The sequence below is a fragment of the Streptomyces sp. NPDC004752 genome, from assembly GCF_053601275.1.
This window is the reverse complement of record NZ_JBSGBN010000024.1, coordinates 6,670-64,340: the sequence shown is the minus strand read 5'-3', so window position 1 is coordinate 64,340 and position 57,671 is coordinate 6,670. Positions and strand designations below refer to the sequence as shown.

Below are 57,671 nucleotides of genomic sequence, written 5' to 3'. Positions count from 1 at the left end.
GCGCCTGGAAGCGATCGCGGCCGACATCGCGGGTGACGGCGACACCGCGCTGGAGCTGCTGAGCGTCAACGCCTACGACATCGCCGTCCTCGACCGCGACATTCCCGGGCCTTCCGGTGACGAGATCGCCAGACGCATCGTCGCCTCCGGCAGCGGTATGCCGATCCTCATGCTCACCGCAGCCGACCGGCTCGACGACAAGGCCACCGGGTTCGAACTCGGCGCCGACGACTACCTCACGAAACCGTTCGAACTCCAGGAACTCGCGCTCAGGCTCAGGGCACTCGACCGCAGGCGCGCGCACCACAGGCCGCCCGTACGAGAGATCGCGGGCCTGCGGCTGGACCCGTTCCGCCGGGAGGTCTACCGGGACGGCCGCTATGTCGCACTGACCAGGAAGCAGTTCGCCGTGCTCGAAGTCCTCGTCGCGGCCGAAGGCGGTGTCGTCAGCGCCGAAGAGCTGCTGGAGCGGGCGTGGGACGAGAACGCCGACCCGTTCACCAACGCCGTGCGCATCACCGTCTCGGCGCTGCGCAAGCGGCTCGGCGAACCCTGGATCATCGTCACCGTGCCAGGCGTCGGCTACCGCATCGACACAGCACCCGGCACCGGACGTGAGGGAGCGGACCGTGGATAGGCAGCCCGGGTTGAGCGTTCGTCTCAAGCTCACGCTCAGCTACACCGGATTCCTCATGCTGGCCGGCGCCCTGATGCTCATCACCGGGTGGTTCTTCCTGACTCGTGTGAAGCACATCGGGCTCATCTTCCTGCCCGACTACCGCCTCGCTGTCGTACGCGCTTTCGCTCCGACCGCGGCCCTCGTGCTGGCGTTCCTGCTCGTGTTCGGTCTCGTGGGGGGTTGGATCCTCGCCGGCCGGATGCTCGCCCCGCTGACGCGCATCACGGACCATACCCGCCTGGCCACGAACGGATCACTCTCCCACCGCATCCGGCTACCGGGCCGCAAGGACGAGTTCCGCGAACTCGCCGACGCCTTCGACACGATGTTCGCAAAGCTCGAAGCACACGTCGCCGAACAGCAGAGATTCACGGCCAACGCCTCTCACGAGTTGCGCACCCCGCTGGCGATCTCGAAGGCACTTCTCGACCTGGCCCGCACCGACCCGCACCACGACACCGGCGAGATCATCGAACGCCTCCACACCGTCAACACCCGAGCGATCGACCTCACCGAGGCACTGCTCCTGCTCAGCCGAGCCGACCAGCGATCCTTCACCCGACAACCCCTCGACCTGTCCCTCGTGGCGGAAGAAGCCACCGAAACACTCCTTCCCCTCGCGGAAAAGCACCACGTCACCATCGAGACCAGCGGCGACATCACCCCCACGATCGGATCGCAAGCGCTCCTGCTGCAGCTGACCACGAACCTCGTGCACAACGCGATCGTCCACAACCTGCCCGAACAGGGCACCGTGTGGGTCAGTACCAGCGTCCGCCCCAGGACGGTGGTACTCACTGTCGGGAACACCGGCGAGAGCATCTCCCCACAGCTCGCCTCGACACTCACCGAACCGTTCCAGCGCGGCACCGAACGCATACACACCGACCACGCAGGCGTCGGCCTCGGCCTGGCCATCGTCAAGACCATCACCCAGGCACACGACGGCACCCTCACCCTCACCCCGCGCCCCGCCGGCGGGCTCCGCATCACGGTGGAACTCCCCGCGACATCCCCGCACACCGACAGGTGAAGCATCCGGGAACCGATGCGCTCGCGTTGCCCATGGTCGTCGAGTGGTGGGGCGGTGCGGGACCGGAGTAGGTGCGGGCTCGCAGTAGGTACGGGCCCGGAGTAAAGGCCGGTGTGCGAAGGTGTCGTTCGGTGTCGTTCGCTGAGCCGGAGGAGCGGCTGGAGCGCATGGCGTTCCAGCAAGCCGGGCGATCTGGGTGACGGGGGCTGGGAATGCCGATGGCGGCGGAGGCGGGCGTCACGGGAAGCGGTGGCTCGGGAAGCTGGCGGGTCGGGGATGTCGTAGACGGCCGGTACGAGGTGCTGAGGGTCCACGACCAGGGGGCGATGGGCCTGGTGTACCGGGTGCGGCACCTGCGCTGGGGCACTGACCTCGCGATGAAGTGCCCACGGCCGGGGTTGCTGGCGTCTGTCGCCGATCGTGAGCGGTTCGTCGTGGAGGCCGAGACCTGGGTGTCCCTGGTCCGTCATCCGAACGTGTGCGGCTGTCACCATGTGCGCGTCCTCGGCGGCATTCCCTACGTCTTCGCGGAGTATGTGCCAGGTGGCAGCCTCCGGGAGTGGATCGACGACGGGCGGCTCTACGAGGGGGACGAACCCACCGTCCTCGCGCGGATCCTGGACTTCGCGATCCAGACGGCCCGGGGCCTGGAGCACGCCCACCGCGAGGGCATCGTGCACCGTGACATCAAGCCGGCCAACGTCCTGCTCGGCCCTGACGGCATCGCGAAGGTCACCGACTTCGGTCTCGCCGCGGCCAGCACCACCACCCCCAGTGCGGGCGGCATGACCCCGGCGTATGCCTCCCCGGAGCAGGCCGGCGGCTCGCCGGTGGGGTGGGCGGTCGGCCGTCGTGGGGATGTGTACAGCCTGGCCGTATCGGTGCTGGAGATGTTCACCGGCGGAGTGACCTGGATGGCCGGGCCGGTCGCGGGCGCGGCGTTGGACGCCTACCTGGAGGAGGCCGGATCCGGCGGCGACGGGCTGCCGCGGATGCCCCGTGCGCTGGCCGCGCTGCTGGCCCGGTGTCTGGACCGCAACGCCCTGCGCAGGCCGGGCTCGATGACGGAGCTGGCCGCCGAACTCACCGGCATTCACCGGAAGCTGACCGGCGCGGACTATCAGCGCCCGGTGCCCGACAGCGCCGAGCTCCGCGCCGACGACCTCAACAACCGCGGTGTGTCGTTCCTCGAACTCGACCGTGAGAAGGAGGCGGAACGCGCATTCGCGGCGGCCCTGACGGCCGACCCGCAGCATCAGCAGGCCGTCTACAACGCCGGTCTGTTGGCGTGGCGCAGAGGCGCCCCTGACAAAGGCGTGTACGTGTACGACGCACCGCGCCCCGTCACGGACGTGGAACTCCTCACCCGCCTCGACGCTGCCCGCGAGCGCTCCGGGGACGACTGGCCGATCCGGCTGATGCTCGCCGAGGTGCACTTGGAGCGCGGCGACACAGAGGCAGCCGGTTCCTTGTCGGACGCCCTCGTCCGTGAACATTCCGACGAGCCCGAGGTGCGTGCCCTAGCCGAGACGCTGCGCTCGGGCCGGGTGCCGACCGGGCGCTGCGCCGGAACCCGCGAGGTGTCCTGGCACACGGGTCGATGGGATCCGCTCGATCCCCCGACGCGGCTGACCATCGACGGCAGATGGGCGCTGACGGGCGACAGCGCGGGCACCACGCACCTGTGGGACCTGCGTCACGGCCGCCATCGGCTCACTCTCACCGACACGACACCCGAGGCCGTCGCGATCACGAGCGACGGCCGGGCCGTGGTGTCGGCGCACGGGGACGGCCGGCTGCGGTGCCACGAAACGGCGGCCGGCGACTGCTTGTACGAGCATGCCCTGCCGGGTTGGCGGGCGGGTGGAGAGGTGGGGTTCGTCCGGCTGGACGCGCACGACCAGGAGTTCGTCGTGGCAGTCGCGGGTGAGGTGCAACGGTGGCGCACGGGCGAGCCGGAGCCACGGGACCGGCTGAAACTCGGTTTCCGCAAGACCCGTTGGCCGGAGGCCGACAGACGGTGGATCACGGCGAGCGACGACGGCCGCTGGGCGCTCGCCCTGCCGAGGGTCAGGGAGCGCCGTGCGGCGCATTCCTGGTGGGACGTCACCCCCTATGTCGACTCCGAGTATGTGGAACTGTGGAACCTGGACTCCGGCCGCCGCCGTCTCGTTCTGCAAGGCGGAGGCGACGGCGTCGTCGCTGTGTCGCTGAGCGCCGACGGCGGTTATGCGCTCGTCGCCGGCCACAGGCTGCTGCACCTGTGGGACCTGGGCAGCGGCCGCTGCCTCAGTCGTTTCGTCACCGGCTCCGGTGAACCGACCGCGCTGTCGCTGAGCGCCGACGCCCGTCTGGCCCTGTCTGCCGGTGCGGACGGCGCCGTGCGGCTCTGGGATGTCCATCAGGGCCGTTGCCTGCGCACGTTCACCGGGCACCGGCAGCGAGTGGCCGCCGTGCTCATCGGGCCCTCGGGCGACACCGGGCTGTCCCTCGCCCATGACAACACCGCCCGGTGGTGGCTGTGCGGCAGCCCGGGGTCGTACACCGCGCCGCCCCAGCCGAGCCGGCCGTGGCACCGCGAGCCGGACGCCAGGGCGCAGGCGCCGGTGACCGCGGCGGGGCAGGCGCCGGCGGACGGCCGCCGGCACCGTGACGGTCCGCCGGTGCAGGACCGGCATCCGCCCGGCGACGAACGGGGCCGATGGGTTCCGCCCGCGGTGCAGCCGCCGGTAACGCGCGAGGTGTTCGCCGGTCTGCGGACGGCACGACCAGTGCGGACGTTTCGGATCGGGTACGCCGGCGCCGTCGACACGGTGGCGATCGACTCGGGCGGTCGCAAGGTGTTCTGCCTCGGTGACGGTGGGCTGACGAAGACGATCGTGCGGACCTGGGACGTGGCCACGGGGCAGTGCCGGTTGACCAGACACCGCGACTCGTTCTCCGCGCTCGCGATCAGCGACACCGGCACCCGCGTCATGGCGTACGGCAGCGACGGTCTGGTGGTCTGGTCGGCGGACTTCGTCGAGCTGACCCGGGTGCGGAACGTCCGCACCGGTCCTTCCGCCGAGCCGGCCGCCTTCAGCCCTGACGGCCGCCGCGCGGTCCTGGTGAACGCCGACCACATGCTGCAGCTGTACAACCTGGGGACCGGGCGGTGTCTGCGGCACCTCGCCCGCAACGAGACGCGGCTGACCGCGGTCGCGCTCAGCCGGGACGGGCGGCGGGCGGTGTCCGCCGACAGCGGCGGTCAGGTGCGGTTGTGGGATGTGGACGGGGGCAGGTGTCTGCGCCTGCTCGACGAACATCCCGGTGTGCCCGCGTCACTGTCGCTGAGCGCCGACGGCGGCCGGGTGCTGTCCTGCGGGCGGCACAACGCCGGCATGGTCCTGTGGGACGCAACCACCGGTGCCCGCCTGCGCGTCTTCGGTGATCGGTCGGAGCGGTCGGAGCGGTCGGATGCATCGGAGCGGTCGGATGGGTCGAGGGTGGGCCGGCTGACCGGGGACGGCCGGTTCGCCGTCTCCGGTGGCGTGGACGGTTCGGTGCGGGTCTGGGACGCGGACAGTGGCGCATGCGTGCACGTGTTCAACGGCCACGAGGGGGAAGTGCGCGCCCTGGCACTCACGCCCGACGGCCGGTACGTGCTCTCCGGAGGTGCCGACGGAACCTTGCGGTTGTGGGAGCTGGACTGGGAACTTGCGGTAGCGGACGGGGGTTTGCGGTGAGCGGGACGGAGGCGGCGGTGAGCGGGACGGCGTACACCCGGCCGGACATTCCCGTTGCCCCGACCGCGGCACCGGCCGGGTCCGAGACCTGGACCGCCGGCGCGGTCATCGACGGCCGCTACGAGGTCCTCGGTGTGCTCGGCCGGGGCGGCATGGGCGTGGTCCACCGGGTACGGCACCTCGCCTGGGGTACGGACCTCGCCGTGAAGAGCCCGCTCCCGGCCGTCCTGGGCAACCGCCCGGCCTGGCGGGAACGCCTCACCGCGGAAGCCCAGACCTGGGTGTCGCTCGGCCTCCACCCGCACGTGTGCGGCTGCCACTACGTCCGCACCCTCGGCGGCATCCCCCGGATCTTCACCGAGTACGTGCCCGGCAACAACCTCGCCCAGCGGATCACCGACCGGACACTGTACGCGGGCGGCGCCGAGGCCGTTCTCGCCCGCGTCCTCGATCTGGCCGTGCAGGTCGCGTGGGGTCTTGAGCACGCGCACGCGCGCGGCGTGGTGCACCAGGACGTCAAACCGGCGAACGTGCTGCTGGACGACGACGGCACGGCGAAGATCACCGACTTCGGGCTGGCCGTGGCCCGGACCCGGACCTTGCCCACCGCCCCGGCAACGGCGGCCCGTGACGGCGGCGCAGGCGGCATGACCCTGCCGTACGCCTCCCCCGAGCAGGCGGCGGGCGGGCGCGTCGGCCGGCGCAGCGATCTGTACAGCTTCGCGGTCTCGGTGCTGGAGATGTTCACGGGCGGGGTGCGGTGGATGACCGGCCCCGCCGCGGGCGCGGCGCTCGACGCGTACCTGGCCGAGGGACCGGACGAGGAGGGGCTGCCTGCCCTGCCCCCGACCCTGGCCCGCGTGCTCACGCGCTGTCTGCGGCACGACCCCGCCGACCGTCCGTCCTCCATGACCGCGGTCGCCGCCGAACTCACCGCCCTGCACGGCCGGTTGCTCGGCCGCCCCTACCCGCGCCCCGAGCCCCGCCCCGCCGATCTGAAGGCAGCGGAGCACAACAACCACGCGCTCTCCCTGCTCGACCTCGGCGACCCGGACGGCGCCGCCGAGTCCTTCCGGGCCGCCCTGGCCGCCGACCCTCAGCATCTGGCGGCCACCTACAACGCCGGCCTGCTGCGCTGGCGCCGCGGCGAGGTCACCGATGTCGCCCTGGTCACCGAGCTGGAGTCGGCCCGGGTTGCCGACGGGGACACCTGGCAGGCCCGGCTCCTGCTCGCCCAGGTCCACCTGGAGCGTGGCGACCTCACCGCCGCGGCGCGGCTGTTGGAGCGGGTGCGGCGTGAGGCCCCGCGCGAGCCGGAGGTGCTGGCCGCCGTGCGCGCCCTCGACTCGGGGGACATCACCGACGCCTGCTACATCGAGAAGGAACCGGTCCTCAAGCCCTCTGCCCTCTGGGGTGGCGAGAAGCCGTGCGCCCGGCTCGCCACCGCGGCGCCGGTGGCGCTCACCGGCGACCGCGCCCTCGGGGCCGTGCTGTTCGACCTGCACAGCGAGGAGTACCAGCGCCTGTCTCCCGAGCGCCGCGGGCGGGTACGTGCCGTGGACATCACACCGGACGGACGCCTTGGCGCCTCCGCGGCCGAAGACGCCGCGATACGGGTGTGGGACCTGGCGTCCGGCCGCTGCACGCATGTCTTCGACGCACCGTACGGGACCGGCACCGGATGGGACTTCTGGTCCCGCTGCGCGGTGCGGCTCGGCCCGGACGGCCGACAACTGCTGTGGGCCCGGGACGGGATCGTGGTGCTCTGGGACCTGGTTGAGGGCACCCGCAGGGTTCTCACCGACAAGGCCGACGGCGCCGCGATCGCCTTCAGCCCCGACGGCAGCCGGGCCGTGCTCGCCCGCCCCGGGGGCGTCGCCGACCATGACCTGGCCCGCAGGCAGATGCACCTCATCGGGATGCCCGAGAAGGACTACTCGACGGTGCTGGGCCTGAGCCGCGACGGCACTCTGGCCGCGATCGGTACCACGCGGGGCCCGATCCGTCTCGTAGACCTGACCTCCGGTGTCGTCCGCACACTCGCCGGACACAAGTACGGCGTGTCCGCGGTGTCGTTCGACGCGGATGCCCGGTATCTGATGTCCGGCGCGACCGACCGGACGGTGCGCCTGTGGGACCTGGCAACCGGCCGCTGCCTACGTACCTTCACGGATCCCGACGAGCCGCAACGGATGGGCTGGGGGTGGGCGCCGCTACCGCAGGTGACCGACGTCCTGATCGCCGGGGACGCCCGGACCGGGATCTCCATGGGCGAGGACGGCCGTGCCTACCACTGGCGCATGCCCGCCGGTCACACCGCCCCGCCCAGCTTCAGCCGCCCCCGCCCGCAGACGGAAATCGCCCGGCTGGCTACCGAGGTGGACGCTCTGGTGGACTCGGCCGAACACGCTCTCCGCGCAGGCCGTCACCTGGCCGCGCTGGTCCTGCTCGCCGCGGTACGCGCGACCCCCGGCCACGAGCGGGAGCCGCGGGTGCTGGCGGCCTGGCGGCGGCTGGCCGACGCCGTACCCCGTACCGGGCTGCGCGCGGCGTGGCCGGCGAAGCCGCTCGACTGCGGACCTGTGTTCTCCGGTGACATCTCCTATGACGGCCGGATCGCCGTCACAGGCGGCTATTACGGGGAACTCAAGGTGTGGGATGCCGGAACGGGCGACCTGCTGCGCGAGCTGCGACTTCCCGAGCGTCACCGCCCGGCCCCCGAGAAGAAGACCCACCCCGTGCTGGGGGTGTGCCTGAGCCGTGACGGCCGGCGGCTGCTGTCCGCGTCGGACGGCGCGATCCGGCTCTGGTCCACCGAGACGGGCGCCTGCCTGCGCGCGATCCTCGGCGACGACACCATGGCACGGACCGTCCGCTTCACGGGCGATGACTCACTCGCGCTGGTCGGCAGAGGCGACAACAGCGTGCAGTTGTGGGACCTGGAGACGGCTGCGCTGCGCTGGTCGGTCGCGGAAGAACGAGAAGAAGAACCAGAGAAGGTCCGGGGCAGCGGTGCCTTCGCCACCAGGGTATGGGCCGCCCCTGGCGGCCGTCTGGCCGCCACCTCCGCGGGCGGGGACGGCTATGTGCGCCTGACGGAACTGGCGACCGGCCACTGCCTGCGGCGCTTCAAGGCGCATCTCTTTCGTGTGCAGTCGCTCTGCCTGAGCCCCGACGAGCGCTGGCTGCTGACGGCCGGCGGGGTCGGCGAAGCGGTGATCCGGCTGTGGAACGTCGCCACGGGCGAGCGGGTCCGGCAGTTCACCTACGACAGCGGGAAGCACATGCACAGGCCGACGCTGATCCGCTTCACAGCGGACGGCCGCTTCGCGGTCACCAGCGGAGAGGACGAGACGCTGGTGGTGTGGGACGTGGGCACCGGCTGGACGGTACGCGTCCTGGAGGCGCACGCCGGCGGGGTCGGCGGACTGGCACCCACCGGGAACGCACACCGGCTCCTGTCCTGGGGCTGGGACGCGACGACGCGGCTGTGGGAGCTGGACTGGGAACTGGAAAACCGCGAACGATCATCCGACAGAAACCACTTGCCCGGCGATCCACATGGCTCGGCTCCCTGATTCCCGTCCCAGAACGTGCGGGCCCGGGACCCTGACGTGCGACGGCACCGAGACACCGCCACCGCCTCCATGGCGTGAGCCGTGGCGAAGGGAACGCCCTCGGCGTACCGCAGGCCGACTGGGTACGCACCACAACCGGGCTTGAGCCGGTCGGGACCGAGTTCCTCGGCGCCACCCCGAAGCCCTGCGCGCACGGGCCTCCGCAAGCGTTTGTCAGCACCGCCGTACTGACACGTCAGCACGGAAACCGGAACAAAAAAGACCCCCCAACCACGTTTCCACAGGTCAGAGGGGTCATTCAGCGTGGAGCCTAGGGGAGTCGAACCCCTGACATCTGCCATGCAAAGACAGCGCTCTACCAACTGAGCTAAGGCCCCTTGCGGGTGGCGACCGCCCTGAGTATCGCACTTGGGTGGGCGCCGCAGACCAGAGTACCGGGTCCCCCCGGGGATCTCGCAAAAAAGCTGGGGGTCCCTCGAAACGACCACGCTCCGTAAGATGCTCGGCGTGGTTCGCGACAGCGAACCACGTTCTTGGGGAAGCGATGGGGAGACGCGCAATGGACGCCGCACAGCAGGAAGCCACCGCAAGAGCGCGGGAGCTGCAGCGGAACTGGTACGGGGAGCCGTTGGGGGCGCTCTTCCGTAAACTCATAGAAGATCTCGGACTCAATCAGGCCCGTCTCGCCGCGGTACTGGGCCTGTCCGCGCCCATGCTGTCGCAGTTGATGAGCGGCCAGCGGGCGAAGATCGGCAATCCCGCGGTGGTCCAGCGGGTGCAGCTGCTGCAGAACCTGGCGGCGCAGGTCGCGGACGGCAGTGTCAGCGCGGCCGAGGCGACCGAGCGCATGGACGAGATCAAGAAGTCGCAGGGGGGCTCCGTGCTCAGCAACACCACGCAGACGACGAGCAGTTCGGGCGCGCCGACGGTGAAGCGGGTGGTCCGCGAGATCCAGTCGCTGCTGCGCTCGGTGGCCGCCGCGGGGGACATCATCGAGGCTGCCGACACCCTCGCCCCGACCCATCCGGAACTGGCAGAGTTCCTCCGGGTGTACGGCGCGGGCCGCACCTCCGACGCCGTCGCGCACTACCAGTCCCACCAGAGCTGACTCCCCGGCCCGTCCAACGGAGGGGGTCCGCCGGACGGGCCGACGCCGAGGGGGAGCGCCTGGGGGCACGACAAGGGGTCGTATCACTCATCTCGGGGGAAGCAAGGGGGAGGGCGATAGCCGTAGGGGGAGGAGCGACGGACAGCCATGGGTGAGGTCTTCGCCGGTCGGTACGAACTGGCCGACCCGATCGGACGCGGAGGCGTCGGCGCCGTCTGGCGCGCCTGGGACCACCGTCGCCGCCGTTATGTCGCCGCCAAGGTGCTTCAACAGCGCGACGCCCACTCGCTCCTGCGGTTCGTACGAGAACAGGCCCTGCGGATCGATCACCCCCATGTGCTCGCACCGGCCAGTTGGGCCGCCGACGACGACAAGGTCCTGTTCACCATGGACCTCGTCGCCGGCGGTTCGCTGGTCCATCTGGTCGGCGACTACGGCCCCTTGCCGCCCTCGTTCGTCTGCACGCTGCTCGATCAACTCCTGTCCGGGCTCGCCGCGGTGCACGAGGAAGGAGTCGTGCACCGTGACATCAAGCCCGCCAACATCCTGCTGGAGGCCACCGGCATCGGCCGCCCACGGCTGCGTCTGTCCGACTTCGGCATCGCGATGCGGCTGGGCGAACCGCGCCTGACCGAGACCAACCTCGTGGTGGGAACGCCGGGCTATCTCGCGCCCGAGCAGATGCTGGGCGCGGAACCCGGCTTTCCCGCCGACCTGTTCGCCGTGGGGCTGGTCGCCCTGTATCTGCTGGAGGGCGCCAAACCCGACACGAAGGCCCTCGTCCAGTACTTCGCCGAGCACGGGACTCCGGGCGCGCCCAAGTGCGTCCCCCAGCCGCTCTGGCAGGTCGTGTCCACGCTGCTGCAACCGGATCCGGAGGCCCGTTTCCGCACGGTCACGGGGGCCCGCAAGGCGCTCGCCTCGGCCACGGAACTCCTGCCGGAACCCGGCCCGGACGACGAGTTGATCGAGATCTTCGACCAACTCGGCCCTCTCCCACCGGGATTCGGCCCCGATGGCCCCTTCAAACCGGCCTCGGGCGTGGACACCCGGGCGGATGCGGATACAGGGGCGCGACCCGGTCCAACGGGGCCCGCCGGGACGGGCGGCGTGTACGGGATGGGCGCTGCGGCCGGGGCGGACGGCGTGTCCGGGACGGGCGGCGTCTCCGGGGCGTGGGTGACCGGGGTTGCGGCGGCCGGGTCGGTCGCGCCGCCGGGCGTTGCCGGGCTCGATGGCGCGTCCGGCGCACAGGACGTCTCTTCGCCTGCGAACGGGTTCCCCGCGCAGCTTCCGGCCCATGCCTCCGCTCATCCCGGACCGGGCGACGTCTCCGCTCGCCCCGGACCGGGCGACATGGGTTCCGTCCCCGACACTCCGGCCCCCACCGCCGACCCCTTCTCCCTCCCCTCCAACTCCGCTCCTGGAGAGCCCAGTTCTGGCGATTCCGGTCCTGCCGCCTCTACTTCCGCTGCCGCTCGCGCTTCGGAAGGCGCCGTGCCCGTAGATCCACATCAGGACACCGGTTCGCAGCCGTCCACCATGTCGGACACCGGGAGCTTCCATCTGCCGCCTCCGCAGCAGGCACAGCCGCAGCCGCAGGCGCACGGCACGGAAACGTCCAGGACACCGACCTCCCAGAGCCCCATCCCGCGCCCACACCAGGCCGAGCAGACCGAGCACACGCAGACTGAGCACAGGCAGACCGAGCGGACCGAGCAGCCTCAGCACAACCCGCACCGGCGACAGCACACCCGCCAGCCCCACCACCACCCCGCACCACACCCCCCCACCGCGACCCCGCGCACCCCCGGACACCCTTCCCCCTACGACCCCGCCCATGCCCTGTCCTCCCCCCACCCGCAGGCCCCCTGGAACCCTGCTCAGGCGCTGCCTCCGATGCGGCCGCAGCGCGTTGATGCCTCTACTGCTTCGTACACCGCCCAGAACCCGCAGGTTCCCTATCCCGCGCAGGAAACTTCGCCGTCGGCCCCGTCTTCACCCCGCCGTGCCGCACGTCGCGCCCACCGCGGCCGCCGCCCGGGCCCCCCGGCGAGGGCCGCGATACCGATCCTGCTCCTCGCGCTGGCCTGCTACGCCGTGGGTTTCTGGGCGCTGACCCGCAGCTGAGCACCGGCCCGCCGCCGGGCGGCCACCGTCCACACCCCGAGCACCAGCAGCAGCGCGCTCCCCGCACCGATGCCGCCCACCGCCAGCACCCGCATCGCGGTATCCCCGCCGCCGCTCCGCCCGGTCACGGCCGCCTCCCGGTCCTGGGCCGTGACCTCGAACACGTTCCGCGGCTCGGACTGCCCGGCGTATCCGGGGGCGGCGTGCGGGGTCCCGGTGACACGCACCCGCAGCGTCACCCCGAAGGGCCCCCGACCGAACGTGTCGGCCATCCCCTCGCTGAGGTGCACGACGAGGTAGTACGAGCCGGCGAAGCGCATGGTGCGTACCCCCTCGCGCACGGAGTACCGATTGCGGTACTCGACGGGCGGCAGGGGGTCCAGGGCGGCCGCCTTCTGGCTGCCGTTGTAGCTGAGGGCCGCGTCGTCGACGTAACCGCGGACGGGGTTGTGCAGCGCCAGGTCGAGGGCGCCGCCGACATAGCCGCCGACCCCGCTCGAACTGCCCAGTTCGGCGGTGGCGTGGACCTGCTGGCCCCAGTCGACCGGCACCTTGTAGAAGAAGGTCTGCCCGGGATTCATGTCCGTCTGCCAGACCCCTTGTCCCAGCGCACGTGCCGTGGCGAAGCCCGCTCCGCCGGTGCGGCGCCGGGGCTCGTCGGTGACGGCCTCGGGCGAGGCGGAGTCCCAGACCTCGGGCGCGTTCGTGGCCCCGGCCCGCTCCAGGTGCGGCTCGGTGACCGGTGCCAGCTCCAGGTCCCAGGCACCCGCCGCATCCGCCGCGGACCCGCCACCCGGCCCAGACCCGCCACCCGAAGCGGACGCACCACCCGAACCGGACACTCCACCCGAGCCGGACGCTTCGAGGCGCTCGACCAGCACGTAGTACGTGCCCGCTCCCTGGCACAGCGCATTGCCCACCTCGCGCATCCCCAGTGCCGTGACCGGCCGCGGGCTCAGTCCGGTCCCGAACCGCGCGGATGCGAAGGAGCAGGAGCCACCGTTGGCGTCCTGCACCGACACCCTGATGCCGTCGCTGGCGGAGACGGTGGCACCGGCGGGGGGTACCGCGGTCACGGGAACGTAGGCGGTCGTCGACGCCTGGAGTTCCAGGCGGTAGTAGAACGTGCCGCTCCGCGGGAGGGAACTCCGGTACGTCTCGCCCGGCCTCAGCCTCGCCGCGTCCGCGGTGCCCGCCGCTCCGGCGACGCTCCGGGCCCCTTCCGCGAACGCGTACCCGTCAAAGACCCCGGCCGCCGAGCCCACGGCTCCAGCTGCCGACCCCACGGCTCCGGCCTCCGAGCCCACGGCCACCGCCGACGGGCCCGGCAGCACCACCACGGCGCACAGCACCACCACCGTCCCCGCGACCACGACCGCGACCGCGACGGGCAGCCGACGGCACCGCCGACTCGCCCCGGGCCACCACCACGCCGTACGCCACTCGATACGCCACCCCGCACACCACGCCATACGCCACCCCGTGTGCCGCCCCATCCCGTGCCACCCCTCGTCGTCCCACGGCGGTGCGTCGGCGGACGACCCACGGTGAAGACCGTCCAACCGCCCCTATACAGCCTGCAGCCGCGTTCCGCTCGTCCAGACCCAGTTGCGTCTGGACCCAACCGGCTGCGGCCCTGCGTCAAAGATGGCCGTAACCACCCGCGGCCGTACACCGCCTGTCGTCACGCCGTACCGGACCGTGGCCCATCCTGCCCCGCGCGCGCCCGGGTCATCCCGGCAATCCCCGCGGCCGTCCGAAACGCCCCGCTCGCGACGCCCCCGCTCGCGCGCGGCCCTACCCCCTCATCGGCGCCCTGGCAACACAAAACCCCGACCGCTGCAGCGGTCGGGGCCTGATCGGTTTCCGTTGTCTGTACTCACGAACCCGTGGGCACGGAGTCAGTCGCCTCCGTCCACAGATCCTGCTCGGCGCGATCCGCCTGGATCTGGCGGTACACGAGGAGCCCGCCGATGGCGGCCAGTGCGACCAGGAGCAGCTTCTTCACCGCGCGACCTCGTCTTTCCTTGACGTAGGGGACCTCTGGCGCCCGACTATACACACCGACCGATACCGTTCGGTGACCTGCGCCGGGCCCCAACTCCCGCCCTCAAGAGCGCATTAGACGCGGTCTGCGGCGCCTCGACCGGAGGGTGATCGCACCTCCACACACGGTGACTTTGCTCCCCCTTCACCACTTGAGGTCCGCCTTTGGGGGATTTCCCTCCCTTTTGCACCATTCGAGTGGTGTTCATCTGAACATCGACGCGCCACGTACGGAAGTCCACCACTTCGCGACGCTCCTACACATCATGAGGAAAGTACGCAAATCGCCCAACCCGAAAGTGAGGGGTCATGGCCCGGAGCAACAAGGTCATGAATCTGTGGACCGTCATCGTCACCGCCTTCCTCGCGCTGTTCGCGGCGCTCGGACTCGCCTCCGCGACCACCGCCGCGGCCGCCCCGCGAACCGAGATCCCGCAGAAGAGCAGCGCACCCGCTCCGATGCCGGCGACACACCACTGGTCCTGGTCCTGGTCCTGGTCCGAAGCCAGGGCCCTGCCCCCCACGATGAAGCAACGGATCCGGGCCGAGGCCCACGGCAAGTCTCCGAGTTGCCGCCACCACCCCCTCGAAGACACCGCAGCGACCGCCCCGATGGACCTGACGACCCCGGCACCGCTCACCTGCTGACCCGACGCCCCTCCACCGCTGACGACGGACCTGACCAGACTCGATCCGACCCGGATCAGACTCGGCCAGACTCGGCCGAACCCAACCGGAACCCGCCGGAACCAGCCGGAACCCGCCGGAACCCGACCGGACCCGACACCCAGCGGTACAGCGGCAGCACACATGGCGTGCGGCGCCAAGGACGCGCACACCAACGCACACCAGACGTGCAGCACCGAGACACAGTGATGCAGCAGCACCTGATGGCGAACTTGCGTACAGCTCCACATCAGCCGAATCCCCCGGCCTCCCCCCGGCCGGGGGCCTTCGTGTGCCCGCTGTCGCCGACCGAACCCGACCGACCCCGACCGACCCCGCCTGGCCCCGCCCGGCCCCAGGTCATAAGGACCTCTTCAGGAGTCGTAGCCTGGTGGTGAGGTGACTCCTGTGCCCAAGGCGTACGAAGTGATCGCGGACGACATCCGCCGGTCCATCCGCGAGGGCGGGCGCCGGCCGGGCGAACGCCTGCCGTCGGAGACGGATCTGGCGCGGCGCTACAGGCGCAGCCTGCCGACGATCCAGAACGCCCTCCGGGTTCTGAACGAGGAAGGTCTGATCGACAAGCGGCACGGCAGCGGCACCTTCGTCCGGCGCCCGCGCACGCGGGCGGTCCGCGACAACTCCCGGCACCAGTGGGAGAAGCGCCGGGCCCGCGAGCCAAAGGCCGAACGGGCACAGACCGGAGCGACCGAGCACGACACCGGTCTTGAGCTGCGGGATCTCGTGTTCCACGCGAAATACCGGGAGGTCAAGGCGCCCCAGGACCTCGCGGACGCGTTCGGCGTCCCCGAGGGGACCGTTCTTCTCGAACGCACCTACCGGACGCGCTGCGCCGCCGAGTCCGCCCCGTTCAGCCTGGTCACCTCCTTGCTCGTCCGCGACATGATCGCCGCGAACCCCGATCTCCTGGACGACGGCAACGAGCCGTGGCCGGGCGGCACACAGAACCAGCTGTACACCGTGGGCATCGAGGTGGACCGGGTCGAGGAGCGCTTCACCGCCCGCCCGCCGACGCCGGAGGAGGCCGAGGAACTGGAGCTGCCGCCGGGTACGTCGGTGATCCTCCTGCGGAAGACCTCGTACGACATCGAGGGCCGCGTCGTGGACATCACCCAAGTCACACTCCCCGGCGACCGCACGGAACTGTCCTTCACCACGTCACTGGAAAGGTGGTGAGGCCGCCGTGCGCCGGCGCGTCATCATCGTCACCGCGGTTCACGCGCCTTCGGCCCCGTTCCTGGGGGAGGCGTACAAGTCGCTGTGCGCGCAGGAACTGCCCGACGGCTGGGCCTGGCACTGGGTGATCCAGGAGGACGGGGAGACGGACGACGTCCGTCCGTACGTCCCCGACGACGAGCGGGTGACCTTTCGGCAGGGGCGCCCGGGCGGCCCCGGCGTGGCCCGCACGATGGCGCTCGCGCACGCCCACGGCGAGTACGTCAAGGTCCTGGACGCCGACGACCAGCTCGCCCCGGGGGCCCTCGCCCGCGACCTGGCCGTCCTCGAAGGGAACCCCGGTATCGGCTGGGCGACCTCACGGGTGCTGGACCTCATGCCGGACGGCTCCACGGTCGGCTTCCCCGCAGACCCCGACGCCGGGCCGATCGAACGCGGCGTCGTGACAGAGTACTGGGCACGCAACGGCTTCCGCGCCCAGGTCCACCCGGCGACGCTCTGCGTACGGCATGACCTCCTGGTCGCGCTCGGCGGCTGGATGGCGCTGCCCGCTTCCGAGGACACCGGGCTGCTCCTGGCCCTGAACTCCGTGAGCCGCGGCTGGTTCTCCCAGGAGGTGGGGCTCCTCTACCGCAAGTGGGAGGGCCAGGTCACGGGCCAGGCCCCGCACATCGACCCGACCGAGCGGGACGCGCGGATGGCCGTCGTCGCGGCCCGGGCGCGGGCGCTGGCACGGTTCGAATGGCGCGCTCCGCTGACAGACTGACCGACCGCCCGCCTCCGGAGACCGACCGGCCGGTCAGAGTCAGGGCAAGGTCTCCGCGTCCACCCGGGAGAAGATCAGATCGCTTTCGGCCTCGACGGGCCCGCGCCAGCGAACGGGCACGCCCGACGGACCGCTCAGTGCCGACGGGTAACTCCCGGGCGCGTAGTCGTTGGCCAGCCGATAGACGTGAAAGCCCGCGTCGGCCATCGTCCTGAGCAGTTCGTCGGCCGAGTCCCCGAGCCGGGCCATGCGCTCGGGGGTCACCTCGACGCTGATCTCCGCGTCGGGCCGCAGCCTGTCCAGCAGGGGCGCGAGACCCCGGACCACGCCCCCTTCCGCGCCCTCGACATCGATCTTGATCACCCGGGCGGTCGCGATCTCCGCCGGTTCGAGCAGGTCCGGCAGCGGGCGGGCCTCGATCTCGAAGGTGGACTCCGCGGGGCCGTCGTACGGAACGATGCTGTTCGCCCCCATGTTGCGGGAGCTGGCGAGTACGAAGGTCAGGGTCTTGTGGGCGTCGGAGACCGCGGCGTTGACGGCCCGGATGTTGCGGCAGTCGTTGAGCGCGCGCTGTTGCAGCAGGCGACGGTGGAACACGGGCGATGCCTCGATCGCCACGACCCTCCCCCGGTCACCGACCAGCCGTGACGCCAGGACGCTGAAGACCCCCACGTTCGCCCCGACGTCGACGAAGCCGTCCCCCGGCTTCAACCGGCGCCGGAGCCAGCTCGTCAGGTGCGGTTCCCACACCCCGAACAGGTACAGGTACCGCTGGATGAGGTCCTGGGTGTCCACCGCGAACCGCGCGCCGCAACGAGTCACGACAACACGTCGGCGGGGATGGTCCCGCAGATACGGGTTCAGCCAGCGGGTGACAAGGGACGCCTTGCCCAACGAGCCCGGGGCATCGCGCACATACCGGCGGCCGAGCGTGACCAGAACCTCTGACATGGCACTGCACAACGGAGCGGCGACGGTCCTACACCGCTGATCGCCCGTACCCGTACCGGCGCCCACACCCCCCGTACCGCCGCCCGCACCGCTCATTCGGTGACGGTTATCGCCTGGGAAGGGCACCGCTCGGCCGCCTCCTGGACGAGCGCCTCGTCCCCGCTGCGCTCACGGCCGGGCCGCACCATGCCGTATCCGTCCTCGAAAGCGAAGACGGACGGGACCCGGTGGGCGCATTCGCCGGAGCCGTAACAGAGGTTGGGGTCGATGGAGACCGTCATGCGCACTCCAGTCGCAGGTGGGCCCCGTCCCGAGCGGGTTCGCCGGGCCGGTGCGAAGCTGACTCACACGACGTCACTGCCCCGCGAACGGCCCGGCGAACCGCCCGGAACGGACGGCCTGCGAGGGTCCGTACTGCATGGGGGATCGGGGGGGCTGACGGCGACCACAACTGACGTACCGTCAGACCGACAGGGTCGTAGCGCGGTCACAGAGAGGCGGTCCCACCGCCAGGCACCGGACCCGTCGTCCGGCACGGCACCCGTCGTCCGGCGCTGGTCCCTCCCCACGTGGGGACCAGTGCCGGACGCCGCGGGCGGTATCGATCCGCACCACATCGACGTGATCGGTGCGCACCGAAGGAAAAAGCGGCCTGGAGTTCACCGCGACGGCTGCCGGAACCGGTAGGGGCTCGCGACGCACGTCCGCCGGGCTTTCGAGTCCGGGCCTCGGGCCTACACGTCCGGGCCTTCGCCGCCGTTGCCTGAATCCGACGGAAGCTGACCGAGAACATGCGGCGCCATGAGCCGACTCTCCGAAGCTCTGGGATGCTGACCTGTCCGGACGACGAGCGGACGGCGGGTAACCGAACCGCCACTGCGTCGCGATCCTGCCATCTGTGGCGCACGACCACGAGGTTCCGGTGCCCGGCCGAAGGTATCGCCGCAGGTCAGTTATATAGGGTGAGTTTTCCGGTCCGGACGTCCAGAGGCGGGGAGTTAGGGGTGGAGACCTTGAGTTCCGACTCAGGGGCGCGCACAGCCTTCGCGGAACGTCTCGCGCTGCTGTACAAGGAAGCGGGCAACCCTCCCCTCAAACGCGTCGCCGAGGCGGTCGTCCGGTTGCAGCGGATCGACGAGCGCGGACGGCCCGTCCGGGTGTCCGCCCAGCGCATCAGTGACTGGCGACGGGCCAAGAACGTACCCGCCCAATTCGGCGCCCTCGCCGCGGTACTGCATGTGCTGGTCCCCGAAGCCCGGCGCGCACGACCGGCTCCGGTCTACCCGGGCCTGTACGACCTGACCGAATGGCAGCGGCTGTGGGAGCGCGCGGTGGCCGACCCGGTCGGCGACCGCCCGGCGGCGTCCCCGGACGAGGAGGAGGGCGCCTCGGGCGGGGCCCCGGCCGTGCCCGGAGTGTGCCCGTACCGCGGGCTCGCCGCCTACCGCCGGGAGGACGCCCGCTGGTTCTTCGGTCGGGAGCGGAGTACGGAGGCCCTCGTCGACCAGCTCCGCGCGGCGGAGCGGACCGGCGGCCTGGTCATGCTCGTGGGCGCCTCGGGGGCGGGGAAGTCGTCCCTCCTGAACGCGGGCCTGGTACCGGCACTGCGCGACGGCACCGCGGACGGAGGCACCGCGCGCCGAGGCACCTCGGCCGGACGCCCCCCGAGCGAACGCACCCCGGCCGGAGGCCCTCCAGACGAACGCGCCGCAGACGAACGCGCCGCAGACGAACGCCCCCCGGCCGGACGCGCCGCAGGCGAACGCACCCCAGAGGAACACACCCCAGGCGACGGAGACTTCCAACCGCCGGGCGAAGACCGACCACGCGCGGACGACCCGCCCCAGCGAGTGGTGCTCCAACTCGTCCCGGGAAACGATCCCCTCGCGGAACTGACCCGCCGAATCCCCGAGCTGGCCCCACTCGTCCCGGCCCCCGCAAAATCGGCCCCCGCAAAATCGGCCGCCGCGGAGCCAACTCCCGCGGAACCGGACCCCACCAAGCCGACCCCCGCCGACCCGGCCCCCACCGAACCAACACCGGCGGACCCCGGAGACCCCCGGTACATCCGGGCGGTCGGCGAGGCCGTCGCCGCCTGGGCGCGGCGCGAGGCGCCCGGCGCCGCCCGCCCGGTGATCGTCGTGGACCAGTTCGAGGAGGCGTTCACCCTCTGCGCCGACGAGGCGGACCGGCGCGCCTTCATCCGGATCCTGCACGCCGCCTGCGCGCCCGCCGGCCCGGCCACCACGGCGGCCACCCCGGCCCCCGTACTGGTCGTCCTCGGCATACGGGCCGACTTCTACGAGCAGTGCCTCGGCTATCCCGAACTGGCCGACGCGCTCCAGCACCGGCACATGGTGCTCGGCCCGCTGACCGCCGCCGAACTGCGCGAGGCCGTGACCGGACCGGCCAAGGCGGTCGGCCTGGAACTCGAACCGGGCCTGGCCGAGCTGATCCTCCGCGAGGTCAGCGCGGACGGCCCGCGCGGCGCGCACGACGCGGGCGTGCTCCCGCTGCTCTCCCACGCGCTGCTCGCCACCTGGCAGCGACGCAAGGGGGGCAGGCTCACGCTGGCCGGCTACCGCGCGGCGGGCGGCATCCAGGGCGCGGTGGCGGCGACCGCCGAGCGCGCCTGGTCCAGCCTCGACCCGGAGGCGCGCACGGCGACACGGCTGCTGCTGCTCAGGCTGGTCCGGCTGGGCGAGGACACCCAGGCCACCCGCAGGCGGGGTACGCGGCGCCAGCTGGCGGAGGAGTCGACGGACCCGGACGGTACGGAGGAGTCACTCGAAGCCCTCGTCCGCGCCCGGCTGGTGACGCTCGACGCGGACACCGTCGAGATCACCCATGAGGCGCTGCTCCACGCCTGGCCCCGGCTGCGCGACTGGATCGACGAGGACCGGCAGGGCAACCTGCTGCGGCAGCGCCTGGAGGAGGACGGCCGGGCCTGGGAGGGCTCGAACCGCGACGCGTCGCTGCTCTACCGGGGGTCCCGACTGGAGCAGGCCCGCGCCTGGGCGGCGTCCGCCGGTGACACCTCCCTGACCCGGAGCGCCGCGGAGTTCCTGGCCGCCTCGGTCAGGCTGCGCAAGCGCACGGTCCGGATCAGCCGGGGCGCGGTGTCGGCCCTGGTGATCCTCGCGATCCTGGCCGTCGGCTCGGCCATGATCGCCTGGCAGCAGCGGAACGACGCGGTGTTCGAGCAGGTGATCGCCGAGGCGGATCGCGTCCAGTACACGGATCCGTCGCTGTCCGCGCAGCTCGATCTCGTGGCGCACCATCTGCGGCCGGACGACGAGGGCGCCGGCAACCGGCTGATCTCGATCGTGAACGCCCCACTGGCCACGCCGCTCCTCGGCCACACCGGCGCCGTCTACCTCACCTCGTTCAGCCCGAACGGCAAGGTTCTGGCGACCGCCAGCTACGACCGGACCGTACGGCTGTGGGACGTGACGGACCCGACGCGCCCCAAGCCGCTCGGCAAACCCCTCACCGGTCACTCCAGCTGGGTGAGCAGCGCCGTCTTCAGCCCCGACGGCCGCACCCTCGCCAGTGCCTCGGACGACGGCACCGTCCGCCTGTGGAACGTCACCTCCCCCCGCCGGCCCCAGTCGCTCGGCACACCGCTGAGCGGCCACGACGGCACCGTCTATCTGCTCGCCTTCAGCCCGGACGGACACACGCTGGCCGCGGCCACCGACCACCACGTCGTACGGCTGTGGGACGTACGCGATCCGGCCCGGCCGAAGCCACTCGGCACCCTGACGGGACACACCGACGCCGTCCGTTCCCTGGCCTTCAGCCCCAGCGGACGGACGCTGGCGGCGGGCGCGGACGACGGCTCGATCAGGCTGTGGGACATGACCGATCCGCGCCGCGCGGCACTGCTCGGCACCCCGCTGACCGGGCACACCACGACGGTGCACTCCGTGGCGTTCAGCCCGGACGGGCGCACCCTCGCCAGCGGCGCCGCGGACGACACCGTACGGCTCTGGGACGTGTCCGACCCGCGCCTCGCGGCACCGCTAGGCACCCCGCTGACCGGCCACACCGGTCCCGTCTGGTCGGTGGCCTTCAGCCCGGACGGCACCATGCTCGCCGCGGCCAGCGCGGACAGCACCGCGTCCCTGTGGAACGTCAGCGACCCGGCCTACCCGTCCCAGGTCGGCGAGCCCCTGTCCGGCGGCAGCGGCGAGATGTACGCGCTGGGTTTCAGCCCCGACGGCCGGACCCTCGCCACCGGCAGCGGCGACAGCAAGGTCCGGCTGTGGACGATCCCGACCTCGGACATGATCGGCCGCATCGGCGCGTTCCGGCCGGACGGGCATGTGCTCGCCGCCGCCGCACGGGACGGAAAGGTCCGGCTGTGGAACATCACCGACCCCGGCAGGCCCACGCTGTTGTCCGAGCTCTTCATGCCGGGCGACGGTGACGTACGGAAGCTGGCGTTCTCCTCCGACGGCAGGGTCCTCGCGGTGCGGATGGGAAACCGTTCGCTGCAACTGTGGAACGTCTCCGACCCGTACCGGCCCGCCCCCTACGGCGTGCCGCTCACGCTGCGGACGCGCTTCGCAGGCCCCAACTCCCTGGCCTTCGCGCCGGACGGGCGCACCCTGGCCACCGCCTACGACGACCGCACCATCCAGCTGTGGGACGTCAGCGACCCGACCGACCCGGAGCCGCTCGGCCACCCCCTCACCGGCCACAAGGGCTTCGTCAACTCCCTGGTGTTCGCTCCCGACGGCCGCACCCTCGCCAGCGGCAGCGCGGACGGCACCCTCCGGCTGTGGAACGTGGCCGACCCGCGCCGCGCCACCCTCATCGGCAGCCCGCTCACGGGGCACCTCGGCCCCGTCAACACCCTCGCCTACAGCCCGGACGGCCAGACCCTGGCCAGCGGCAGCGACGACGACACGGTACGGCTGTGGGACATCGACGCCCCGGCCGGGACCACCGGGCTGGACTCGCCCCTCGCCGGCCACACCGAGGCGGTCGTCTCGCTGACGTTCAGCCAGGACGGCCGCACCCTGGCCAGCGGCGGCAACGACAACACCGTACGACTGTGGGACGTCACCCACCCGTCCAAGGCGTCCCCGATCGGCCAGTCGCTGAGCCCCAACGCCAAGACCGGCAACTTCCTGGCGTTCAGCCCCAACAGCCGCATGCTCGGGGTGTCGAGCGGCGCCGACACCATACGGCTGTGGAACCTGGACGTCGACCAGGCCATCCACCACATCTGCGCGACCACCCGGGGCGTGCTGACACCGGAGAAGTGGCACGAGTACCTGCCCCGGCTCTCGTACGACCCGCCCTGCGGACGCTGACGACCACGCACCCCGGCCGACCGCCCCGGCCCACCCGGCCACCCGTGATCCAGGTCACAACTCCCGTCTGTCGCAGAGCAGTTGGCCCCCACCGCCCGACCGGCCTTGTTACCCTTGGCCATAGCTCGATCGCTGGTGCATCCCCCGTCGCCAGCGGTCGAGCGTTTCCATGTCCCAAAAGCCGCCGCCCTCCCCGCAGCCGACACAGACCGACAACACATACGGCCGGCAGATCGAAACGATCTGCCGGCCGTATGACCAGGCACTATGCCACTGTGGGGCTAACAGGATTTGAACCTGTGGCCTCATCCTTATCAGGGATGCGCTCTAACCAACTGAGCTATAGCCCCGTCGCGCTCTGCGGTATGTGTCCCGCGCGCTGACTCCTGAAGATTAGCGCACGACCGGGGCAGTCCCAAAATCGGTTGTCGCAGGCCGCACGGCAGAGGTTTGGAATCACCGTGACGCGGTAGATGGCCCGTCCTACTCGTCCTCCGCCAGCGTCAGCTCCACACCCCCGACGAAGCCTGCGGAGAGGTTGTAGATGAACGCGCCGAGCGTGGCCAGCGCCGTCGCGAGGACGACGTCGATGACCGCGATGATCGCCGTGAAGGTCAGCACGTGCGGGAGCGACAGGAATGCTTGCAGGTCAAAGCCGTTCGCCTCGTTCGAGCCGGTCGCCTCCGAGATGGTGCCGCCGACGGTCGAGAAGACACCCATCGCGTCCAGGACCATCCACAGCACCGCGGACGCGACGATCGTGCAGATGCCGAGCGCGATGGAGAGCAGGAAGCTGACCTTCATCACCGACCACGGGTCGGCCTTGGCCACGCGCAGCCGCGCCTTGCGGGTGCGGGGCGTGGTGCGCGCGCCGGTGCGCGGCCGGCGCGCGGCCGCGGACCCGGCCGCGGTCTGCGCCCGATATGCCTGCGGCGGGGGGTAGGGCCCGGCGGGCTGCTGCTGCCGTCGTTCGCCCGGCAGCGGCGAGGCGCCGTACGCCTCGCCTGCCTGGGCCGACTGCTGGGCGCCGGGCGCGGCCGGGCCCGCTCCAGCGCCGTAGTGCTGGGTCTGCGAGCCTCGGGTGTCCGTCACAGTTCCCCCCTGGGATCCATGAGTGTCGGGCGAGTGCGGGTCGGTCGCGGGCGACTTGACCGGCTTCAGATTGGTGGTGTGCGGATCCGTCGCGTTCGCGGCGTTCGCGGCGTTCGCGGCGTTCGCGGCGGAGCCACGGCCGCCGTCGTCCGTTCCCTTACCGGAATCGTTGCCGGCCGGGGTACCGACCGAACGGGCGCCCGTGGCTCCGCTCACGATGACACACTCCTCGTGCTACTCGGCCGAGGGCGCCTCACCCTCGTCCGTGCCGGTGGTCGCGGCGCCCTCGGCGGTCTCGTCCACGGCCACGTCACCGTCGACTTCCTCCGCCTCGCGCCCCGCCTCGGCGTTACGTGCGATACCGACGACGGCATCGCGCTTGCCCAGGTTGATCAGTTGGACGCCCATGGTGTCACGGCCCGTCTCCCTGACCTCGCTGACTCGCGTACGAATCACACCGCCGGACAGGGTGATGGCGAGGATCTCGTCACTCTCCTCGACGATCAGCGCGCCGACGAGCGAGCCGCGGTCCTCCACGATCTTGGCGGCCTTGATGCCGAGGCCGCCGCGACCCTGGACGCGGTACTCGTCGACGACGGTCCGCTTCGCGTACCCGCCGTCCGTGGCAGTGAACACGAACGTACCGGGTCGAACGACATTCATCGAGAGAAGCTCGTCGCCCCCGCGGAAGCTCATCCCCTTGACGCCGGAGGTCGCCCGGCCCATCGGCCGCAGGGTGTCGTCCGAGGCGGTGAACCTGATCGATTGCGCCTTCTTGCTGATCAGAAGCAGATCGTCGTCCGCCGACACCAGCTCGGCCCCGATCAGTTCATCGTCGGATCCGTCCTCCCGCTCCCGCAGGTTGATCGCGATGACACCGCCGGAACGGGGCGAATCGTAATCCTTCAGAGGCGTCTTCTTGACCAGCCCCGCCTTGGTGGCGAGGACCAGGTACGGCGCCGCCTCGTAGTCGCGGATCGCGAGGATCTCGGCGATCGCCTCGTCCGGCTGGAAGGCCAGCAGGTTCGCCACGTGCTGCCCGCGCGCGTCCCGGCCGGCGTCCGGCAGCTCGTATGCCTTCGCCCGGTACACCCGGCCCTTGTTGGTGAAGAACAGCAGCCAGTGGTGCGTGGTGGAGACGAAGAAGTGGTCGACGATGTCGTCTTCCTTCAGCTTCGTGCCGCGCACGCCCTTGCCGCCGCGCTTCTGCGCCCGGTAGTCGTCCGTCTTCGTCCGCTTCACATAGCCACCGCGCGAGACGGTGACGACGATGTCCTCCTCGGCGATCAGGTCCTCGATGGACATGTCACCGTCGTAGGGCACCAGCATGGTCTTGCGGTCGTCGCCGTACTTCTCGACGATCGCCGCCAGTTCCTCGCTGACGATGCCGCGCTGGCGGACCGGCGAGGCGAGGATCGCGTTGTACTCGTTGATCTTCGCCTGGAGTTCGTCGTGCTCCTGGACGATCTTCTGGCGCTCCAGGGCGGCCAGTCGGCGCAGCTGCATCTCCAGGATGGCGTTCGCCTGGATCTCGTCGATCTCCAGGAGCCCCATCAGGCCGGTGCGCGCCACCTCGACGGTCGCGCTGCGCCGGATCAACGCGATGACCTCGTCGATGGCGTCCAGGGCCTTCAGCAGACCGCGCAGGATGTGCGCCCGCTCCTCGGCCTTGCGCAGCCTGAAGCGCGTACGGCGGACGACGACCTCGATCTGGTGCGTCACCCAGTGCCGGATGAACGCGTCCAGGGAGAGGGTCCGCGGCACCCCGTCGACCAGCGCCAGCATGTTGGCGCCGAAGTTCGTCTGCAGGTCGGTGTGCTTGTAGAGGTTGTTCAGGACGACCTTGGCGACCGCGTCCCGCTTGAGGACGATCACCAGGCGCTGGCCCGTGCGCGAGGACGTCTCGTCGCGGACGTCCGCGATACCGCCGACCCTGCCGTCCTTCACCAGGTCGGCGATCTTCTGCGCCAGGTTGTCCGGGTTGACCTGGTACGGCAGCTCCGTGACCACCAGGCACTGGCGGTTCTGGATCTCCTCGACCTCGACAACCGCACGCATGGTGATCGAGCCGCGCCCGGTGCGGTATGCCTCCTCGATGCCCTTGCGGCCCACCACCAGGGCGCCGGTCGGGAAGTCCGGGCCCTTGATGCGCTCGATGAGGGCGTCGAGCAGCTCCTCGTGCGAGGCGTCCGGGTTCTCCAGGCACCACTGGGCGCCGGCCGCGACCTCGCGCAGATTGTGCGGCGGGATGTTGGTCGCCATGCCGACCGCGATGCCGGCCGAACCGTTGATCAGCAGGTTCGGGAAGCGGGACGGCAGGACGGTCGGCTCCTGGGAGCGGCCGTCGTAGTTGTCCGTGAAGTCGACGGTCTCCTCGTCGATGTCGCGGACCATCTCCATCGACAGCGGCGCCATCTTGCACTCGGTGTAGCGCATGGCGGCCGCCGGGTCGTTGCCCGGGGAGCCGAAGTTGCCGTTGGAGTCGACGAGCGGCATGCGCATCGCCCACGGCTGGGCCAGGCGGACCAGCGCGTCGTAGATCGAGCTGTCGCCGTGCGGGTGGTAGTTGCCCATGACGTCGCCGACCACGCGGGCGCACTTGTAGAAGCCGCGCTCGGGCCGGTAGCCGCCGTCGTACATGGCGTACAGGACACGGCGGTGGACGGGCTTGAGACCGTCACGGACGTCGGGCAGCGCACGGGACACGATGACGGACATCGCGTAGTCCAGGTACGAGCGCTGCATCTCCGTTTCGAGCCCGACGGGCTCGATGCGTGTGTCGCCGCCCTGGGCCTCGGGCGGGACTGGGGTGTTCTCGTCGGCCATTGCTGGTCAAGATCCTTCCCGGTGCGGTCAGCTGAGACCGACTCAGATGTCGAGGAAGCGGACGTCCTTGGCGTTGCGCTGGATGAACTGGCGGCGGGCCTCGACGTCCTCGCCCATCAGGACCGAGAACAGGTCGTCGGCCTGGGCGGCGTCGTCGAGGGTGACCTTGCCGAGGACCCGGTGGTCGATGTCCATCGTCGTCACGCGCAGCTCCTCGGCGTTCATCTCGCCGAGGCCCTTGAAGCGCTGGATCGAGTCCTCCCTGATGCGCTTGCCGCGCTGGCGGCCCAGCTCGATGAGGGCGTCGCGCTCGCGGTCGGAGTACGCGTACTCGGCGTCCTCCCGGCCCCACTTGATCTTGTAGAGCGGGGGACGGGAGAGGTACACATGGCCCCGCTCCACCAGGTCCCGCATGAAGCGGAAGAGGAAGGTCAGCAGCAGGGTGTTGATGTGCTGGCCGTCGACGTCGGCGTCCGCCATCAGGATGATCTTGTGATAGCGGAGCTTCTCGATGTCGAAGTCCTCGTGCACACCCGTGCCGAAGGCGGAGATCAGCGCCTGGATCTCCTGGTTCTGCAGGATCTTGTCGATCCTGGCCTTCTCGACGTTGAGGATCTTGCCGCGGATCGGGAGGATCGCCTGGTACTGCGGGTTGCGGCCGGACTTGGCCGAACCGCCGGCGGAGTCACCCTCGACGATGAAGATCTCGCACTTGGCCGGGTCGTTGGACTGGCAGTCGGCCAGCTTGCCCGGCAGGGACGCGGTCTCCAGGAGGCCCTTGCGACGGGTCAGGTCGCGGGCCTTGCGGGCCGCCACGCGCGCGGTGGCCGCCTGGATGCCCTTGCGGATGATGTCCGCGGCCTCGTTCGGGTTGCGGTCCAGCCAGTCGTTGAGGTGCTCGTAGACGGCCTTCTGGACGAAGGTCTTGGCCTCCGTGTTGCCCAGCTTGGTCTTCGTCTGGCCCTCGAACTGCGGCTCGCTCAGCTTGACCGAGATGATCGCGGTCAGACCCTCGCGGATGTCGTCGCCCGTGAGGTTGTCGTCCTTCTCGCGCAGCAGCTTCTTGTCGCGCGCGTACTTGTTGATCAGCGAGGTCAGGGCCGCCCGGAAGCCCTCCTCGTGCGTGCCGCCCTCATGGGTGTGGATGATGTTGGCGAAGGAGTACACGCCCTCGCTGTAGCCGCTGTTCCACTGCATCGCGACCTCAAGGGACAGGCTCTTGTCCCTGTCCTCGGCCTCCAGGTCGATGACGGTGGGGTGCACCACGTCTCCCTTGCGGGAGTTGAGGTACTTCACGAAGTCGACGATGCCGCCCTCGTAGTGGTACGTGACCGACTTGACCTCGTCCTTCTCGTCGGCGCCCGCCTCGTCCGCCCCCGAGGTGGCCTTCGCCGACTCGCGCTCGTCGGTGAGCCGGAGGGTCAGGCCCTTGTTGAGGAACGCCATCTCCTGGAAGCGCCGCGAGAGCGTCTCGAAGGAGTAGTCGGTGGTCTCGAAGATGTCCGGGTCGGCCCAGAAGGTGACCGTGGTACCGGTCTCGTCGGTCTCCTCGTGCTCGGCGAGCGGGGCCGTCGGCACGCCCATCTTGTAGTCCTGCGTCCAGCGCCGGCCGTCGGTCCTGACCTCGATCGACACCTTGCTCGACAGGGCGTTGACGACGGAGACGCCGACGCCGTGCAGACCGCCGGAGACCGCGTAGCCGCCGCCGCCGAACTTGCCGCCCGCGTGCAGCACGGTCAGCACGACCTCGACGGCCGGCTTGCCCTCGGAGGGGACGATGCCGACCGGGATGCCACGGCCGTTGTCGACGACGCGGACGCCGCCGTCGGCCAGGATCGTCACGTCGATCGTGTCCGCGTGCCCGGCCAGTGCCTCGTCGACCGAGTTGTCGACGACCTCGTACACGAGGTGGTGCAGACCGCGCTCACCGGTCGAGCCGATGTACATACCGGGTCGCTTGCGGACCGCGTCCAGACCCTCGAGCACGGTGATCGCGCTGGCGTCGTACGAGGCGGTGACCTCGCCGTTCACGTCAGCGCCGGTGGACGGGATGTTCTCGTTGGGGTTGCCGGAATCGGCCACGAAGCGCCCTTTCTGGCACAGCACGAGCCAGGCTCGTCGGCAGGTTGCCGGAGCGGCTGCGGCATGTTGCGTTGGTCAGCCCTGATCGGCGTTGCTCAGCTTTTCCCGGACGGTCCCCACGTTCGGGGCGGGATTGGCTCCAGTCTACCGGTAGCGCCGACAGTGATGGGGGTTTGCCGGTACCTGAGTCCCCATGTGCCGCCCTCAACCGGTCTCGGCCGGGTACCGATATACGGAAGGGGTCTCAAAGAGGCTCACAGCGCCACTCAGCGCTTCCGACCGTCAACCCCTGGCTACTCCAGGGTCAGGTCGCGACGGACGCCCGCGCGCGAGGTGCCGACGGAACCGCCCGCGGCGGTACGACGAAACCGCCCGACCAGCGACGATGTGAGGTCGGTCACCTGATCGACCGAGCCCTCGGGAGCCCTCTCGGCACCCCCGTACGTGCCCTTTCGGCGTCGCGTCGGTCAGCCGACCGGTCACCCATAGGTGTCGCCGGGGCCCATGCTGCCCGGGGCGCGCAGGAGACCGTAGCGACGGGTGGGGCCACCGGGACCGTGCACCTTGATCAGTTTCACCGTGCCATGCCCCAGGTCCTCGTTGAGGCGGGCGACCAGCGTCGGGGCGAGCAGCCGCAGCTGGGTCGCCCACGCCGTGGAGTCGCAACTCACGGACAGGACGCGCTCGTCCTCGTCGTACCGCTGCGGCACACAGTGCTTGGCGAGGTCCTCGCCGACGATCTGCGGCCAGCGGCCCATGACCCCGCCCACCGCGGCGGGCGCCTCCCAGCCGCGCTCGGTGATCAGCCGGTTGATGGCGGCGCCCAGCGCCATCGGGTCGCGGCCGTCGGCGCGCGCGCCGGAGCGCAGCCCCCCGCGCCGCGCCTGCTTCTTCTGCCGCGCCGCGTCCCCACGCGCGCGTGCCGCCTCCTTCGCCGCGCGCAACGCCACGCGCGCGAGGTCGACGCCCGAGGGCTCGGGGGACAGCGGGGGCCGCGCCGGGGTGGGCTCGTCGGTGCTCATCGGCGCTCCACCGTCCCGTCGGACACCATGTACCGGGCCCCCGCCAGGACGTGCGGTACGTCGTCGTCGACCGCGGCGGTCACCAGGACCTGCTCGCCCGGCGCGACCAACTCGGCGAGCCGCTCCCGCCGTCGGGCGTCCAACTCGGCGAAGACATCGTCCAGAACGAGCACCGGTTCATTGCCCTCCGAGCGGAGCAGTTCGTACGAGGCCAGGCGCAGCGCCAGCGCATAGGACCAGGACTCGCCGTGGGAGGCGTATCCCTTGGCGGGCAGCCGGCCGAGCTTGAGGATCACGTCGTCCCGGTGCGGGCCGACGAGGGTGACGCCCCGCTCGATCTCCTGCTTGCGCGCCTCGGCGAGCGCGGCCGTGAGCTGGCCGTACAGCTCCTCGCGCGTGTGGGCCTCGCCAGGCGCGGACGGCTTGTACTCCAGGGCGACAGGGCCGCCCCCGGGGGCCAGTTGCTCGTACGCCTTGTCGGCCAGCGGCTCGATCGCGGCGATCAGGTCGAGGCGCTGGGCGAGCAGTTCGGCGCCCGCGCGCGCGAGGTGCTGGTCCCAGACGTCGAGTGTGGACAGATCCGCCCCCGGGCTCGAATTCCCTCGCCCGGGAGGTGCACCCACCCGGCCGCCGTGCCTGCGGGCCAACGCGGCCGATTTCAGGAGGGTGTTGCGCTGCTTGAGGACCCGCTCGTAGTCGGAGCGCACACCCGCCATCCGCGGCGCTCGGGCGGTGATCAGCTCGTCGAGGAAGCGGCGCCGCTCGCCGGGGTCGCCCTTGACCAGCGCCAGATCCTCGGGCGCGAACAGCACGGTCCGTACGATGCCCAGCACGTCCCGGGGTCTCACCTGCGCGGACCGGTTGACGCGGGCGCGGTTGGCCTTGCCCGGGTTCAGCTCCAGCTCGACCAGTTGCCGCCGCTCGCCCTGTCTGACCTGCGCCCGGATGATCGCGCGCTCGGCCCCCACGCGGACCAGGGGTGCGTCCGAGGCGACGCGGTGGCTGCCGAGGGTGGCGAGATAGCCGACCGCCTCCACGAGATTCGTCTTGCCCTGCCCGTTGGGGCCGACGAAGGCGGTGACGCCCGGGTCGAGTGGGACCTCGACCCGGGCGTACGAGCGGAAGTCGGCCAGCGAGAGGTGCGTGACATGCATGGTCGTTCGCCGACCTCCCCCAAAGATGTGGACCGACGGGCGGCCCTGTGGATTACTTCTTCGCGACCGCGTGGCCGCCGAACTGGTTCCGCAGCGCCGCGATCATCTTCATCTGCGGCGAGTCGTCCTGCCGTGAGGCGAACCGCGCGAACAGCGACGCGGTGATCGCGGGCAGCGGCACCGCGTGGTCTATGGCGGCTTCCACAGTCCACCGGCCCTCGCCGGAGTCCTGTGCATAACCCTTGAGCCCGGCCAGGTGCTCGTCCTCGTCGAGGGCGTTCACCGCGAGGTCCAGGAGCCAGGAACGGATGACCGTCCCCTCCTGCCAGGAGCGGAAGACCTCGCGCACGTCCGTGACGGAGTCGACCTTCTCAAGCAGCTCCCAGCCCTCGGCGTATGCCTGCATCATCGCGTACTCGATGCCGTTGTGGACCATCTTCGCGAAGTGCCCCGCGCCGGCCTTGCCGGCGTGCACCGAACCGAAGTCGCCCTCCGGCTTGAGCGCCTCGAAGACCGGCTGCACCCGGGCGACGTGCTCCGCGTCGCCGCCGTACATCAGCGCGTAGCCGTTCTCCAGGCCCCAGACCCCGCCGGAGACGCCGCAGTCGACAAAACCTATGCCCTTGGCGGCCAGCTCCTCGGCGTGCTTCTCGTCGTCCGTCCAGCGGGAGTTGCCGCCGTCCACGACGACATCGCCGGGCTCCAGCAGCCCGGCCAGCTCGTCGATCGTGGACTGGGTGGGCTCGCCGGCCGGGACCATCACCCAGACCACGCGCGGGCCGGAGAGCTTGCCCACAAGCTCCTCAAGGCTGTGGACATCCGCGAGGTCAGCGTTGCGGTCGTATCCGATGACGGTGTGGCCCGCGCGGCGGATCCGCTCGCGCATGTTGCCGCCCATCTTGCCGAGGCCGACGAGACCGAGCTCCATCAGTTGGTGTCCTTCGGTTGCTGTGTGACGTGTGGGGCACGTTCGTACCCGCGTCCGAGCCTAAACCCGGGCAGCCACGCACATCTGTGGGCATACGCGCTCATGCGTACGCCCTCACCTGGGGCTTCGACAGACCGGGCGGTCAGCCGCTGAGGCGGACCGGCATGATCAGGTACTTGTACGCCTCGTCCGCCTCGGCGTCCACCGCCGGCCTGCCGCTGAGCAGCGCGGGCTTCGTCGACGTCGTGAACGACAGCTGCGCCACCGGAGAGTCGATGGCGCTCAGCCCGTCGAGCAGGAACGTCGGGTTGAAGGCGATGGAGATGTCGTCGCCTTCGAGCTGCGCGTCCACCCTTTCCACAGCCTGTGCGTCGTCGCTGGAGCCGGCCTCCAGGATGAGCACGCCCTGCTCGAAGCTGAGCCGCACCGGGGTGTTGCGCTCGGCGACCAGGGCCACGCGCTTGACGGCCTCCACGAAGGGGGCGGTCTCGATCACGGCGACCGAGTTGAACTCGGTCGGGAACAGCGTGCGGTACTTCGGGAGGTCGCCCTCCAGCAGGCGCGTGGTCGTCCGCCGGCCCGCGCCCTCGAAACCGATCAGGCCCTCGCCCGCACCGGAGCCGGACAGCGAGAGCGTCACGCTGTCGCCACTGGTCAGTGCCTTGGCGGTGTCCAGGAGCGTCTTGGCGGGCACCAGGGCGACCGCGGAGGCGTCCGGGTTCTCCGGCTTCCACAGGAACTCGCGGACCGCGAAGCGGTAGCGGTCGGTGGAGGCCAACGTGACGGTGTCGCCCTCGATCTCGATGCGCACGCCGGTGAGGACGGGCAGGGTGTCGTCGCGGCCGGCCGCGATGGCGACCTGCGCGGCGGCAGAGGCGAAGACCTCGCCGGGGACCGTGCCCGTCGCGTTCGGCATCTGCGGCAGGGCCGGGTACTCCTCCACAGGCAGGGTGTGGAGGGTGAACCGCGAGGAGCCGCAGACCACCGTCGCCCGTACACCGTCTGTGGAAATCTCCACCGGGCGGTTGGGCAGGGCACGGCAGATGTCGGCCAGGAGACGGCCGGAGACGAGGACCGTGCCCTCCTCCTCGACCTCCGCCTCGACGCTCACGCGTGCGGAGACCTCGTAGTCGAAGCCGGACAGGCTCAGCTGGCCGTCCTCGGCCTTCAGGAGGAGGCCGGCGAGGACAGGCGCCGGCGGACGGGCCGGGAGGCTGCGTGCCGCCCAGGCCACTGCCTCCGCGAGTACGTCGCGTTCCACCCGGATCTTCACCGTAAGCCGCCTCCTGCTGTTGCTACTGAGTCCTTCGACTCGGTGTCGCTGTCCCCAGGGTGGGGAAGAACACCGGGGACCAGTCTGACGCACCGCACTGACACTAGGTGCCCGTCGCGGTCAAGTCGTGCCGGGGGGCAGTCGGGCACGAGAGGGCGAGTTGTGCACAGGCCCCGCTTCGAAACGGATTCCGCTCTCTCTCTAGTTGGGAGTAGTAGTAGGGCCTGTGGATACCGTGGATAACCACGTTTGCCCTGCTCAGCGCGGAAATTTTGTCCACTGGCCCTGTGGGCGACGGCGGTGGACAACCAGGGGTCTCTGTGGAGAACAAGAAGTTCTGCACACCCCACCCACAGCCTGGGGCCACTTCTCCCCAGCTGCGTCCCCAGGTTTACCCACGTTTCCCACAACCCAACCCGGCACCTTGATGTGACGCCTTTCACTCGACGCGGTGATCGAGTGCGTCGTGTTGCCGAACAGTGGACAGGGATGTGGAGAAGCCGGTGATCGCTGGGGACAACCGGCCTCAGCCTGTGGGTCGCCGGTGGACAACTCCGTCCACAGCCTGTGGATCTCCATTTTGTCCACAGGCTGTGGATATCTTTCGTCCACCAATCCACAACCGGATGACCTGCCTTGATGATCCTTCACCGGGCTGGGCTGTGGATACGTTCTGGACAACTCGGCAGTCCCCAGGATGTGGACGGAAAAAACTCACCGAATCTGTGGAGGGAGGCCGTAACCCGGCAGGTAATCGAACACGGGGTGACCGGCGGCCGTCGGGCGACCGCCTCCGCCCGGCGCCGGGCCGGGGCTGTGGAGGGACGCGAGCGGCGTTCCGACCGTGTGCGGCCGCACCACGCCGGTGTGCCGGAACCGCAGAAAGGCGCCCCCGGGATCTCTCCCGAGGGCGCCCAGAACGCCGTGCGGCGGCCGGCGTCAGCCGTTCTTGATGCGGTTGGTCAGCTCGGTGACCTGGTTGTAGATGGAGCGGCGCTCCGCCATCAGCGCGCGGATCTTGCGGTCGGCGTGCATCACCGTCGTGTGGTCGCGCCCGCCGAACTGCGCGCCGATCTTCGGCAGCGACAGATCGGTCAGCTCCCGGCACAGGTACATGGCGATCTGCCTTGCGGTGACCAGGGCACGACCGCGCGAGGTGCCGCACAGGTCCTCGACCGTGAGACCGAAGTAGTCGGCGGTCGCCGCCATGATGGCCGTCGCGGTGATCTCGGGCGCCGTGTCCTCGCCGCCGGGAATCAGGTCCTTGAGAACGATCTCCGTCAGGCCCAGGTCCACCGGCTGCCGGTTGAGCGAGGCGAACGCCGTCACCCGGATCAGCGCGCCCTCCAGCTCACGGATGTTGCGCGAGATCCGGGAGGCGATGAACTCCAGCACCTCGGGCGGGGCGTTCAGCTGTTCCTGCACCGCCTTCTTGCGCAGGATCGCGATGCGGGTCTCCAACTCGGGTGGCTGGACGTCGGTGATCAGCCCCCACTCGAAGCGGTTGCGCAGCCGGTCCTCCAGGGTGACCAGCTGTTTGGGCGGCCGGTCACTGGAGAGCACGATCTGCTTGTTCGCGTTGTGGAGCGTGTTGAAGGTATGGAAGAACTCCTCCTGCGTCGACTCCTTGTCCGCGAGGAACTGGATGTCGTCCACGAGAAGGATGTCCATCTCGCGGTAGCGCTTGCGGAAGCTGTCGCCCTTGCCGTCGCGGATGGAGTTGATGAACTCGTTGGTGAACTCCTCCGAACTCACGTACCGCACGCGCGTGCCCGGGTAGAGGCTGCGCGCGTAGTGCCCGATCGCGTGCAGCAGATGCGTCTTGCCGAGCCCCGACTCCCCGTAGATGAAGAGGGGGTTGTATGCCTTCGCCGGTGCCTCGGCGACGGCTACCGCGGCCGCGTGCGCGAAGCGGTTGGACGCGCCGATGACGAACGTGTCGAAGAGGTACTTCGGATTCAGTCGTGCCGTCGGCTCGCCCGGACCGGTCGCCGGCGCGGGCTGCGCGGCCAGCGGGCCGGGGGCACCCGTCGTCGGCAGGTTCGGCCCCATCGGGCCGCCGCGGTGCACCTGGCCGGACCCCGCCGACGGCTCGGACAGCTCGCGCCGGGCCGGATCCCGCTGACGGTAGTCGGAACGCGCCCCTTCATAGGCGGAGCGCTGCTGCTCGTACGAAGGGCGCTCCATGCCCTGCGGGCGGTAGTCCTGAGCGGCGCCGTAGGCGTCCTGGCCGGAGGTGTAGGAGTCCGGTGACGCATAGGCGTCGCGGGTCGGTGAACCGTAGGAGTTCTGCGACGGCGACGCGTACGGGTCGCGCTCCGGGAAGCCGAGCCGTGGCTGCTGCCAGCCGTACTCGTCCTGGCCGGGCCGCGGCCAGGCGCCGGGCTCGGGCCGCTGGTACTCGGACGGATAGGCGGGGCGCGGGCTGGGGAGCTGGTCCGCCCTGGCGGCGGTCTCGGTGCCCGGCAACCGCTCGGCGTGGTGTCGGCCGTACCCCTCGTACGGGGGCGGCGGCAGTTCGGGGTCCTCGTAGCGGGACTGTGACACCGTCGGCCCGGTCTCGTCGGCCGGGGCCAGGTGCCTGGGCGCGGGAGGCGCCGGGGGTTCGCCCGCGGACTCGTCGACGGTGATCGCGATGCGGATCGGGCGGCCGCACTCCCGGCTCAGGGTCTCGCTGACGATCGGCGCCAGCCGGCCCTCCAGCACGCCCTTCGCGAATTCGTTCGGCACGGCGAGCAGCGCGGTGTCCGCGACCAGGGCGAGCGGCTGGCACCGCCGGATCCAGTGCTCGTCCTTCGCCTCCACGCCCTGACCACGGCCTTCTCCGAGGAGCTGTTCCAGTACTCGTGGCCACACTGCGGCAAGATCGGCAGGTACGTCAGCCACAGGGCACGCTCTCTCACAGGTCCCACGAACGTGTGGTCGTGAGACGGGTCGGGATCCAAGAAGGGTGGTGCGGGGGACAAGGGAACGAATCGGAGTTCAGCCACGGTAGTCAGCGCGGCGGGTGCGGTTCAAGTTGTTGTCCCCAGCCTGTGGACAGTGTCTCTCCGTGACCCCGGGTTTGACCGGATGGCGTAGCCCCGCGTACCGTAACCAGGTCGAGTTGTCGATGGCTGCTGCCGCCTGCCTCCGATGGGCACAGGTCACGTCAGGTGATCGGTAAGCGGTGCACTCGGGCGTCACTGCGAGCTACTCGTGGGCGCACGGTGACAGCCAGGACGGCACCCCGCCACTACCGATTCTTTCTGGAGCCCCCGAGTGAGCAAGCGCACCTTCCAGCCGAACAACCGTCGTCGCGCGAAGACCCACGGCTTCCGGTTGCGTATGCGCACCCGTGCCGGCCGCGCGATTCTCGCGTCCCGCCGTAGCAAGGGTCGCGCCCGCCTGTCCGCCTGATCCCGATCAGGTCATGACGTCGTGCTGCCTACCGAGAACCGGCTGAGGCGGCGCGAGGACTTCGCGACCGCGGTACGACGGGGTCGCCGGGCCGGACGCCCGCTCCTCGTCGTCCACCTTCGTAGCGGTGCCACGGACCCGCACGCGCCTGGGGAGAGTGCTTCCCCGACGCGTGCGGGTTTCGTCGTCAGCAAGGCCGTGGGTGGTGCCGTCGTGCGCAACAAAGTGAAGCGCAGACTTCGCCATCTGATGCGTGATCGAGTCGCCTTGTTCCCCCCCGGTAGCCTGGTAGTCGTACGAGCGTTGCCCGGATCGGGTGACGCAGACCATGCACAGCTGGCCCGAGACCTGGATGCCGCCGTGGGGCGGCTGCTGGGAGGGGGCGCGCGATGAAGTACCCGCTACTGGCTCTGATCAAGCTGTACCAGTGGACGATCAGTCCACTGCTCGGGCCGGTGTGCAAGTACTACCCGTCGTGTTCCCACTACGGCTACACGGCCATCGACCGGCACGGTGCGATCAAGGGCACGGCACTCACCGCCTGGCGCATCCTCCGGTGCAATCCGTGGTCGCTCGGCGGCGTGGACCATGTTCCGCCGCGCAAGCGCCCGCGGTGGCACGAAATGCTGCGCAGCGCCTGGCGCGCACGCAAGGGCGGGCCCTCCGCCGCCGAACCGGCCACCGAGGCGAAGCTCTCCTCCGAGCTTTCCTCGGGCCCGGCCGCAGAGACCTCGTCCCATGCCCAAGGAGCATGATTAGTGGACACGATTGCCAGCCTCTTCAGCTTCATCACGACACCTGTCTCCTGGGTCATCGTCCAGTTCCACACGGTGTACGGGGCCATCTTCGGCCCTGACACCGGGTGGGCCTGGGGCCTGTCCATCGTGTCCCTGGTGATCCTGATCCGCATCTGCCTGATCCCGCTCTTCGTGAAGCAGATCAAGGCGACCCGGGCCATGCAGACGCTCCAGCCCGAGATGAAGAAGATCCAGGAGCGCTACAAGAACGACAAGCAGCGTCAGTCCGAAGAGATGATGAAGCTGTACAAGGAGTCGGGCACCAACCCGCTCTCCTCGTGCCTTCCCATCCTGGCGCAGTCCCCGTTCTTCTTCGCCCTGTACCACGTGCTCAACGGCATCGCGTCGGGCAAGACCATCGGCGTCATCAACGACCAGTTGCTCGCCAGTGCCCAGAAGGCGCACATCGTCGGCGCCCCGCTGGCGGCGAAGTTCACCGACAGCGCGGACAAGGTCGCCGCGCTCGGCGCCTCGCTGACCGACGTCCGGGTCGTCACCGCGATCATGATCGTCCTGATGTCGGCGTCGCAGTTCTACACACAGCGCCAGCTGATGACGAAGAACGTCGACACCACGGTGAAGACGCCGTTCATGCAGCAGCAGAAGATGCTGATGTACGTCTTCCCGATCATGTTCGCCGTCTTCGGCATCAACTTCCCGGTCGGTGTGCTCGTCTACTGGCTGACCACCAACGTGTGGACCATGGGCCAGCAGATGTACGTCATCCACAACAACCCGACTCCGGGTTCCAAGGCCCAGGCCGCCTATCTGGAGCGTCTGACCAAGCACGTCACGCATCACGGCAAGATCGGCCGGCGCAGCGAGAAGGCCATCATCAAGGCGATCGTCACCAAGGGCCGCGACCGCAACGAGCACGAGCGCAAGTTCATCAACGGCCTGAGCAAGGCGGGCCTCGTCGCCCAGACCGACGGCTCCGTCATCAAGGGCGAGAGCCAGGCCGCCACCGAGGCCGAGGGCGGCGTGGCCACCACCGCTGCCAAGCGTCAGCAGCCCAAGCGTCAGACGAAGGCCCAGCGTCAGTCCGGCGGCGCCAAGCAGGCCGACGACGCCGCGCCGACCACGTCGCTGGACAAGTCCGAGCAGCCGCAGGATGCCAAGCCCGCAGCCAAGCAGGCTCCGAAGCCGGGCGCCGGCAACCGCAGCAAGGCTCAGTCCGGTCAGCGTAAAGGTCCACAGCGGCCCAAGTCCCCGTCCAAGAAGTAAGAAGGAGTCCATCCCGTGACGGAAGGCACCACCTCCGCCGCTGCCGAGGGTGCAGACACCCTGACCCGCCTGGAGCAGGAGGGCGAGATCGCGGCGGACTACCTTGAGGGTCTGCTCGACATCGCCGACCTCGACGGCGACATCGACATGGACGTCGAGGCGGACCGCGCCTCCGTGTCGATCATCAGCGACACGGGCAGCAGCGATCTGCAGAAGCTGGTCGGCCGTGACGGCGAGGTGCTGGAAGCCCTGCAGGAGCTGACCCGCCTGGCCGTGCACCGGGAGACCGGGGACCGCAGCCGACTGATGCTGGACATCGCGGGCTACCGCGCCAAGAAGCGGGCCGAGCTTTCCGAGCTGGGAGCCAAGGCCGCCGCCGAGGTCAAGAACACCGGCGAGCCCGTCAAGCTCAAGCCGATGACCCCGTTCGAGCGCAAGGTCGTGCACGACGCGGTCAAGGTCGCGGGGCTGCGCAGCGAGTCCGAGGGCGAGGAACCCCAGCGGTTCGTCGTCGTGCTGCCCGCCTGATCGGCCTCACGTTCCATCGGCCCCGTCTGTTGCCCAGACGGGGCCGAACTTTGTCAGCCTGGTAGTTCTGTGGCCGGCGCATGGCGTCGGCGTTGTACGGAAGGACGGTCCCCGTGACGGAGGCAGCGGATCTCCCCCCTGCGCCCGAACAGGCGCGGGCAGTGTTTGGCGATCGCTTCGCCGATGCGGTCCGCTATGCGGAGCTGCTGGCCGAGGCCGGCGTGCAGCGTGGTCTGATCGGCCCGCGGGAAGTGCCCCGCCTGTGGGAGCGGCACCTGCTGAACTGTGCGGTGCTCTCCGAGGTCGTTCCCGAAGGGGTCACGGTGTGCGATGTGGGCTCGGGCGCCGGCCTGCCGGGCATTCCCCTCGCGCTCGTCCGGGAAGACCTGAAGATCACCCTGCTGGAGCCGTTGCTCCGCCGTACGAACTTCCTCACCGAGGTCGTCGAACTGCTGGGGCTGGACCATGTGACCGTCGTCCGCGGCCGGGCTGAGGAGGTCATGGGGAAGCTGCCACCGGTCCATGTGGTGACGGCCCGGGCCGTGGCCCCGCTGGACCGACTCGCCGCATGGGGGATTCCCCTGCTGCGCCCGTACGGCGAGATGCTCGCGCTGAAGGGCGACACGGCCGAGGAGGAGCTGAAGGCCGCGGGAGCCGCGCTGAGCAAGCTGGGAGCGGTGTCGACCTCCATCCTGCGGGTGGGCGAGGACATCGTGGACCCGCTGTCGACCGTTGTACGGGTCGAGGTCGGGGAGAGTCCCGGCGGTGTGCGTTTCGCTGCCAAGCGAGCGAAGGCGGCCAGTACCGGCCGGGCACGCAGACGTCGTTGAGGGATGTCGGAACGGATGAGCGGTGCTGATCCGTCCTGACGATGACACGTACTCCACACAAGCCTCCAAACCTACGCAACCCGGAGTGTCGCGAAGATTCGGTCGCAGCGGCTGTGCATCGTGTTTCACGTGAAACGTCGCTCACTCTTGCACGGCATCATCAGCCGCGGCCGGGCCGCGGCCGAACCTCGCGACCGTAAGTCGCTCGGGACGCTCGGGGAGACACCCGCCTCAGACGGTGCTCCGTCCCCCTTCAAGGGCGCGGAGTTGTCCACAGAGGTGGATTTCTCCACAGAACCCCGGGCCTCACTGGTTCGCGACCCCGAAGGCATGGGAGGCTCTGTTCATTGCGAGCCTGAAGTCGAGGAGAGTGAATCCTTGCGGTCCGACGCCAACATCGCGGGACCGATGACCGATCCGGTCCCCGGTCCCCGTACCGAGTCGATGGGGGTGGATGTTTCACGTGAAACACCGCCCCCGATGGACGACACTCCCATCGGTCGTGCTGCCCAGCTGGCGGTGGAGGCTCTGGGCCGCACCGGCGAAGGACTGCCACGGCCCGAGCAGACCCGAGTCATCGTGGTCGCCAACCAGAAGGGCGGCGTCGGCAAGACCACGACTACGGTCAACCTTGCCGCTTCGCTCGCTCTGCACGGCGCCCGTGTCTTGGTGGTCGACCTCGACCCACAGGGCAATGCCTCCACCGCACTGGGTATCGATCATCACGCCGAAGTCCCTTCGATCTACGACGTGTTGGTCGAAAGCAAGCCGCTGGCGGAGGTAGTACAGCCGGTCCCCGATGTCGAGGGCCTCTTCTGCGCCCCTGCCACGATCGACCTCGCCGGTGCGGAGATCGAGTTGGTGTCGCTGGTGGCGCGCGAGAGTCGGCTCCAGCGGGCCATCCAGGCGTATGAGCAGCCCTTGGACTACATCCTCATCGACTGCCCGCCATCGCTCGGCCTGCTGACCGTCAACGCCTTGGTGGCCGGGGCCGAGGTCCTCATCCCCATCCAGTGCGAGTACTACGCGCTGGAGGGTCTGGGGCAACTGCTGCGCAACGTCGATCTGGTGCGGGGCCACCTCAACCCCGCCCTGCATGTGTCGACCATCCTGCTCACCATGTACGACGGCCGGACGCGTCTTGCCTCCCAGGTCGCCGAAGAGGTGCGCAGCCACTTCGGCGACGAGGTGCTGCGGACGAGCATTCCCCGCTCGGTCCGTATCTCCGAGGCACCGAGCTATGGGCAGACGGTGCTGACCTACGATCCTGGATCGAGCGGCGCCCTCTCCTATCTTGAGGCGGCACGAGAGATCGCGCTGAAGGGCGTCGGTGTCACCTACGACCCGACGCAGGCCCACATCGGGCCGCAGAGCAACCCGAGCATGGTGGAGGGGATCCAGTGAGTGAGCGACGGAGGGGGCTGGGCCGCGGACTGGGAGCACTGATCCCTGCTGCCCCGACCGAGAGGAACCCGGCCTCGGCCGCGGTGGGGGGAGCGGCATCCCCGTCCCCCGCTGTGGTCCCGGTGCTGACGACGGACCGCGGGGTGGCCGCGGCGAAGGTGACCACGCTGCCTTCTGTTTCACATGAAACCGAGGAGCCGTCGGTCTTCAGCATCATGGAGACGCCCGCACCGCCGATGGGCGCTCACTTCGCTGAGATCCCCCTCGACTCCATCACCCCGAACCCGCGCCAGCCGCGTGAGGTCTTCGACGAGGACGCGCTGCACGAACTCGTCACCTCCATCAAGGAGGTCGGCCTCCTCCAGCCCGTCGTCGTACGGCAGTTGGGCCCCGCACGCTACGAGCTCATCATGGGTGAGCGGCGTTGGCGCGCCTGCCGCGAGGCCGGCCTTGAGGCGATCCCCGCGATCGTGCGGGCGACGGACGACGAGAAGCTCCTCCTGGATGCCCTCCTGGAGAACCTGCACCGTGCCCAGCTGAACCCGCTGGAAGAGGCCGCCGCCTACGACCAGTTGCTCAAGGACTTCAACTGCACGCACGATCAACTGGCGGACCGGATCGGTCGTTCCCGCCCGCAGGTCTCCAACACCCTGCGTCTGTTGAGGCTGTCGCCGGCCGTCCAGCGACGGGTCGCCGCCGGAGTGCTCTCCGCCGGGCACGCCCGGGCGCTGCTGTCCGTGGAGGACTCCGAGGAGCAGGACCGGCTGGCCCATCGGATCGTGGCCGAGGGGCTCTCGGTGCGTGCCGTCGAGGAGATCGTGACTCTGATGGGCTCCCGCCCCCAGACCGCGCAGCGGTCCAAGGGGCCCCGGGCCGGAGCCCGGGTCTCCCCGGCGCTGAACGACCTCGCCACCCGTCTCTCGGACCGATTCGAGACGCGAGTGAAGGTCGACCTCGGTCAGAAGAAGGGCAAGATCACGGTCGAGTTCGCCTCCATGGACGACCTTGAGCGGATCCTCGGGACGCTTGCTCCGGGTGCGGGACCGGTCTTCCAGCAGGGTCTCCCTGATGGGGACGACTCCGAGGTCTCGGAGGACTGACCGCACGGGCGTCCCTGCCCTGTCGGACGACGGAGCGGATCGTGTTCGGTGTGTGCCGGAACACGGTCCGCTCTTTGCTTTCTGTCGGTATCGATGAAATCGCATCGTGGATACGATGCGTTCGGGTATGGCGCATCCACCTGGCAGCACCTCTCGGTGGGAGGCGGGGGCCATGAGAACGGTGAGCCGGACCGGACTGATGAGCGCGGACCTGGGGCTGGGCGTGCTCGGCGGCTTCGTCGGCAGTCTGCTCAGGGAACGGAGCGCATTGACAGCCGCTCGCGATGCCGCGGGCATAGGAAGCGAGGAACAGCCTTCATGGGGCGTCGGCTCGTACCGCTCACGCTGGACAACCTTCAGGATCTGCCCAAGCGCTGTCGCTCGTGTGTCTTCTGGGAACTCGACCCGGTCAGCGGCGAGGCCGCGGTAAAGGCGGGCACGGTCACGGTGGAGAAGGAGGGCTGGATCTCCGCGGTCCTTCTGGACTGGGGATCCTGTGGCCGGGTGGTCTATGTCGATGAGGTACCGGTCGGGTTCGTGCTCTATGCGCCTCCGGCCTATGTCCCCCGCTCCACGGCCTTTCCGACGAGTCCCGTCTCCCCCGATGCGGTGCAGCTGATGACCGCGTTCATCATGCCCGGCTATCAGGGGCAGGGACTGGGCCGGGTGATGGTGCAGACGGTCGCCAAGGATCTGCTGCGCCGTGGGTTCAAGGCGATCGAGGCGTTCGGGGACGCCCGCTGGAAGGAACCCGCCTGCGTCCTGCCCGCCGATCATCTGCTCGCGGTGGGCTTCAAGACGGTACGCCCCCACCCCGCCTACCCGCGACTGCGTCTGGAGCTGCGCACGACGCTGTCGTGGAAGGAAGATGTGGAGATGGCCATCGACCGGCTCTTGGGGGCTGTACAGAAGGAACCAGCGCTTCGGCCGCTCTAGGAATGCCGTCGCTGATGTCGGCGCTCTCAAGCGAGTGGGCCAACCCATCCGGGTTGGCCCACTCGTGTTTCACGTGAAACATGCCCCGTCGGTTCGACGGCGCCGCCGACTACTCGGCGATGAAGTCCTCAAGGTCACGGACGATCGCGGCCTTCGGCTTGGCGCCGACGATGGTCTTGGCGACCTCTCCGCCCTGGTAGACGTTCAGCGTGGGGATCGACATGACGCCGTACTTGGCGGCCGTGTCCGGGTTCTCGTCGATATTGAGCTTGACGACCTCGATCTTGTCGCCGTACTCGGCGGCAATGGCCTCAAGGGACGGAGCGATCTGACGGCACGGACCGCACCAGGCGGCCCAGAAGTCCACCAGGACGGGCTTGTCGCTCTTGAGGACATCCTCGTCGAAGGAGGAGTCGGTCACATTCTTCAGGGTGCCGGCCACGGCGGGCTCCTTAACTTGGTCGTGCGGTGGGGCGGAAGGGGGTCAGACGGAGGTCTTCTCGGGCTCGGCCTTCTCCTCGTCCGCGAGGGCGGAGAGGAAACGCTCGGCGTCGAGAGCGGCGGAGCAGCCGGTGCCGGCCGCGGTGATTGCCTGTCGGTACGTGTGGTCGACCACGTCACCGGCGGCGAAGACACCGGTCAGGTTGGTCCGGGTGGAGGGTGCGTCGACCTTCAGATAGCCCTCCCCGTCCAGGTCGAGTTGGCCCTTGAACAGCTCGGTGCGCGGGTCATGTCCGATCGCGATGAACAGACCCGTCACCGGGAGGTCGGACAGCTCGCCCGTCTTGACGTTGCGGAGCTTCAGACCGGAGAGCTTCGGGTCGCCCTGAACCTCGGCGACCTCGCTGTCCCAGACGAACTTGATCTTCGAGTCGGCGAAGGCGCGCTCCTGCATCGCCTTGGAAGCACGCAGGGTGTCCCGACGGTGGACGATCGTCACCGACTTGGCGAACCGGGAGAGGAAGGTGGCCTCCTCCATCGCGGTGTCGCCGCCGCCGATCACGGCGATGTCCTGGTCCTTGAAGAAGAACCCGTCACAGGTGGCGCACCAGGAGACACCACGGCCGGAGAGGGCGTCCTCGTTCGGCAGGCCCAGCTTGCGGTGCTGGGAGCCGGTGGTGACGATGACGGCCTTCGCCTTGTGGACAGTGCCCGCGGTGTCCGTGACAGTCTTGATCTCACCCGTGAGGTCGACGGCGACGACATCATCCGGCACCAGCTCGGCACCGAAGCGCTCCGCCTGGGCCCGCATGTTGTCCATCAGCTCGGGGCCCATGATGCCGTCGCGGAAACCCGGGAAGTTCTCCACGTCGGTGGTGTTCATCAGCGCACCACCGGCGGTGACGGCACCCTCGAACACCAGAGGCTTCAGCGACGCGCGCGCGGTGTAAAGCGCCGCCGTGTAACCGGCGGGCCCGGAGCCGATGATGATCACGTTACGGACGTCGCTCACGGCTTGATTCCTCGTCTCTGGTCTACGTCATTTCGACCGGTGGGAGCCCCTCTCAGAACTCTCACCCCACCCAACGGATCCTACGGGGCCCGCATTCCCGGTGTGCCCGGGCACACGGGGATGCCCCACAGGAGCGTTGTCGTTGTGGACCGAGGTGAACCGCAGCCGCTCAAGGAGACGAACCGGGGGCGCTCAGGAACGGGCGAAGGACTGCTTCCACAGAACGGTGCCCGGCGATACCGGCTCGCGGCCGACACAGGCCGCGTCGACGACGTACGCGGTGACCCGAGTGCTGTCGCCGGCATCGGGCAGCACGACGAGATAGGCGTCCTTCCCGTCGTATGTCCCCTTCTTGGTGCCGAGGATGTCGGCCCTGCTGTTGATGCCGTCCCGGATACAGTCCGGGACCGGGGCGGAGGTCTGGAGCAGGGTGTCCGCGCTTTCGCCGACACTCGGGACACCGGACTCCGGCCCGACATCCAGCCGCGGCCTCCGACTGTCGGAGCCATGCGGGGAGCCCCGACGCGTGGTGAGGAGGTCGGTCACCTGGCTCTGGAGGCTCTTCTCGGAGAAGGTGCCGGCTGCGGTGGTCTGCTGTCCCTGGCCGGTCGTAGCGGTGTGGTCGGTGCCGAGAGTCTGGAGCAGCAACGATCCGGCGCCCAGGACGGCAGCTGTGAGGACGGCGCCCATGACGATGGTCCTACGGCGCCCGCGGCGGCGATCCTTGCGTCCCGGTCCGGTCGCCCCATGGGGACGCCCGGCGGGCCGGTCCGACGGAGCCGATGTTTCACGTGAAACATGCGTCCCGGCGTTCCCGTCGGAGCTGTCGGGCGCGGCGCTGACCGAGTACCCGGCGGCCAGGGGATCGTCGGCCGCCCTGGCGTCGAGCAGTGCCTCCGCGGCGAGCGCGGCGTCGATCCGGTCGGCCACATCGGTGGGCATCCGTGGCGGGCCCGGCACAGTTCCCAGGAGCCCGCGGATCTCCTCCAGCGAGCGATGGACATCCGCGCACAGATCGCAGGAGTCGAGGTGCCGCCGTACATCCGTGGTGCGGGACGGCGGGAGCATGCTTTCGGTGAAGTCGGAGATCTCGGCGACGTCCGGGTGCCCGGTCGGATCCGTCAAGGAAGTCACGCTCGCCCACCTCCACCCTTCACTGCGGCTGAATCACTGGACCCCGATGCCTGTGAGCCACTGTCCCCAGGGCCCGCTGCCGGTGGGACGGATGTCCCCTGCGACCGGTTCCGTGCCGGATCCGGCTCCTTGTCGTCGCCGGCTTCGTCCGCGTCGTCCCCGGTTTGTTCCGCCCGTAGATGGGCGACCAAGGGCAGGAGTCTGGCTCTGCCGCGAGCGCAGCGACTCTTCACGGTCCCGGTGGGTACATCGAGGATGCGGGCCGCCTCGGCCACCGGGTAGCCCTGCATGTCCACCAGGACGAGAGCGGCACGCTGGTCGTGCGGAAGCGTCCCGAGGGCCTCCAGGAGCTCCCGGTGCAGATCGTTGCGCTCGACGGGCGCCGAGGCCGATTCATGCGGCTCCAGCAGCTGTTCCAGCCGCTCGGTGTCGTCGACCGGCGCGGTCTTCCTGGACGCCACCTTGCGGGCGCGGTCCAGACAGGCGTTCACCGTGATCCGGTGCAGCCAGGTCGTGACGGCCGAGTGTCCACGGAAGGTGTGGGCGGCCCGGTAGGCGGAGACGAGGGCGTCCTGGACGGCGTCGGCCGCCTCCTCGCGGTCCCCCAGCGTCCGCAGGGCAACCGCCCACAGCCGGTCCCGGTGGCGGCGGACCAGCTCACCGAAGGCATCGGGATCACCCTTGACGTGCCGGGCGAGCAGATCCTGATCGCTCACCCCGTCGAATCCGGTGCCGTCCGCCATCTGACCCCCTCCGCCTCCGGTGAACGTCAGTCCGTGAACTTCACCTCGGTGATGGCCTGCTTGTATCCGGCACCGCTGTACTCGGTGGGGTCCTCGCCCGAGTACGGCACCGCGGTGAGCCACACGAGGACGTACCGGGTCTTCACCGGCTTGCTGAGCTTCACCGTGGCGTTGGTGCCACCCGTCCTGACCTTGCCGACCTTGTCCATGGCGTCGAGCGACGACGGCGTCAGCGAGTCGGACGCGTACAGCTCGACGGTGGTGTGATCGCCAGCGTAGCGAAGCCCGACGGACGCCGTGGAGAGTTCCTTCACCGAGCCGAGGTCGTAGACGATGCCCACGCCCGTCTTGAACAGGGCGATGGACGGGCCCTCGGTGAAGGTCTTGGTCCGCCAGGTCGTCGAGGTGTCGTTGTCGTATGTCTTGGCGACGTCATTGGGGTGCTGGGCGTCCCCCTCGGCGACGAACTCCTGGGCGCCCTTGATCTTGAGCGCCGTGGCCGGCTTGGACTTCTCCTTGCTCTTGTCGCCCTCGTCCGTCGTCTGTGTGTTGCTGGTGTCGTCGGACTGGTCGCCCTGGTGCATCAGGGCGTCCGCGAGCTGCCAGCTGCCCAGTCCCAGGGCGGCGATCAGCAGCGCGGAGACCGCCCACTTGAGGGCTTTGCCGGTGCGGCTCTGCAGCGGGGGCGGCGGGGCCTGGATGGGCTGGGTGACGCCGGGACGCGGCGCCGGACGGCCGTAGGTGCCCTGTTGGTACGTCGTGCGCTGGTACTCGGGCGGCGCGGTGAACGCCGGCTCCGGCGGGCGGATGCGGGGCATCTCGCCGATCGCCTTCACCAGCTCCTCCGGCGTGGTGCACGCCGCCTCGTGCCGGGAGGCGGTGGCGCCGTCGTTGACGAGCGCACGCATGGCCAGCTCCGACAGGCCACGGTGGACACCGGCTCGCACCTGGTCCGGGGCGATCAGACCGATGTGCTTGGGCAGTCCGGACAGACCATAGGCATCGCTCTCGTACGGCCAGCGCTGGGTGAGCGCGGCGTAGAGCAGGGCACCGATCGACTCGGTGTCCGTGCGCTGCGGGGTGTCGGAGCTGATGCCGCGCAGCGCGGCGTTCACGGCGAGGCCCCGGATGCGCCACTGGCCGGTGGAGGCGCGCAGCACGGCGTTCGGATTGAGGCGGAGATGGGCGAGGCCCTCGCGGTGGGCTGCCGCCATGGCGGAGGAGACCTGGCTGACCATCTGGTAGGCGTCGTGCGGCTCCAGCGGCCCGGCGGACAGCAGCGTGGTCAGTTCGGTGGCGTCGGGCAGCCACTCGTGCACGACGTAGACGAGGTCGTTCTCCTCGACGGCGTCCAGGACCTGGACGAAGCGGGGATCGCCGAGCAGCGCGGAGGAGCGGGCGGCGGCCAGGACACTGCGGGCCCGCGCATGGTTCGCAGGCAGGATATGCACGCCGACGGCCCGGCGGAGCTTCTCATCGACCGCACGCCAACTGCTGAATCCGTCCAGACGGGTGACGCACTCTTCGAGGCGGTACCGTCCGGCGAGCTTGTGACCGCTGTGCAACTCGGGAGGGGAGGGATTCTTCTCGCGGTTTTCGGACCCGTCGCTCCCCTGTGCCTCGTCGTTGTCCGTGTCCCGCTCCGCGTTCTGGGTCACCCCGTCGGCCGTGGACTGGTCCGCCTTGGCGGTCAGCGGCTTGTCACCGCTGTTGTCTGCCACGTCGACGGCAGCCGTGCTCCGTTCCGCCACCGTCGTTCCCTGCCTCCCCATCCGTTGCACGCTCTCCGACGCCGAAACCAATTGTGCCCACAGTCTGCCGCTAAGCACGACACACGAAGGCGGACGATGGTTGTGCGGTACCCCCGCCTCAGCGTCCCAGACGCCCGCGCACCATGCCCATGAGGGAGTTGATCTCCTCGATGCGCATGCGGCGGGCCCCGACGAAGAAGACACCGAGCAGCAGGGCACCGCCGGCCACCAGCGCGAGGAAGGAACCGACGACGCCCTGGCCGAGGGAGTGGCCGATGCCGTAGCAGGCCGCACCGCTGAGCGCCGCGGCCGGTACGGAGGCGATGCACAGCCGCGCGTACGTCCGCAGGACACGGGCCCCGTCCAGGTCGCCGCCGAGCCGCTTGCGCAGCCGCTTCCAGGCGACGCCCACGCCGATCGCGTACGCGAGGCCGTACGAGGCGGCCATGCCGGCCACGGCCCAGCGGGCGGGCAGCAGGAAGTAACAGGCCGCCGAGGCGCCCGCGTTGACCAAGGCCACGATGACCGTGTTGTAGAAGGGGGTGCGGGTGTCCTCGTAGGCGTAGAAGGCGCGCAGGACGACGTACTGCACGGAGTAGGGGATCAGGCCGAGTCCGAAGGCCATCAGCATGTAGCCCATGTTGGTGGCCTCGCTGGTGCCCGAGGAGCCGAAGATCAGCGTGCAGATCGGGATACCGAGGGCCAGGAAGGCGAACGCGACGGGCACGATCGCCACGGCCGTCGTCCGCAGCCCCTGGGAGATGTCGTCGCGGATGGCGCCCGTGTCGTTCTCGGCGGCCGAGCGCGAGATCCGCGGCAGCAGCGCCGCCATCAGCGAGACGGTGATGATGGCCTGCGGCAGGCCCCAGATCAGCTGGGCGGTGGCGTAGGCGGCGAAGCCGGTGCCGTCGACGGGCGAGTGCTTGCCGGCCGCGGTGGACAACTGGGTGACGACGAGTGCGCCCGCCTGGTTGGCGAGGACGAACAGGATGGTCCACTTGGCGAGCGCGGCGGCCTTGCCGAGGCCGTGGCCCTTCCAGTCGAAGCGCAGCCGCAGCCGGAAGCCGGTCTCCCGCAGATACGGGATCATCGCCAGGGCCTGGACGACCAGACCGAGCAGCACGCCGATGCCGAGCAGACGCTGGCCCTCCGGCGGGATGTTCGTGACCTTCATCCCGGAGTTCGCCGCGGTGCCGTACACCCAGATGAACATGCCGAGCGTCACGATGATGACGATGTTGTTCAGGACCGGGGTCCACATCATCGCGCCGAACTTCCCACGGACGTTGAGGATCTGACCCATCACCACGTGAATGCCCATGAAGAAGATCGAGGGCAGGAAGTAGCGGACGAAGGTGATGCCGACCTTGTTGGCGGCCGGGTCGCTCGCCACCGGGTCCGACAGCAGGCGGATCAGGAGCGGAGCGGCGAGAACGGCGAGCACCGTGAGCGCGCCGAGCGCCACCATCACCAGGGTCAGCAGACGGTTGGCGTATGCCTCGCCGCCGTCCTCGTCCTCCTTCATGGCGCGTACGAGCTGCGGCACGAAGACGGAGTTGAGGCCGCCGCCGACGGTCAGGACGTAGATCATCGTCGGCAGCTGGTAGGCGACCTGGAAGGTGTCACCGAGCAGACCGACACCCAGCGCCGACACGATCAGCGCGGAGCGGACGAAACCGGTGAGGCGGGAGACCATGGTGCCCGCCGCCATCACGGCACTCGACTTCAGCAGACCGGAAGCACGCCCGCCTTTCTTCGCGACGGGGGCGGCGGAGGAGGGCGCGGCCGCCGGGGCGGCGTCGGGACTGGGAGCGTTGGGGGCGGCGGGACCGGGGGGAGCGGCACCTGCCGGTGCGGGCGCTCCGGCCACGGGCGGCGCCGCCTGGTACTGCGCCTGCTGGTACTGCCCCGCCTGGTAGGAGTCCCCGGAGGACTGGGCCCCCTGGTACTGCGTCCCCTGATAGGGGGCCGCCGGATACTGTGCCGGATACGGCCCGGCGGGGTTCTGGTTCCCAGGTTGCGGGGCCGCCTGGTACTGCTCCACCGGGCCCTGCCCGCCGCCCTGGCCGGGTCCGGCCGGGGACTCGATGGACGGCTGCCCGCCGCCCTGCTGCTGGTCCCGGAAGAGATGGGCGAAAGCGTCCGGCTCGTGGTACTCCTCGCCGGAGTGGGTGACGAGGTCGTCCACGCCCACGAACTGGGTCGTACGGGGATCGTCACCGTAAGGCAGGTGCTGGGTCGGCCCGGCCGGCTCGGGCGCCGGGGGCTGCGCCCACACGCGCGGGTCGGGGGCGTAGGGCGACTGGGCCGGCTGGCCGTACAGCGACTGCTGCGGGTGGGCTCCCGGGGGCGGCGGGGGGTGCGCTGCCCGGTCGTAGAGCGCCTCGCCGACCGGGTCCTGGGCGGTGAGGTCCTGCGCGCGGTAGGGGTCCTGGTCGTAAGCGTCCTGGAGATACATGTCCGCCGCGTGCTGCGGCGGTACCTGGCCGGGTTCGGGCGGCGGCTCGGGGTAGCCCGAGCCGGCCGCGCCCTGGCCGCGGTCACCGTCGTACGGCGCGTTCATGGTTACCCCACCTCATCGTCCCCGGGCCGACCGGCCACGACATCGCTCAACGGTCCACTCTCTCACCCGTCGCGGACGGGTCGACGCTTTCCGATGCGGTGTCCGGCGTCGGGTCACTCGGCTGCTCTGGCTCGGATCCCCCGGAACGGGCCTCGGACTCCTTCTGGAGGCGCGCCGAAGGGTCCTCCTGGAGACGCTCCGAAGGGCCTTCGGGGTTCTGCGGCCCCTCGGCGTTCTCCCCCGCGGTGTCCGGCCCGTCCTCCTCGGCCTGCCGGGCGGCCGCGCGCTTGCGCTGCGTGTACATACGGAAGCCGGCGAGGACGAGGAGCAGCACGCCGCCGCCGATGACGAGCATCACGGTGGGGGTGACCTCGGTGACCTTCACATCGAAGCTGACCGGAGCGCCGTACTCCTGGCCGTCTTCCGTGAACAGCTGGGCGATGACGGTCACCCGGCCGTTGGCATTGGCCGAGGTGGTGAACTTCACGGACTGGCTGTGCCCGCCGGAGACGTCGACGGGCTGCTCCGCGTATGCCTTGCCGCCGATGCTGAGGCGGGTCGGCATGGTCGAGCGGAGTCGCAGGACCAGGTGGTCGACGTCCTGCACCAGATTGTTCTGGACCGTGACCGGGATGGTGGCGCTGCGGCCGGAGAGCTTCGTCTCCGACTTGTCGATCAGTTTGACCTGGTCGGTCAGGTGGTCGAGCCAACCCTCCACGCCCTGCCGGAAGCCGCCCGCCGCGCCCCCCCTGTCTCGCCAGGACGTGGACATCTCCCGGTTTATGGCCCGCCCGAAGGGGGTCACCACCCGGGACTTGTCGGTCAGGATCACCTGGAAGTTGTCGAGCGTGTCCTGCGTTTGGGCGATCTGCTCGAAGGTCGTCCGCGGCAGCTCCCGCTTGCGCAGCGAGGAGGGGTACGCGGACCTGGAGGGGATCTTCGTGGTGGCACCGGGGTCGGGCTTGGCCTTGGCGGCGGCGGTGAGTTCCTGGGACTGGGACCAGTTCCCGCCCTCCAGCGCCGTGATCGCCTGGGCCATCGCCCGGGCCTGGCTCGCGGTCGGCATGCGCTGCGGGGCGACGACGATGCTGCGCTGGCGGTTGGTCTGGGCGTTGAGCGCGAGACTCTGCGCGAGGAACTTCTGCACGGCGAGGGTGGTCGCGCCCCCCGTTGTCAGATCGCCCTCGAACGCCGTGGACAGCCGTGCGTCGGCCACGATCGCCGTCGTGCCGCCGCCGATCGGACGGGCCGCGGAGGGCGTGTAGGACAGGCCGCCGGTCTCCTGGAGGCTGTCGCTGCGGGCGATGACCTTGTCGGCGCCCGCTGAGGTGGCCACCTTGATGATCGACGGGTCGACGGCGCCCTCCACCGGCCAGGCGAAGTCGGTGCTCGGTGTGACGTGGAGCACCGTCTGGACCGTGGTGGCGGCGACGTCCGTAGCGTCCTTGAGGTGGCTGAGCGAGCCCGTGACGCTGGTGCCGTTGTGGGCGAGGGAAGCCAGGTCCGGGTCGGCGAAGGGCAGGGCGACGACCTGTTTGCCGGCCACCGCCTTCTGCAGGTCCGCGAGGAACTGCTTGGCCACCGCCTGGTGAGTGCCGGCCGTGGTGGTGTCGCCGTCGCCCTGGATCTGGTAGTTGCGGGTCATGGCGTCCACCGTGGCCAGCAGGTCCGGGTCGATCACCCAGGTGACGTCGAGTCCGGTGCCGAGCGCCAGCATCTGGGCCAGCCGGCCGCCGGGAGAGATCTCCTTGGCGAGGTCGTCGTTGAGGAAGACCGGCGTCTGGTGCTCACCGGGACCGGTCTTCGCCGTCATACTGACGCTGGAGATCAGCGGCCACAAGAACGTCGTCCTCGTGCGGGTGCCGGCCTCCGTCGGCTGCCAGGGCAGGAAGGTGCGCCGGATGCCCAGCACCTGTTCCCAGGGCTGAGCGGAGGTCTGACCGGAGAGCGAGACGTCGAATTCGTAGACGCCGTCCTGACCGAGGTCGAGCTGGTCGACCGGGACGGAGATGCTGAAGCGCTCGGCGACCCCTGGAGAGAGCTTGGCGAAGGTCTCCACGTAGGTGCCGCCCACCTCGGCGGCAAAGATCCCCTGGGGGTCGTCGGACCGCCGGGCGGTGCTGTCGACGGCCGAGCGGGTGGTCAGCAGCGGGCCCACACGGAGTCCCACATGGGCGTCGGTGACCGCTTGCTTGCCCTTGTTGGTCACCGTGCCCGACACGGTCAGCGTGTCCCCTTCGGCGGGGGCGCTGGGCGTGAGGGAGTCCACAGAGACGGATACGGTGCCCGAGGAGGCGGCCTGTGCGGGCGCCGCGGTGCGCAGCAGGAAACCACCCGCCAGCAGAGGTACAGCGGCGAGCAGCGCCGCGGTGCGCCGCAGCCACCGGCGGGCAGGTGAGGAAGCCGTCCCCTGGAAGTCTGCCGCCTCGGCCACGCGCTCGCCCGTCCCTCGTCGTCGTCAGTGGTCGTCGCAATGTGCGTCCACGCATGGTAACGATGCGCGCTGAGGGGAAGTGCCGCGGTCCACCTCACAAGATCGGGGACGGTGACGGTCCGTCCCGCATGCTCGGTATCAAGCGGAAAGTGCGAGTGTGCCGTGATAGCGGTGCTTGCGCTGGTACGGACGGAGATGGTCGTCCGGGCCTAATGGGGGCGCTCCCGGTGGTCTGAGCCACGTACCCTGTTTTGTTGTGCCGAACGCCAACGAAGACTCTCCTACTGCCCTGAGCCAGGTGCAGCAGCGCGCGGTGAGCGAACTGCTGCGGGTGGCCCCCGTCGCCGACGATCTCGCCCGCCGTTTCCAGGAGGCCGGGTTCTCACTCGCCCTGGTCGGCGGCTCGGTGCGGGACGCGCTGCTCGGCCGGCTCGGCAACGATCTGGACTTCACCACCGACGCCCGTCCCGAGGACGTACTCAAGATCGTGCGGCCCTGGGCGGACGCGGTGTGGGAGGTCGGGATCGCCTTCGGCACGGTCGGTGCGCAGAAGGACGGCTACCAGATCGAGGTGACCACCTACCGGTCGGAGGCATACGACCGCACCTCGCGCAAGCCAGAGGTGTCGTACGGCGACTCCATCGAGGAGGATCTCGTCCGCCGTGACTTCACGGTCAACGCGATGGCCGTGGCCCTGCCGGAGAAGAAGTTCATCGATCCGCACGGTGGCCTTGAAGATCTCGCGGCCCGCGTGCTGCGTACGCCGGGTGCCCCCGAGGACTCCTTCTCCGACGATCCGCTGCGCATGCTGCGGGCCGCGCGCTTCGCCGCCCAGCTCGACTTCGAGGTGGCCCCCGAGGTCGTCACGGCGGTGAAGGAGATGGCCGCCCGGATCGAGATCGTCTCGGCCGAGCGGGTCCGGGACGAGCTGAACAAGCTGATCCTGTCCGCGTACCCGCGCAAGGGCCTGGCGCTGCTCGTCGACACCCGCCTGGCCGACCATGTGCTGCCCGAGCTGCCGGCGCTTCGTCTGGAGCGCGACGAGCATCACCGACACAAGGACGTCTACGACCACTCACTGATCGTCCTTGAGCAGGCGATCGCCCTGGAGGAGGGCGGACCGGATCTGACGCTCCGGCTGGCCGCGCTGCTCCATGACATCGGCAAGCCGCGCACCCGCCGGTTCGAGAAGGACGGTCGGGTCTCGTTCCATCACCACGAGATGGTCGGGGCCAAGATGACCAAGAAGCGGATGGCGGCGCTGAAGTACTCCAACGACCTGGTGAAGGACGTCTCGCGGCTGGTCGAACTGCACTTGCGCTTCCATGGCTATGGCACCGGGGAGTGGACCGACTCGGCGGTCCGTCGTTACGTCCGTGACGCGGGGCCTCTCCTCGATCGACTGCACAAGCTGACCCGCTCCGACTGCACCACCCGGAACAAGCGGAAGGCGTTCGCGCTGTCCCGGGCGTACGACGGTCTGGAGGAGCGGATCGCCGAGCTTCAGGAGCAGGAGCAGCTCGATGCGATCCGGCCGGACCTCGATGGCAACCAGATCATGGAGATACTCGGGGTCGCACCCGGCCCGGTCGTGGGCAGGGCCTATAAGCATCTGCTGGAGCTTCGGCTGGAGAACGGCCCGATGGGGTACGACGCGGCAATGTCGGCGCTCAAGGAGTGGTGGGCCGAGCAGGGCTGAGGCCATGAAACGGGTCATGTTTCACGTGAAACATGACCCCGGACTGGAACCACCGAGGGGCGATGTTTCACGTGAAACATCGCCCCTCGGCCATCAGATCGCCTGAGCTTTTACTTGGTCTCCTTCAGGCACAGCACCACGTCGTGACCGCCGCCCGATTGCACGTAGGCGATCGTGGACCCCTTGACGGATGCGCACTTCTCCTGGTCGCTGGATCCGTCGAACTTCTCGACAACCTGGTACTGGGAGTCGCTGGAGGAGCAGTCGACCTCATTGAGCTTGGGGTCGGTGTACGACCCGTCGTTGTGCATGCAGGAACCCGCCGAGGTGGTCTCCGCGTCGTCACGGCTCAGGAACCAGCCGGCGCCGAACTTCAACGCAATCACGATGACGGCGACGACGAGGCCGCCGATGATGCGTATCGCCTTCTTGCCGACCCGGCCGGACCGGGCGGGCTGCGGCGGGGGGACGGGACCACCCTGAGCGGGGAACGGGGCGTAAGGCTGCTGCGGCTGACCGCCTTGGGGTGGGTAAGGGGCCTGACCCTGCGGCGGGTTGGGAGCCTGACCCTGGGGCGGCGGTGGAGTTGACACGAGGGGTCCCCCTGGAACCTTTGGTGCGCGTGGCGCGAAATAAGACTCACGTAAGTTAGCGGCTGCCACTGACATCGCCCTCATCGAGGGGGCCTCTGTGTCCTTGATGTGACACTCTCCGACGCTCAAAGCGGCCCATAGCCGCCGCAACCACCGCGTAGACAACGGCCACCACGACCACCAGCACGGTCGACCGGCCGTCCGGCGGGAGCATCAGGGCGGCGACCCCCGTGGCACCCACGAAGGCGACGTTGAACAGGACGTCGTACACGGAGAAGATCCGGCCACGGAAACCGTCGGCCACGGACGACTGGACGATCGTGTCCGTGGCGATCTTCGCGCCCTGGGTGGTCAGCCCCAGCATGAACGCGGCGACCAGCATGGGCGCCGTCGCGAACGGCAGGCCGAGCGCGGGCTCCAGGATCGCGGCGGCTCCGGCGCACACGACGATCCAGCGACCCGGTCCGATGCGTCCCACCACCCCGGGGGTCACCACGGCCGCAACGAAGAAGCCGGCGCCGGACACCCCCACCGCGAGCCCCAGCAGCCGGAGCCCGTCGTCGGGGGTGGCGGCGAGGGAGTACCGGCACAGCATCAACACCAGGACCAGCAACGCGCCGTAGCAGAAGCGCATCAGCGTCATCGCGGACAGCGCCCACACCGCCTCCCGGCGCCGGGGCTCGGCGAGATGCCGCACGGCCGCCAACAGATCGCGTGCGGTGTCCGCGAGAGCCGTGCCGAGGTGTGGTTGCAGCGCTCCCCGGTCGGGGCCGAGCAGTTCGGGTGCCATGGTGAGCGACACGAGGGCCGAGCACAGATAGAGCGTGGCGCCCAGCAGCACCACCGCGGCGTCGGAGTCCGACACCACCAGCCGTACGACGAAGGCGAGACCGCCGCCCGCAGTGGCGGCGAGCGTACCGGCGGTCGGCGAAAGGGAGTTGGCCATCACCAGCCGCTCGGCGTCCACCACGCGCGGCAGCGACGCGGACAGGCCGGCGAGGACGAAGCGGTTGACGGCGGTGACGCACAGCGCGGAGACGTAGAACAGCCAGTCCGGGACGTCGCTGACCATCAGGACGGCGGTGGCCGCCGCGAGAACGGCACGCAGCAGATTGCCGTAGACGAAGACCTGACGGCGCCGCCAGCGGTCCAGCAGGACACCCGCGAACGGGCCGACCAGGGAGTAAGGCAGCAGCAGCACCGCCATCGCCGAGGCGATCGCGGCGGCCGAGGTCTGCTTCTCCGGGGAGAAGACGACGTATGCGGCGAGCGCGACCTGGTAGACGCCGTCGGCGCCCTGGGAGAGCAGGCGTACGGAGAGCAGGCGGCGGAAGTTCCGCAAGCGCAGCAGGACGCGCAGGTCACGGACGACGGGCATGGGGCACAGCCTCACACACGGGCGGGGTGCCCCGCGGCGGGGGGCCGGGGGGCCCCCCCCCCCCCGGGGGGGGGGGCTTTAGGGGGGGCGTGCCGCCGACCAGGCGCCGGCGGATATTATTACAC

41 protein-coding genes and 2 tRNA genes (1 of these 43 running past the window's edge) are annotated in these 57,671 nt (G+C 69.9%); 20 read left to right on the top strand and 23 right to left on the bottom strand.

From position 1 onward, the window contains the following. From ACWEKM_RS12990 to ACWEKM_RS12975, 4 genes are all read left to right on the top strand, one after another. On the top strand, nucleotides 1-637 hold the 3' portion of the coding sequence (locus ACWEKM_RS12990; protein ID WP_451621235.1) for a response regulator transcription factor. 59 nt of this gene lie to the left of the window's left edge; the window shows 637 of its 696 coding nt (coding positions 60-696); its start codon lies off the left edge, out of view; its stop codon occupies nucleotides 635-637. After that, entirely contained in the window at nucleotides 630-1,712 is a 1,083-nt protein-coding gene (locus ACWEKM_RS12985) for a sensor histidine kinase (protein WP_451621234.1), read from the top strand. The genes ACWEKM_RS12990 and ACWEKM_RS12985 overlap by 8 nt, the downstream gene beginning before the upstream one ends. 218 nt (nucleotides 1,713-1,930) lie before the next feature. Beyond that, a complete protein-coding gene (locus tag ACWEKM_RS12980; protein ID WP_451621233.1) occupies nucleotides 1,931-5,437 on the top strand; it encodes a WD40 repeat domain-containing serine/threonine protein kinase in 3,507 nt (1,168 codons plus the stop codon). A gap of 17 nt (nucleotides 5,438-5,454) precedes the next feature. After that, a complete protein-coding gene (locus tag ACWEKM_RS12975; RefSeq protein ID WP_451621232.1) occupies nucleotides 5,455-9,015 on the top strand; it encodes a protein kinase domain-containing protein in 3,561 nt (1,186 codons plus the stop codon). Nucleotides 9,016-9,319: 304 nt separating this feature from the next. Here ACWEKM_RS12975 and ACWEKM_RS12970 read toward each other — a convergent pair. Next, nucleotides 9,320-9,392 (bottom strand) — tRNA-Ala (locus tag ACWEKM_RS12970). A gap of 182 nt (nucleotides 9,393-9,574) precedes the next feature. On the opposite strand from ACWEKM_RS12970, the gene ACWEKM_RS12965 reads away from it, so the two are divergent. Both ACWEKM_RS12965 and ACWEKM_RS12960 read left to right on the top strand, forming a co-directional pair. Beyond that, complete coding sequence (locus tag ACWEKM_RS12965) at nucleotides 9,575-10,123, top strand: helix-turn-helix domain-containing protein (RefSeq protein WP_451621231.1); 549 nt, start codon at nucleotides 9,575-9,577, stop codon at nucleotides 10,121-10,123. Nucleotides 10,124-10,270: 147 nt separating this feature from the next. Further along, nucleotides 10,271-12,253: a protein kinase domain-containing protein gene (locus tag ACWEKM_RS12960; RefSeq protein ID WP_451621230.1), complete on the top strand. Its 1,983-nt coding sequence runs from the start codon at nucleotides 10,271-10,273 to the stop codon at nucleotides 12,251-12,253. Here ACWEKM_RS12960 and ACWEKM_RS12955 read toward each other — a convergent pair. Both ACWEKM_RS12955 and ACWEKM_RS12950 read right to left on the bottom strand, forming a co-directional pair. Next, the gene (locus ACWEKM_RS12955; RefSeq protein ID WP_451621229.1) at nucleotides 12,217-13,725 is read right to left on the bottom strand and encodes a hypothetical protein; all 1,509 of its coding nucleotides are present in this window, start codon (nucleotides 13,723-13,725) and stop codon (nucleotides 12,217-12,219) included. The two genes, ACWEKM_RS12960 and ACWEKM_RS12955, sit on opposite strands and share 37 nt — an antisense overlap. A gap of 407 nt (nucleotides 13,726-14,132) precedes the next feature. Then, a complete protein-coding gene (locus ACWEKM_RS12950; protein WP_003999697.1) occupies nucleotides 14,133-14,261 on the bottom strand; it encodes a DLW-39 family protein in 129 nt (42 codons plus the stop codon). Nucleotides 14,262-14,608: 347 nt separating this feature from the next. On the opposite strand from ACWEKM_RS12950, the gene ACWEKM_RS12945 reads away from it, so the two are divergent. The 3 genes from ACWEKM_RS12945 to ACWEKM_RS12935 all read left to right on the top strand — a co-directional run bounded on the left by ACWEKM_RS12945 (nucleotide 14,609) and on the right by ACWEKM_RS12935 (nucleotide 16,928). After that, on the top strand, nucleotides 14,609-14,947 hold the full coding sequence (locus ACWEKM_RS12945; RefSeq protein WP_451621228.1) for a DUF6344 domain-containing protein: 339 nt from the start codon (nucleotides 14,609-14,611) through the stop codon (nucleotides 14,945-14,947). 426 nt (nucleotides 14,948-15,373) lie between these two features. Next, nucleotides 15,374-16,162 (top strand): GntR family transcriptional regulator, encoded by a 789-nt coding sequence (locus ACWEKM_RS12940; protein ID WP_451621227.1) that lies wholly within the window; start codon nucleotides 15,374-15,376, stop codon nucleotides 16,160-16,162. A 7-nt stretch (nucleotides 16,163-16,169) separates the two neighbouring features. Continuing rightward, on the top strand, nucleotides 16,170-16,928 hold the full coding sequence (locus ACWEKM_RS12935; RefSeq protein ID WP_451621226.1) for a glycosyltransferase family 2 protein: 759 nt from the start codon (nucleotides 16,170-16,172) through the stop codon (nucleotides 16,926-16,928). Nucleotides 16,929-16,967: 39 nt separating this feature from the next. Here ACWEKM_RS12935 and ACWEKM_RS12930 read toward each other — a convergent pair whose 3' ends face one another. Together ACWEKM_RS12930 and ACWEKM_RS12925 are read right to left on the bottom strand one after the other, a co-directional pair. Next, nucleotides 16,968-17,879, bottom strand: coding sequence for an FkbM family methyltransferase (locus ACWEKM_RS12930; RefSeq protein ID WP_451621225.1), 912 nt, complete (start codon nucleotides 17,877-17,879; stop codon nucleotides 16,968-16,970). Nucleotides 17,880-17,971: 92 nt separating this feature from the next. Then, nucleotides 17,972-18,160 (bottom strand): ferredoxin, encoded by a 189-nt coding sequence (locus ACWEKM_RS12925; RefSeq protein WP_451621224.1) that lies wholly within the window; start codon nucleotides 18,158-18,160, stop codon nucleotides 17,972-17,974. Nucleotides 18,161-18,883: 723 nt separating this feature from the next. Between ACWEKM_RS12925 and ACWEKM_RS12920 the strand changes: the two genes are divergently transcribed. Continuing rightward, nucleotides 18,884-23,203 carry an nSTAND1 domain-containing NTPase gene (locus ACWEKM_RS12920; protein WP_451621223.1) on the top strand — a complete coding sequence of 1,440 codons (4,320 nt, stop codon included), beginning with the start codon at nucleotides 18,884-18,886 and terminating at the stop codon, nucleotides 23,201-23,203. A 276-nt stretch (nucleotides 23,204-23,479) separates the two neighbouring features. On the opposite strand, the gene ACWEKM_RS12915 is transcribed toward ACWEKM_RS12920, so the two are convergent. The 9 genes from ACWEKM_RS12915 to dnaA form a co-directional block, all read right to left on the bottom strand. Next, nucleotides 23,480-23,553, bottom strand: a tRNA-Ile gene (locus ACWEKM_RS12915). A gap of 133 nt (nucleotides 23,554-23,686) precedes the next feature. Continuing rightward, complete coding sequence (locus tag ACWEKM_RS12910; protein ID WP_451621222.1) at nucleotides 23,687-24,511, bottom strand: DUF3566 domain-containing protein; 825 nt, start codon at nucleotides 24,509-24,511, stop codon at nucleotides 23,687-23,689. An 18-nt stretch (nucleotides 24,512-24,529) separates the two neighbouring features. Beyond that, nucleotides 24,530-27,121: a DNA gyrase subunit A gene (gene gyrA, locus ACWEKM_RS12905; RefSeq protein WP_451621221.1), complete on the bottom strand. Its 2,592-nt coding sequence runs from the start codon at nucleotides 27,119-27,121 to the stop codon at nucleotides 24,530-24,532. A gap of 42 nt (nucleotides 27,122-27,163) precedes the next feature. Further along, on the bottom strand, nucleotides 27,164-29,227 hold the full coding sequence (gene gyrB / locus ACWEKM_RS12900; RefSeq protein WP_451621220.1) for a DNA topoisomerase (ATP-hydrolyzing) subunit B: 2,064 nt from the start codon (nucleotides 29,225-29,227) through the stop codon (nucleotides 27,164-27,166). A 455-nt stretch (nucleotides 29,228-29,682) separates the two neighbouring features. Beyond that, a complete protein-coding gene (locus tag ACWEKM_RS12895) occupies nucleotides 29,683-30,225 on the bottom strand; it encodes a DUF721 domain-containing protein (RefSeq protein ID WP_451621219.1) in 543 nt (180 codons plus the stop codon). After that, nucleotides 30,222-31,379, bottom strand: coding sequence for a DNA replication/repair protein RecF (gene recF, locus ACWEKM_RS12890; protein WP_451621218.1), 1,158 nt, complete (start codon nucleotides 31,377-31,379; stop codon nucleotides 30,222-30,224). The genes ACWEKM_RS12895 and recF overlap by 4 nt, the downstream gene beginning before the upstream one ends. A gap of 52 nt (nucleotides 31,380-31,431) precedes the next feature. Continuing rightward, on the bottom strand, nucleotides 31,432-32,307 hold the full coding sequence (gene gnd, locus ACWEKM_RS12885) for a phosphogluconate dehydrogenase (NAD(+)-dependent, decarboxylating) (protein WP_451621217.1): 876 nt from the start codon (nucleotides 32,305-32,307) through the stop codon (nucleotides 31,432-31,434). Nucleotides 32,308-32,449: 142 nt separating this feature from the next. Continuing rightward, a complete protein-coding gene (dnaN, locus tag ACWEKM_RS12880) occupies nucleotides 32,450-33,580 on the bottom strand; it encodes a DNA polymerase III subunit beta (protein WP_451621216.1) in 1,131 nt (376 codons plus the stop codon). 939 nt (nucleotides 33,581-34,519) lie between these two features. Continuing rightward, nucleotides 34,520-36,466 carry a chromosomal replication initiator protein DnaA gene (gene dnaA, locus ACWEKM_RS12875; RefSeq protein WP_451621215.1) on the bottom strand — a complete coding sequence of 649 codons (1,947 nt, stop codon included), beginning with the start codon at nucleotides 36,464-36,466 and terminating at the stop codon, nucleotides 34,520-34,522. Between the two features lie 375 nt (nucleotides 36,467-36,841). Here dnaA and rpmH point away from each other — a divergent pair, with 375 nt between their 5' ends. The 9 genes from rpmH (at nucleotide 36,842) to ACWEKM_RS12830 (ending at nucleotide 43,798) form a co-directional block, all read left to right on the top strand. After that, the gene (gene rpmH / locus ACWEKM_RS12870) at nucleotides 36,842-36,979 is read left to right on the top strand and encodes a 50S ribosomal protein L34 (protein ID WP_003956500.1); all 138 of its coding nucleotides are present in this window, start codon (nucleotides 36,842-36,844) and stop codon (nucleotides 36,977-36,979) included. Nucleotides 36,980-37,000: 21 nt separating this feature from the next. Beyond that, nucleotides 37,001-37,372: a ribonuclease P protein component gene (gene rnpA / locus ACWEKM_RS12865; RefSeq protein WP_404023685.1), complete on the top strand. Its 372-nt coding sequence runs from the start codon at nucleotides 37,001-37,003 to the stop codon at nucleotides 37,370-37,372. Next, on the top strand, nucleotides 37,369-37,734 hold the full coding sequence (yidD, locus tag ACWEKM_RS12860) for a membrane protein insertion efficiency factor YidD (RefSeq protein WP_451621214.1): 366 nt from the start codon (nucleotides 37,369-37,371) through the stop codon (nucleotides 37,732-37,734). The genes rnpA and yidD overlap by 4 nt, the downstream gene beginning before the upstream one ends. A 3-nt stretch (nucleotides 37,735-37,737) precedes the next feature. Then, a complete protein-coding gene (yidC, locus tag ACWEKM_RS12855; protein WP_451621213.1) occupies nucleotides 37,738-39,000 on the top strand; it encodes a membrane protein insertase YidC in 1,263 nt (420 codons plus the stop codon). Between the two features lie 15 nt (nucleotides 39,001-39,015). Continuing rightward, a complete protein-coding gene (locus tag ACWEKM_RS12850; RefSeq protein ID WP_451621212.1) occupies nucleotides 39,016-39,528 on the top strand; it encodes a Jag family protein in 513 nt (170 codons plus the stop codon). A 113-nt stretch (nucleotides 39,529-39,641) separates the two neighbouring features. Then, complete coding sequence (gene rsmG / locus ACWEKM_RS12845; protein ID WP_451621211.1) at nucleotides 39,642-40,358, top strand: 16S rRNA (guanine(527)-N(7))-methyltransferase RsmG; 717 nt, start codon at nucleotides 39,642-39,644, stop codon at nucleotides 40,356-40,358. Between the two features lie 330 nt (nucleotides 40,359-40,688). Then, nucleotides 40,689-41,762 carry a ParA family protein gene (locus tag ACWEKM_RS12840; RefSeq protein ID WP_451621210.1) on the top strand — a complete coding sequence of 358 codons (1,074 nt, stop codon included), beginning with the start codon at nucleotides 40,689-40,691 and terminating at the stop codon, nucleotides 41,760-41,762. Continuing rightward, nucleotides 41,759-42,862 carry a ParB/RepB/Spo0J family partition protein gene (locus ACWEKM_RS12835; protein ID WP_451621209.1) on the top strand — a complete coding sequence of 368 codons (1,104 nt, stop codon included), beginning with the start codon at nucleotides 41,759-41,761 and terminating at the stop codon, nucleotides 42,860-42,862. Before ACWEKM_RS12840 ends, ACWEKM_RS12835 begins: the two co-directional genes overlap by 4 nt. Before the next feature lie 318 nt (nucleotides 42,863-43,180). After that, nucleotides 43,181-43,798, top strand: coding sequence for a GNAT family N-acetyltransferase (locus ACWEKM_RS12830; protein WP_451621208.1), 618 nt, complete (start codon nucleotides 43,181-43,183; stop codon nucleotides 43,796-43,798). 109 nt (nucleotides 43,799-43,907) lie between these two features. Here ACWEKM_RS12830 and trxA read toward each other — a convergent pair whose 3' ends face one another. The 7 genes from trxA to ACWEKM_RS12795 all read right to left on the bottom strand — a co-directional run bounded on the left by trxA (nucleotide 43,908) and on the right by ACWEKM_RS12795 (nucleotide 53,876). Beyond that, nucleotides 43,908-44,240 (bottom strand): thioredoxin, encoded by a 333-nt coding sequence (trxA, locus tag ACWEKM_RS12825; RefSeq protein ID WP_451621207.1) that lies wholly within the window; start codon nucleotides 44,238-44,240, stop codon nucleotides 43,908-43,910. Nucleotides 44,241-44,282: 42 nt separating this feature from the next. Beyond that, on the bottom strand, nucleotides 44,283-45,251 hold the full coding sequence (gene trxB, locus ACWEKM_RS12820) for a thioredoxin-disulfide reductase (protein WP_451621206.1): 969 nt from the start codon (nucleotides 45,249-45,251) through the stop codon (nucleotides 44,283-44,285). A 192-nt stretch (nucleotides 45,252-45,443) separates the two neighbouring features. Continuing rightward, entirely contained in the window at nucleotides 45,444-46,385 is a 942-nt protein-coding gene (locus ACWEKM_RS12815; RefSeq protein ID WP_451621205.1) for a hypothetical protein, read from the bottom strand. Next, nucleotides 46,382-47,128 (bottom strand): RNA polymerase sigma factor SigM, encoded by a 747-nt coding sequence (gene sigM, locus ACWEKM_RS12810; protein WP_451621204.1) that lies wholly within the window; start codon nucleotides 47,126-47,128, stop codon nucleotides 46,382-46,384. Before sigM ends, ACWEKM_RS12815 begins: the two co-directional genes overlap by 4 nt. 26 nt (nucleotides 47,129-47,154) lie before the next feature. Next, nucleotides 47,155-48,879: a protein kinase family protein gene (locus ACWEKM_RS12805; protein WP_451621203.1), complete on the bottom strand. Its 1,725-nt coding sequence runs from the start codon at nucleotides 48,877-48,879 to the stop codon at nucleotides 47,155-47,157. 118 nt (nucleotides 48,880-48,997) lie between these two features. Continuing rightward, nucleotides 48,998-51,442 carry a murein biosynthesis integral membrane protein MurJ gene (gene murJ / locus ACWEKM_RS12800; RefSeq protein WP_451621202.1) on the bottom strand — a complete coding sequence of 815 codons (2,445 nt, stop codon included), beginning with the start codon at nucleotides 51,440-51,442 and terminating at the stop codon, nucleotides 48,998-49,000. Between the two features lie 46 nt (nucleotides 51,443-51,488). Then, nucleotides 51,489-53,876, bottom strand: a complete 2,388-nt coding sequence (locus tag ACWEKM_RS12795; protein ID WP_451621201.1) for a DUF6049 family protein — start codon at nucleotides 53,874-53,876, stop codon at nucleotides 51,489-51,491. Nucleotides 53,877-54,132: 256 nt separating this feature from the next. Here ACWEKM_RS12795 and ACWEKM_RS12790 point away from each other — a divergent pair, with 256 nt between their 5' ends. Further along, nucleotides 54,133-55,575 (top strand): CCA tRNA nucleotidyltransferase, encoded by a 1,443-nt coding sequence (locus tag ACWEKM_RS12790; RefSeq protein WP_451621200.1) that lies wholly within the window; start codon nucleotides 54,133-54,135, stop codon nucleotides 55,573-55,575. Between the two features lie 110 nt (nucleotides 55,576-55,685). Here the strand turns inward: ACWEKM_RS12790 and ACWEKM_RS12785 are convergent, their stop codons facing one another. Both ACWEKM_RS12785 and ACWEKM_RS12780 read right to left on the bottom strand, forming a co-directional pair. After that, on the bottom strand, nucleotides 55,686-56,168 hold the full coding sequence (locus ACWEKM_RS12785; RefSeq protein WP_451621199.1) for an LppU/SCO3897 family protein: 483 nt from the start codon (nucleotides 56,166-56,168) through the stop codon (nucleotides 55,686-55,688). A gap of 55 nt (nucleotides 56,169-56,223) precedes the next feature. Beyond that, entirely contained in the window at nucleotides 56,224-57,546 is a 1,323-nt protein-coding gene (locus ACWEKM_RS12780; RefSeq protein WP_451621198.1) for an MFS transporter, read from the bottom strand. Between the last annotated feature and the right edge of the window lie 125 nt (nucleotides 57,547-57,671).

What these genes read in the sequence shown, in the direction of transcription:
- ACWEKM_RS12980 (WP_451621233.1), top strand. Translation starts at nt 1,931, where the DNA reads ATGGCGGCGGAGGCGGGCGTCACGGGAAGCGGTGGCTCGGGAAGCTGG.
- ACWEKM_RS12965 (WP_451621231.1), top strand. Translation starts at nt 9,575, where the DNA reads ATGGACGCCGCACAGCAGGAAGCCACCGCAAGAGCGCGGGAGCTGCAG.
- ACWEKM_RS12960 (WP_451621230.1), top strand. Translation starts at nt 10,271, where the DNA reads ATGGGTGAGGTCTTCGCCGGTCGGTACGAACTGGCCGACCCGATCGGA.
- ACWEKM_RS12955 (WP_451621229.1), bottom strand. Translation starts at nt 13,725, where the DNA reads ATGGCGTGGTGTGCGGGGTGGCGTATCGAGTGGCGTACGGCGTGGTGG.
- ACWEKM_RS12945 (WP_451621228.1), top strand. Translation starts at nt 14,609, where the DNA reads ATGGCCCGGAGCAACAAGGTCATGAATCTGTGGACCGTCATCGTCACC.
- ACWEKM_RS12930 (WP_451621225.1), bottom strand. Translation starts at nt 17,879, where the DNA reads ATGTCAGAGGTTCTGGTCACGCTCGGCCGCCGGTATGTGCGCGATGCC.
- ACWEKM_RS12925 (WP_451621224.1), bottom strand. Translation starts at nt 18,160, where the DNA reads ATGACGGTCTCCATCGACCCCAACCTCTGTTACGGCTCCGGCGAATGC.
- gyrA (WP_451621221.1), bottom strand. Translation starts at nt 27,121, where the DNA reads ATGGCCGACGAGAACACCCCAGTCCCGCCCGAGGCCCAGGGCGGCGAC.
- ACWEKM_RS12895 (WP_451621219.1), bottom strand. Translation starts at nt 30,225, where the DNA reads ATGAGCACCGACGAGCCCACCCCGGCGCGGCCCCCGCTGTCCCCCGAG.
- recF (WP_451621218.1), bottom strand. Translation starts at nt 31,379, where the DNA reads ATGCATGTCACGCACCTCTCGCTGGCCGACTTCCGCTCGTACGCCCGG.
- gnd (WP_451621217.1), bottom strand. Translation starts at nt 32,307, where the DNA reads ATGGAGCTCGGTCTCGTCGGCCTCGGCAAGATGGGCGGCAACATGCGC.
- yidD (WP_451621214.1), top strand. Translation starts at nt 37,369, where the DNA reads ATGAAGTACCCGCTACTGGCTCTGATCAAGCTGTACCAGTGGACGATC.
- ACWEKM_RS12840 (WP_451621210.1), top strand. Translation starts at nt 40,689, where the DNA reads ATGGGAGGCTCTGTTCATTGCGAGCCTGAAGTCGAGGAGAGTGAATCC.
- ACWEKM_RS12830 (WP_451621208.1), top strand. Translation starts at nt 43,181, where the DNA reads ATGGGGCGTCGGCTCGTACCGCTCACGCTGGACAACCTTCAGGATCTG.
- sigM (WP_451621204.1), bottom strand. Translation starts at nt 47,128, where the DNA reads ATGGCGGACGGCACCGGATTCGACGGGGTGAGCGATCAGGATCTGCTC.
- murJ (WP_451621202.1), bottom strand. Translation starts at nt 51,442, where the DNA reads ATGAACGCGCCGTACGACGGTGACCGCGGCCAGGGCGCGGCCGGCTCG.
- ACWEKM_RS12780 (WP_451621198.1), bottom strand. Translation starts at nt 57,546, where the DNA reads ATGCCCGTCGTCCGTGACCTGCGCGTCCTGCTGCGCTTGCGGAACTTC.